This window comes from Microbacterium sp. gxy059, assembly GCF_050958665.1.
Classification (GTDB): domain Bacteria; phylum Actinomycetota; class Actinomycetes; order Actinomycetales; family Microbacteriaceae; genus Microbacterium.
Genome location: NZ_JAMXWT010000023.1, coordinates 1 through 46,979, shown reverse-complemented (window position 1 = coordinate 46,979; position 46,979 = coordinate 1). Strand labels below are relative to the sequence as shown.

39 protein-coding genes, 1 tRNA gene and 1 other RNA gene are annotated in these 46,979 nt (G+C 72.8%); 17 read left to right on the top strand and 24 right to left on the bottom strand.

The annotated features are described in order from the left end of the window. The coding region (locus tag NHL53_RS12420) for an alpha-hydroxy acid oxidase (RefSeq protein ID WP_433777182.1) at positions 1-1,282 on the bottom strand (1,282 nt) is incomplete at its 3' end. A gap of 17 nt (positions 1,283-1,299) precedes the next feature. Continuing rightward, on the bottom strand, positions 1,300-2,007 hold the full coding sequence (locus tag NHL53_RS12415) for a FadR/GntR family transcriptional regulator (RefSeq protein ID WP_433777181.1): 708 nt from the start codon (positions 2,005-2,007) through the stop codon (positions 1,300-1,302). Positions 2,008-2,173: 166 nt separating this feature from the next. Between NHL53_RS12415 and NHL53_RS12410 the strand changes: the two genes are divergently transcribed. Then, positions 2,174-2,665 carry a DUF2087 domain-containing protein gene (locus tag NHL53_RS12410; RefSeq protein WP_433777180.1) on the top strand — a complete coding sequence of 164 codons (492 nt, stop codon included), beginning with the start codon at positions 2,174-2,176 and terminating at the stop codon, positions 2,663-2,665. A gap of 55 nt (positions 2,666-2,720) precedes the next feature. Here NHL53_RS12410 and NHL53_RS12405 read toward each other — a convergent pair whose 3' ends face one another. The 3 genes from NHL53_RS12405 to NHL53_RS12395 are packed head-to-tail and all read right to left on the bottom strand — an operon-like array spanning position 2,721 to position 5,870. Next, the gene (locus NHL53_RS12405; RefSeq protein ID WP_433777179.1) at positions 2,721-4,238 is read right to left on the bottom strand and encodes a tripartite tricarboxylate transporter permease; all 1,518 of its coding nucleotides are present in this window, start codon (positions 4,236-4,238) and stop codon (positions 2,721-2,723) included. Between the two features lies 1 nt (position 4,239). Further along, a complete protein-coding gene (locus NHL53_RS12400) occupies positions 4,240-4,851 on the bottom strand; it encodes a tripartite tricarboxylate transporter TctB family protein (RefSeq protein WP_433777178.1) in 612 nt (203 codons plus the stop codon). Further along, on the bottom strand, positions 4,851-5,870 hold the full coding sequence (locus NHL53_RS12395; RefSeq protein ID WP_433777177.1) for a tripartite tricarboxylate transporter substrate binding protein: 1,020 nt from the start codon (positions 5,868-5,870) through the stop codon (positions 4,851-4,853). Before NHL53_RS12395 ends, NHL53_RS12400 begins: the two co-directional genes overlap by 1 nt. Before the next feature lie 103 nt (positions 5,871-5,973). On the opposite strand from NHL53_RS12395, the gene NHL53_RS12390 reads away from it, so the two are divergent. The 4 genes from NHL53_RS12390 (at position 5,974) to NHL53_RS12375 (ending at position 9,256) form a co-directional block, all read left to right on the top strand. Next, a complete protein-coding gene (locus tag NHL53_RS12390; protein WP_433777176.1) occupies positions 5,974-7,266 on the top strand; it encodes a sensor histidine kinase in 1,293 nt (430 codons plus the stop codon). Then, a complete protein-coding gene (locus NHL53_RS12385; protein WP_433777175.1) occupies positions 7,263-8,000 on the top strand; it encodes a response regulator transcription factor in 738 nt (245 codons plus the stop codon). Before NHL53_RS12390 ends, NHL53_RS12385 begins: the two co-directional genes overlap by 4 nt. A gap of 69 nt (positions 8,001-8,069) precedes the next feature. Then, complete coding sequence (locus tag NHL53_RS12380; protein ID WP_433777174.1) at positions 8,070-8,666, top strand: sigma factor-like helix-turn-helix DNA-binding protein; 597 nt, start codon at positions 8,070-8,072, stop codon at positions 8,664-8,666. A 5-nt stretch (positions 8,667-8,671) separates the two neighbouring features. Continuing rightward, entirely contained in the window at positions 8,672-9,256 is a 585-nt protein-coding gene (locus NHL53_RS12375) for a hypothetical protein (RefSeq protein ID WP_433777173.1), read from the top strand. A 400-nt stretch (positions 9,257-9,656) separates the two neighbouring features. On the opposite strand, the gene galE is transcribed toward NHL53_RS12375, so the two are convergent. The 14 genes from galE to NHL53_RS12305 all read right to left on the bottom strand — a co-directional run bounded on the left by galE (position 9,657) and on the right by NHL53_RS12305 (position 27,855). Continuing rightward, the gene (gene galE, locus NHL53_RS12370) at positions 9,657-10,676 is read right to left on the bottom strand and encodes a UDP-glucose 4-epimerase GalE (RefSeq protein ID WP_433777172.1); all 1,020 of its coding nucleotides are present in this window, start codon (positions 10,674-10,676) and stop codon (positions 9,657-9,659) included. Positions 10,677-10,685: 9 nt separating this feature from the next. Beyond that, the gene (locus tag NHL53_RS12365) at positions 10,686-11,360 is read right to left on the bottom strand and encodes a thymidine kinase (RefSeq protein WP_433777171.1); all 675 of its coding nucleotides are present in this window, start codon (positions 11,358-11,360) and stop codon (positions 10,686-10,688) included. A gap of 73 nt (positions 11,361-11,433) precedes the next feature. Then, positions 11,434-12,879: a malate dehydrogenase (quinone) gene (mqo, locus tag NHL53_RS12360; protein ID WP_433777170.1), complete on the bottom strand. Its 1,446-nt coding sequence runs from the start codon at positions 12,877-12,879 to the stop codon at positions 11,434-11,436. Positions 12,880-12,970: 91 nt separating this feature from the next. Beyond that, complete coding sequence (locus NHL53_RS12355) at positions 12,971-14,044, bottom strand: aspartate-semialdehyde dehydrogenase (protein WP_433777169.1); 1,074 nt, start codon at positions 14,042-14,044, stop codon at positions 12,971-12,973. Between the two features lie 23 nt (positions 14,045-14,067). Further along, on the bottom strand, positions 14,068-15,372 hold the full coding sequence (locus NHL53_RS12350; RefSeq protein ID WP_433777168.1) for an aspartate kinase: 1,305 nt from the start codon (positions 15,370-15,372) through the stop codon (positions 14,068-14,070). Positions 15,373-15,461: 89 nt separating this feature from the next. Beyond that, on the bottom strand, positions 15,462-16,055 hold the full coding sequence (gene recR, locus NHL53_RS12345; RefSeq protein ID WP_433777167.1) for a recombination mediator RecR: 594 nt from the start codon (positions 16,053-16,055) through the stop codon (positions 15,462-15,464). A 12-nt stretch (positions 16,056-16,067) separates the two neighbouring features. Next, positions 16,068-18,746 (bottom strand): DNA polymerase III subunit gamma and tau, encoded by a 2,679-nt coding sequence (locus NHL53_RS12340; protein ID WP_433777166.1) that lies wholly within the window; start codon positions 18,744-18,746, stop codon positions 16,068-16,070. A gap of 76 nt (positions 18,747-18,822) precedes the next feature. Further along, positions 18,823-21,360 (bottom strand): glycoside hydrolase family 65 protein, encoded by a 2,538-nt coding sequence (locus NHL53_RS12335; RefSeq protein WP_433777165.1) that lies wholly within the window; start codon positions 21,358-21,360, stop codon positions 18,823-18,825. Further along, positions 21,357-22,115 (bottom strand): HAD family hydrolase, encoded by a 759-nt coding sequence (locus NHL53_RS12330; protein ID WP_433777164.1) that lies wholly within the window; start codon positions 22,113-22,115, stop codon positions 21,357-21,359. The genes NHL53_RS12335 and NHL53_RS12330 overlap by 4 nt, the downstream gene beginning before the upstream one ends. A gap of 103 nt (positions 22,116-22,218) precedes the next feature. After that, positions 22,219-23,448, bottom strand: coding sequence for an acetate kinase (locus NHL53_RS12325; RefSeq protein ID WP_433777163.1), 1,230 nt, complete (start codon positions 23,446-23,448; stop codon positions 22,219-22,221). 31 nt (positions 23,449-23,479) lie between these two features. Then, positions 23,480-25,582, bottom strand: a complete 2,103-nt coding sequence (gene pta / locus NHL53_RS12320) for a phosphate acetyltransferase (protein WP_433777162.1) — start codon at positions 25,580-25,582, stop codon at positions 23,480-23,482. A gap of 62 nt (positions 25,583-25,644) precedes the next feature. Beyond that, a complete protein-coding gene (locus NHL53_RS12315; RefSeq protein WP_433777184.1) occupies positions 25,645-26,139 on the bottom strand; it encodes a methylated-DNA--[protein]-cysteine S-methyltransferase in 495 nt (164 codons plus the stop codon). Continuing rightward, the gene (locus NHL53_RS12310; RefSeq protein WP_433777161.1) at positions 26,136-27,596 is read right to left on the bottom strand and encodes an AlkA N-terminal domain-containing protein; all 1,461 of its coding nucleotides are present in this window, start codon (positions 27,594-27,596) and stop codon (positions 26,136-26,138) included. Before NHL53_RS12310 ends, NHL53_RS12315 begins: the two co-directional genes overlap by 4 nt. A 67-nt stretch (positions 27,597-27,663) precedes the next feature. Further along, on the bottom strand, positions 27,664-27,855 hold the full coding sequence (locus NHL53_RS12305) for a hypothetical protein (protein WP_433777160.1): 192 nt from the start codon (positions 27,853-27,855) through the stop codon (positions 27,664-27,666). Positions 27,856-27,880: 25 nt separating this feature from the next. Between NHL53_RS12305 and NHL53_RS12300 the strand changes: the two genes are divergently transcribed. Further along, on the top strand, positions 27,881-28,399 hold the full coding sequence (locus tag NHL53_RS12300) for a CGNR zinc finger domain-containing protein (protein ID WP_433777159.1): 519 nt from the start codon (positions 27,881-27,883) through the stop codon (positions 28,397-28,399). 13 nt (positions 28,400-28,412) lie between these two features. Here the strand turns inward: NHL53_RS12300 and ffs are convergent. Then, an RNA gene (ffs, locus tag NHL53_RS12295) (signal recognition particle sRNA small type) lies at positions 28,413-28,509 on the bottom strand. A 119-nt stretch (positions 28,510-28,628) separates the two neighbouring features. Here ffs and NHL53_RS12290 point away from each other — a divergent pair. The 8 genes from NHL53_RS12290 (at position 28,629) to NHL53_RS12255 (ending at position 37,720) form a co-directional block, all read left to right on the top strand. Beyond that, a complete protein-coding gene (locus NHL53_RS12290) occupies positions 28,629-29,612 on the top strand; it encodes an AAA family ATPase (protein ID WP_433777158.1) in 984 nt (327 codons plus the stop codon). 2 nt (positions 29,613-29,614) lie between these two features. Continuing rightward, positions 29,615-30,790 (top strand): DUF58 domain-containing protein, encoded by a 1,176-nt coding sequence (locus tag NHL53_RS12285; protein WP_433777183.1) that lies wholly within the window; start codon positions 29,615-29,617, stop codon positions 30,788-30,790. Then, positions 30,787-33,012, top strand: coding sequence for a transglutaminaseTgpA domain-containing protein (locus tag NHL53_RS12280; RefSeq protein WP_433777157.1), 2,226 nt, complete (start codon positions 30,787-30,789; stop codon positions 33,010-33,012). The genes NHL53_RS12285 and NHL53_RS12280 overlap by 4 nt, the downstream gene beginning before the upstream one ends. 26 nt (positions 33,013-33,038) lie before the next feature. Then, a tRNA-Ser gene (locus tag NHL53_RS12275) sits at positions 33,039-33,123 on the top strand. 170 nt (positions 33,124-33,293) lie between these two features. Then, complete coding sequence (locus tag NHL53_RS12270; RefSeq protein ID WP_433777156.1) at positions 33,294-35,585, top strand: ABC transporter substrate-binding protein/permease; 2,292 nt, start codon at positions 33,294-33,296, stop codon at positions 35,583-35,585. A gap of 9 nt (positions 35,586-35,594) precedes the next feature. Then, positions 35,595-36,374, top strand: a complete 780-nt coding sequence (locus tag NHL53_RS12265; RefSeq protein ID WP_433777155.1) for an amino acid ABC transporter ATP-binding protein — start codon at positions 35,595-35,597, stop codon at positions 36,372-36,374. A 225-nt stretch (positions 36,375-36,599) separates the two neighbouring features. Further along, a complete protein-coding gene (locus NHL53_RS12260) occupies positions 36,600-37,061 on the top strand; it encodes a hypothetical protein (RefSeq protein WP_433777154.1) in 462 nt (153 codons plus the stop codon). Continuing rightward, positions 37,061-37,720: a phosphatase PAP2 family protein gene (locus NHL53_RS12255; protein ID WP_433777153.1), complete on the top strand. Its 660-nt coding sequence runs from the start codon at positions 37,061-37,063 to the stop codon at positions 37,718-37,720. The genes NHL53_RS12260 and NHL53_RS12255 overlap by 1 nt, the downstream gene beginning before the upstream one ends. 44 nt (positions 37,721-37,764) lie before the next feature. Here NHL53_RS12255 and NHL53_RS12250 read toward each other — a convergent pair whose 3' ends face one another. Then, positions 37,765-39,321, bottom strand: coding sequence for a flotillin family protein (locus NHL53_RS12250; protein WP_433777152.1), 1,557 nt, complete (start codon positions 39,319-39,321; stop codon positions 37,765-37,767). 168 nt (positions 39,322-39,489) lie between these two features. Here NHL53_RS12250 and NHL53_RS12245 point away from each other — a divergent pair, with 168 nt between their 5' ends. Then, positions 39,490-39,849: a YrdB family protein gene (locus NHL53_RS12245; protein ID WP_433777151.1), complete on the top strand. Its 360-nt coding sequence runs from the start codon at positions 39,490-39,492 to the stop codon at positions 39,847-39,849. A 66-nt stretch (positions 39,850-39,915) separates the two neighbouring features. Here the strand turns inward: NHL53_RS12245 and NHL53_RS12240 are convergent, their stop codons facing one another. Further along, complete coding sequence (locus NHL53_RS12240; RefSeq protein WP_433777150.1) at positions 39,916-40,695, bottom strand: glucosamine-6-phosphate deaminase; 780 nt, start codon at positions 40,693-40,695, stop codon at positions 39,916-39,918. A 164-nt stretch (positions 40,696-40,859) separates the two neighbouring features. Here NHL53_RS12240 and NHL53_RS12235 point away from each other — a divergent pair, with 164 nt between their 5' ends. Further along, positions 40,860-42,410, top strand: coding sequence for a peptidoglycan binding domain-containing protein (locus NHL53_RS12235; protein WP_433777149.1), 1,551 nt, complete (start codon positions 40,860-40,862; stop codon positions 42,408-42,410). Positions 42,411-42,477: 67 nt separating this feature from the next. Next, positions 42,478-42,930: a GNAT family N-acetyltransferase gene (locus NHL53_RS12230; protein ID WP_433777148.1), complete on the top strand. Its 453-nt coding sequence runs from the start codon at positions 42,478-42,480 to the stop codon at positions 42,928-42,930. A gap of 123 nt (positions 42,931-43,053) precedes the next feature. Here NHL53_RS12230 and NHL53_RS12225 read toward each other — a convergent pair whose 3' ends face one another. Next, the gene (locus NHL53_RS12225; RefSeq protein WP_433777147.1) at positions 43,054-44,868 is read right to left on the bottom strand and encodes an ABC transporter ATP-binding protein; all 1,815 of its coding nucleotides are present in this window, start codon (positions 44,866-44,868) and stop codon (positions 43,054-43,056) included. Further along, positions 44,865-46,712 carry an ABC transporter ATP-binding protein gene (locus tag NHL53_RS12220; protein WP_433777146.1) on the bottom strand — a complete coding sequence of 616 codons (1,848 nt, stop codon included), beginning with the start codon at positions 46,710-46,712 and terminating at the stop codon, positions 44,865-44,867. The genes NHL53_RS12225 and NHL53_RS12220 overlap by 4 nt, the downstream gene beginning before the upstream one ends. Positions 46,713-46,979: the final 267 nt, after the last annotated feature.

The window sequence follows — 46,979 nt, the reverse complement described above, 5'->3', positions numbered from 1 at the left end:
TGCACGGCGATCGCCGACGTGCTCGACCACATCGAGGAGAACGGGAACTCATGACATGCACGGGAACGAGACGCTGGAGCTGCGTGACGTGCCGGGGCTCGAGCTCCTCGATGCTCGAGACGCCGAGCAGCGCCATCGTGCGGCGGATCTCGCTCGACAGGATCGCGATCATGCGGTCGACGCCCTCGCGGCCTCCGGCCATCAGACCGTACAGGTAGGCGCGGCCGACGAGCGTGAACTTCGCGCCGAGCGCCATCGAGGCGACGATGTCCTGGCCGTTCATGATGCCCGTGTCGAGCATGACCGTCGCGTCGCGGCCGACCTCCCTGACGACCTGCGGCAGGAGGCGGAACGGGATCGGCGCGCGGTCCAGCTGGCGGCCGCCGTGGTTCGAGAGGACGATGCCGTCGACGCCCCTGTCGATGAGCCGCACAGCGTCGGGCACGTTCTGCACGCCCTTGACGACGATCTTCCCCGGCCACATCTCGCGGATCGTGTCGAGATCCTCGTAGCCGATGGTGGGATCCATCGCGGCGTTCAGCAGGTCGCCGACCGTGCCGCCGGTCGACGACAGCGAGGCGAACTCGAGCTTGGGCGTCGTGAGGAAGTCGAACCACCACCAGGGCCGCGGGATCGCGTTGGCGATCGTGCCGAGGGACAGCCGCGGCGGGATCGAGAAGCCGTTGCGCGCGTCGCGCATCCGGTTGCCCGCGATGGGCGTGTCGACCGTGAAGTGCAGCGTGTCGAATCCGGCCTCCGCCGCGCGCTTCACGAGCCCGTAGGAGATCTCGCGCTCGCGCATGACGTACAGCTGGAACCAGTTGCGGCCGTTCGGGTTCGCCTTCTTCACTCCCTCGATCGACGTGGTGCCGAGCGTCGAGAGCGTGAAGGGGATCCCCGCGGCGCCCGCCGCGCCCGCGCCCGCCGTCTCGCCCTCGGTCTGCATGAGGCGGGTGAAGCCGGTCGGGGCGATGCCGAACGGCAGCGCGGAGGTGCCGCCGAGGATCTCGGTGGTCGTATCGACGTTCGCCGCGGGCGCGAGGATGTCGGGGTGGAACTCGATGTCCTCGAACGCCTGTCGGGCGCGCGACATCGACAGCTCCTGGTCGGCGGCGCCGTCGGTGTAGTCGAACGCCGCCGCGGGCGTGCGCCGCTTCGCGATCCTCCGCAGGTCGGCGATCGTGAGCGCCTTCTCGAGCCGGGCGGTCTTGCCGAACTCGGGCATCTTGATCTTGAGGAACTCGAACACGTCTGCCGGGTTCGGGAACTGTCGCTGGACCATGGTCCTCCTTCTGGATGTCACGCGCGGCCGCGCGTCGCCGCGTGGTAGCCGCTGATGTGGTCGTGGATGCGGGTGCGGGCGAGGGATCCGTCGCCCGCGCGGATCGCGTCGAGCACCCCGCGGTGCTCGGCCTGGAGCCGCCGGCGCGCGCCCTCCCAGTCGTCCAGGCCGCCGGCGCCCTGCTGCACGTAGGCCTCGATCGCGGCGCGCAGCCCCGTCATGATCGCGGCGATCACGGCGTTGCCGGAGGCCTCCGCGAGCGCGCTGTGGAACCGGGCGTCGAGCGCGAGGAACTCGTCGCGGGTGAGGGATCCGTCGTCCATCGCGTCGAGGATCCGCTCGGCCGGCCCGAGGTCGCTCCCTCCCCCGGCGAGGCGCGCCGCCACAGCGTCCTCCAGGACGAGGCGGGTGGCGACGACGTCGTCGAAGGGGAACGCCTGGGCGGCGGCCTGCAGCCCGAGCACGGTGGCGACGCCCGACCCCGCGGAGGTGGTGACCATCGCGCCGGAGGTCGGCCCGGATCCCGTGGCGGTGCGGAGGACTCCCATCACCTCGAGCACCCGCAGCGCCTCGCGCACGCTGGATCGGCCCACGCCGAGGCTCGCGGCGAGCTCGCGCTCGCCCGGAAGCCGATCGCCCGGCTGCAGCGATCCGTCGCGCAGCCGCCCCTCGACGTGCGCGAGCACGACGCGCCACGCACGCAGCGCTCCCGCCTGCTGCGCCATCGGCTCCCCCTTCGCGGACATGTGGTCTGACCACAGTACGACACGCGTCCGGCCCGCACCAGCCCGTTCCGTCGGAGATCCTGGCGCCGACGGCCTCGGAATCGGCCGCACGCCCCACCAGCCGGCGGGATCTCCGGCGGAACGGCATCCGTGCTCTCATGGATCCATGGATGCCCGCCCCGTGCTCGCCGCTCTCGCCCACGATGCCGCCCGCGAGGTCTACGCCGCGATCGTGCTCGGCGCCGTCGAGGACTCCCGGGTCGCGCCCGCGAAACGGCGCCGAGCGATCGAGACGCTCGTCTCCGCCGGGCTGATCGTCAGGCGCGGCGACGACCTCGTCGCGGACGGCGGGGTCTTCCGCGCCCTGCTGTCCGAGGACGCGCCGACCGGACGGCCGCCGCGCTTCCTCGACGCCGACGGGCGCATCACGCGCGTGCCGCGCGGCGACGCCGAGCGCCGCGACCTGTTCGCCCGGGTCATCGACCGCATCATCTCTCCCGACGAGGTGCTCGACGAGCCCACCGTGAGCGCGAGGATCGGCGCCCTGCACGACGACGTCACCTCCCTCAGGCGCGACCTCGTCGACGCGGGGTTCCTCGACCGCGCGACCGACGGATCCGCCTACCGTCGAGGCGACGGCTCGGGCCCCGGCCGCTGACGACGACGGGGCGCCGGCCCCTCGCGGATCCGGCGCCCTGTCGTCGCGCCTTCCGTCAGCTCGCGACGAGCTGCTTCTCGCGCTTCCGCGCGACGATGCGGTTGCGCACCGCCAGGATCAGGACGATCGCCAGCAGCCCGTAGAGCGCGATCGGGATCGGCCCCTGCACGAGCACCGAGAAGTCGCCGTTCGCGCTCATCGCGGCGTCGCGCAGGCTCGTCTCCGCGAGCGGGCCGAGCACCATGCCGATGATGAGCGGAGCGAGCGGGAAGTCGAGCGCGCGCATGACGAAGCCGACGATGCCGATGCCGAGCAGCATGAGCAGGTCGAACGTCGTGCCGGAGGTCGCGTAGATGCCGAGCGCGCAGAACATCGTGATGCCCGCGTAGAGGTACGGGCGCGGGATGAGCAGCAGCTTCGCCCACAGCATCGCGAAGGGCAGGTTGAGGATGAGCAGCACGACCATCGCGATGAAGAAGCTCGCCAGCAGCGCCCACACGAGGTCGGGCGCGCGCTCGAACAGCAGCGGCCCCGGCTGGAGGCCGTACTGCCGGAACGCGGCGAGCATGATGGCGGCCGTCGCCGAGATCGGCAGCCCGAGCGCGAGGAGCGCGCCCATCGCCATGCCGGTCGTCGAGTTGCCCGCGGCCTCGGGAGCCGCGAGGCCCCGGATCGCGCCCGTGCCGAACTTCGGCTTCTTCCGGCGCGCGTCGAGGCGCTTCTCGAGCCCGTACGCGAGGAACGTCGGGATCTCGGATCCTCCCGCCGGGACGACGCCGAACGGCAGGCCGATCGCGGTGCCGCGCGCCCAGGCGGGGGCGGCCTCGCGGATCTCCTTGCGGGAGAGCCACGGGCGGCCCTTCGGCCGGATGATCTTCCCGCCCGTCACGTGCCGCTCGAGGCACGCGACGTAGATGACCTCGCCGAGCGCCAGCACGGCGACCGTGACGGTCACGAGCGAGACGCCGTCGAACAGGTAGGGCGAGTCGAGCGTGAAGCGCGGGGCGCCGGAGACGCCGTCGATGCCGATCACGGCGAGGCCGAGGCCCACGAGCAGCGTCGCGAGGCCCTTCACCGCGTTGTCCGTCACGACCGACGACGTGGCCGCGAAGGCGAACACCGCGAGCGCGAAGAACTCCGCCGGCCCGAACTGGCTCGAGAACTCGGCGAGCGCGGGCGCGAGGAAGACGACGAGGATCGAGGCGACGAACCCTCCGATGAACGCGCCGATCGCGGCGGTGGCGAGGGCCTGGGCCGCGCGGCCGTTCAGCGCCATCTTGTGGCCCTCGAAGGTCGAGGCGATGGCGGACGCCTGCCCCGGCGTGTTCATGAGGATGCCCATCGTCGAATCGCCGAACAGGCCGCCGAAGTACACGCCGGAGAACATGATGAACGCGGCCGTCGGCTCGAGCGAGAACGTGACGGGCAGGAGGAGGGCGACCGCCATCGACGACCCGAGGCCGGGCATGACGCCCACCGCGGTGCCGAGGACGCAGCCGAAGACGACCCAGAACAGGTTCTGCCAGGTCAGGGCGCCGAGGAATCCCTCGCCGAGAAGCTGAAGAACGTCCATGTCAGAACCCCCATCCGAGGATGCCCGAGGGCAGCGTCATGCCGAGCGCCATGTCGAAGGCGATGTAGGCGACCGAGCTCATCGTGAAGCCCACGACGAGGCTCGCGACCGGCTTGGTCGATCCGAATCCGCGCGCGACGCACCAGAACAGCAGCCCCGCGGCGATGATCCAGCCGAGCACGTTCAGGGCGAGAGCGAACCCGAGGAAGGATCCGACGACCCACGCGAGCGAGCGCCAGTCGACGCCCACGCGCTGCGACTCGCCCGCGGCGATCCGCTCCTCGGCCTCGATGACCGGGTCGATCTCGCCGGACGCGATCGCGGCCTCGCGCTCGGCCGCGGCGGCGCGCCGCTCGCGCACCCCCTGCACGACGAGCATCGCCGAGAAGAGGTACAGACCGGCCGCGATGATGCCGGGGAAGAATCCGGGCCCGGGGAAGGACGTGCCCTCCGGCACGTCCATCGTGATGATCCCCACGAGCAGGTAGGTCGCGAAGATCACCAGCACAGCGGGCATGATGAGGTTCTTCAGCAGCTCGGATCGCCCGGTGCCGACCTCGAGCTCGCGGCCCACGACGGCCGAGACCGCGGTGGGGTTGTTCGACGGCATCATCAGCCCATCTCCTCGTACAGTCGTGCGATCCGCTCGTGCTCCTCGTCGAGGAACGCGTCGAGCTCGTCGCCCGTCAGGACGCGCTCTGACCAGTGGTACCGCTCGATCGCGTCGCGCCACTCGGGCGTCTGGGTCGTCTCCTCGATGAGCTCGTCGAGCCCCTCGGTCTCCTCCTCGGAGATCCCCGCCGGGGCGTGGAGGCTGCGCCAGTTGGTGAGCGTGATGTCGTATCCCATCGACCGCGCCGTGGGGATGTCGATGCCCTCGACGGGCTCCTCCGCGACGAGCGCGAGGGCGCGCAGACGCCCCGACTCGATCTGATCGATGTTGTCCGAGTAGCCGCCCGTCGCCGCCTTCGCGGTGCCGTTGAGCAGCGCCTGGATCGCCTCTCCTCCGCCGTCGGAGGAGATGTAGGTCGTCTCGACCGGGTCGATCCCCGCGGCGAGCGCGAGGTCGGTCACGACGAGCTGATCGAACGATCCGCCGCCCGTCCACGGCAGCGCGGCGGGCTCCTCCTCCCAGTCGGCGACGAGATCCTCGAGCGTCTCGTAGGGCGAGTCGGCGGGCACGACGATCACGTCGTACTCCTCGAAGAGCACGGCGAGCGATCCCACGTCGTCGAGCGTCGCCGCGGATCCGTACTGGATGGTCGCGGCGAGCAGGCCCGTGCCGCCGACGAGCAGATTGTTCGCCTGCCCCTCGAGCGTCGACACGTTGCCGAGAGCGATGGTGCCGCCGGCGCCGGGCATGTTGACGACCTGCACGTTGTTGACGAGGCCGTTGGCCTTCTGCGCCTGCTGCAGCTCGCGGGCGACGGTGTCCCACCCGCCTCCGGCCGCGGCCGGCGCGATGATCGTCATCGACGAGTGGATGTCCTGTCCCGCCGCGGCGGAGCTGATGGATCCGTAGGAGGCGACGCCGATCGCGGCGGCGGCGAAGACGCCGCCGACCGCGCGCAGCACGATCCGCCGTGGGGCGGACGGTCGCCGACCCGCGGAAGGGTCTGGTGTTTCCGTCATGGTTCTTCCTCACATATCGACGTCGTCGTCGAGGGACGCAGTTCTCCGTAGAATGACACCGCCCGAGCCCGCCCGCATCCTCCGAACGGGATTGTGCTCATTGATGATCACGCCGCACGCGACGGGAGGTGACGCCGTGCCTCGGAGCCCGCGCACGCGCGCCGCCCGGCGCGCCCTCCTCCTCCTGCCGTCGCTCATCGTGCTCGTCAGCGTCGTCGCGACGACGAGCATCGCCGCCTCGGTGCAGGAGCGCGGCATCCGCGACGCGGTCGCCGACCGCGTGCACGACGTCGCGACGAGCATCGCCGCGCTCCCGCAGGTGCGCGACGAGGTGGCGCGCGCCGACGCGGGCGACGGCGACCCCGCCGTCCTCGCCTCCTCGACCGCGGCCCTGCAGCCGCTCGTCGACGTCGTCGAGGAGGCGAGCGGCGTGAGCTACGTCGTGATCACCGACGAGGACGGGATCCGCCTCACCCACCCGACACCCTCGGAGAGGGGCCGGCCCGCGTCGACCGACGCCTCGGCCGTGCTCGCGGGCGAGGAGTTCCTGGGCACCGAGACGGGCACGCTCGGGCCGACGCTCCGAGCGAAGGTGCCGGTGCGCGACGGCGGCGCGGTGATCGGCGCGCTCTCGGTCGGGATCAGCGAGAGCAGCATCTCCGCGGAGTTCCGCGAGTCGATGACCCGCCTCCTCCCCTGGGCGATCGGCTCGCTCCTCGCGGCCCTCCTCGCGAGCGCGGCGCTCTCGGCCCTCATCGAACGGCGCTTCCGCCGTCTGGACGACGCGGCTCGCGAGCACGAGCGCCTCGAGCGGACGGCGACCGCGCTGCGCGAGCAGACCCACGACTTCCACACACGCCTGCACGTCATCCACGGCCTCGTCTCGCACGGCGACGACCGCGAGGCTCTCGACTACATCGCGGCGCTCGCGCCGGTTCTCACGGAGAGCGACGAGGACGCGCTCATCGGCCAGCCGCTGCTGCGCGCGACCGTCGAGGGGCTGCGCGCCGAGCTGGGCGCTCTCGGCGCCGCGCTCGAGGCCGACGTCGAGGTGGCGGACGAGATCGACGACGACGTCTCGCTCGCGATCGCGAACCTCTGCCGCAACGCGGCGGAGGCGGGCGCGACGCGGGTGCGGTGCACCCTGCGCCAGGCCGCGAGCGGGGAGCGGCTGCACGCGGCGGTCGACGACGACGGCCCCGGCATCGACCCGACCCAGGCCGAGCGGGTCTTCCAGCGCGGCCACACGACGAAGCCCGACGGGACGGGCGCGGGCCGCGGCATCGGCCTCGCCGTCGTGCGGCGCATCGCGACCTCGCGCGGCGGATCCGTCGAGCTCAGCCGCTCGGACCTCGGCGGCGCGCAGTTCGCCTTCGACGTCGGGATGCCGCGATGAGCGGCGAGATCCGCGTGCTCGTCGTCGACGACGATCGCACGGCGCGGGCGCTGCACGGCCGATTCGTGGCGGAGACGCCCGGGTTCGCGCTCACGGGCGCCGTGGGCACCGGGCTCGGGGCCGTCGAGCGCAGCATACATGGCGACGTCGATCTGATCCTGCTCGACATGCGCCTCCCGGACATCAGCGGCGTCGAGGTGCTGCATCGGCTGCGCACGCTCGGGACGACCTCTCCCGACGTCATGGTCATCAGCTCGTCGCGCGATCAGGTGACGGTGCGGCAGGCCCTGGCGGCGCAGATCGCCGGCTACCTCGTGAAGCCCCTCACGCAGGGCGCCCTCCAGCAGCGCCTCGCCGCGTATCGCGCGGAGCGCCGCGAGAGGGAGCGCGAGCGCCCGCAGCCCCTCGGGCAGGTCGAGATCGACCGCCTGCTGTCGACGGGCCGCATCGCGATCCCCGGCGCGTCCGCGCGCTCGGGCGACCCGGCTCCCGGCCTGCCGAAGGGGCTCGCCGCCGTGACGCTCGAGCGGATCCTCGGAGAGCTGGATCCGGTCGTGCCGCGCTCGGCGGGAGAGGTGGCGCAGCGCAGCGAGGTGTCGCGGGCGACGGCGAGGCGCTATCTCGACCACCTCGTCGCAGAGGGCGCGATCACGATCGCCCACCGGTACGGTCGGCGCGGGCGCCCCGAGGTGCTGTACCGGCTGTCGCCCCGCCCCGGCGAGGGGATCGGCTGACCACCTCGACGAACTTGATGCCACAGGCTAAACTTCACCTAGATTGCACCTTCAAACTCAAGGGGGATCATGTTCGTCCTCACCGCGGATCAGCGGGCGAGCCGCTCCGGAGACGATCTCGTGCCCGAGGCGCTCGAGCGGATCGCGCTCCTGGGCGGCGACGCGCTCGCCCTGCCGCCCGAGCGCACCGCGGGCGACGAGGTGCAGGCCGCCGTCCGGGGGCCGGAGGCCGCCCTCGCCCTCGCGCTCGCGCTCACCCGCGACGGCGCCTGGAGCGTCGGCGTCGGCGCCGGCGCGGTCGAGACGCCCCTCCCCCGCGAGGTGCGTGCGGCGCGCGGGCCCGCGTTCCTCCGCGCGCGGGAGGCCGTCGACCGCGCGAAGAAGACCCCCACCCGGCTCGCGATCGCCGCCGACCTCCCCGAGGCGGAGGACGTCGAGGCCCTCGTCCGCCTGCTCGTCGAGCTGCGCGATCGCCGCAGCGACGAGGGGTGGGAGGTGCACGACCTGCTCGCGGAGGGCCGCACCCAGCGCGAGGCGGCCGAGCGCCTCGGGATCAGCGAGGGCGCCGTCAGCCGACGGGCGAGCGCCGCCGCGCTGCGCGTCGAGGAGGCCGCCCTGCCCGCGCTCGTGCGTCTGCTCTCCGGCCTCGATCCCGTGTCAGACTGACGCACATGCTCTCCGCCGCGACCCTCCCGGGAACGATCCTCGGCGCCGCGCTCGTCGCCGCGATGAGCGCGATCCTCGTGCTCGTCCTCGTGCGACGCCGCCAGCCGGCCGCGGGGCCGCTCCTCGCCGCCGGGATGCTCGCGGCGCTCGCCCTCCTCGCCGCGGCCGCGCTGCCGTTCGCCGTTCCGCTGCCGCTGAGCGCCCCTCTCGCCGCGCTCGCCGCCGCGGCCGCCGTCCTGGGCGGGGATCCCGTGACGAGGCGCGTGCTCGAGACCACCGCGGACGGCCGGGTGCAGGGCGGCGCGCACGGCGGGATCCTGCTGAGATCGCCCGCCGGCCGCGCGGGCGAGGCGCCCGCGGAGGTGATGCGCGGAGGCACGACGATCGGGTACCTCGAGCGGGCGGCGGTGGCGCTCGCGATCATCGCCGGCTTCCCCGAGGCGATCGCCCTCGTCGTGGCGCTGAAGGGCATCGGCCGGTTCTCGGAGCTCGTCTCCCCGGAGGCGCGGGGGCGGTTCATCGTCGGCACCCTCGCCAGCCTCGTCTGGGCGGCGGTCGTCGCGGGCGCCGCACGCCTCGCGCTGGGCTGAGCCGAATCGCGCGGGCATGGCTCGCTTCCGAAGCGTGTCTCACGTCCGGCGGGAATGACGTCCCCATACCGACCGCAATCGAGACACGCCCCGATACGGACTCGGGCATGTCTCACTTCCGGTGGGAATGACCGCCCCATACCGACCGCAATCGAGACACGCCCCGGTACGGGTCCAGAGCATGTCTCGCCTTCGGCGGGAATCACCGCCCCACACCCGCACCAATCGAGACACGCTCAACAGGCAGACGGCGACACGCCTCATCCCGACCGTGTCTCACATCCGGCGGGAATGATCCCCGGATACCCGCCGCAATCGAGACACGCTCGGCTGACAGACGACGCCCCGCAGACGCAGAAGGGCGGCGCGGGGTCGCTCCCCCGCGCCGCCCGATCCGCGATCAGCCCTCGTAGCCGCCCGGGTTCTTCTGCTGCCAGTTCCACACGTCGCGCGTCATGTCGTCGAGGGTGCGAGTGGCCTTCCAGCCGAGCTCGTGCTCGGCCTTCGACGGGTCGCAGTAGGTCGCCGCGAGGTCGCCCGCGCGGCGGGGCTTCACCGACTTCGGCAGCTCGTGCCCCACGGCCCTCTCGAACGACGCGACGAGCTCGCGCACGCTCACGGGGATGCCCGTGCCGAGGTTGTAGGCGGCGAGGCCCGGCTGCGCCTTCTCGAGGGCGGCGACGTGGCCCTCCGCGAGGTCGACGACGTGGATGTAGTCGCGCTGGCCCGTGCCGTCGGGGGTGTCGTAGTCGTCGCCGAAGATCCCCACCTCGGGCAGCGCGCCCACCGCGACGCGCGCCACGAACGGCATGAGGTTGTTGGGCGTGCCCTTCGGATCCTCGCCCACGAGGCCCGACTCGTGCGCGCCGACCGGGTTGAAGTAGCGCAGCAGCGTGATGTTGAGCCCGGGGTTCACCTTCTGCACGTCGGCGAGCACGACCTCGTTCATGAGCTTCGACTTCGAGTACGGATTCGACAGGTCGACGAGGTTGCGCGTGGCCTCCTCGGTGAACGGCAGGTCGGCGGGATCCGAGTAGACGGTGCCCGTCGACGAGAAGATGAAGGAGCGGATGCCGTTCGCGATGCCGACGCGCAGCAGCGCGTAGGTCGTGTCGAGGTTGTTGGCGTAGTAGTCGAGCGGCTTCTCGACCGACTCGCCCACGGCCTTCTTCGCGGCGAAGTGCATGATCGAATCGAACGGACCGTGCTCGGCGAACGCCCGCTCGACGTCGTCGACGTGCGCGGCGCTGCCCGCGACGAGCGGCGCGCGGCCGCCCGTGATGCGGGCGATGCGCTCGGTGACGAGGCCGCTCGTGTTCGTGAGGTCGTCGAGCAGGACCGCCTCGTGTCCCGCCTCGATGAGGGCGATGGCCGTGTGGGCTCCGACGTAGCCGGCGCCGCCGGCGAGAAGAACGCGCATGGCCCCACTCTATTCCGTGAGGCCCGACGCCCCGAGCCGCCCGCCCGACTCGCGCAGGTAGCAGGATCCGCACAGCGACTCGTAGGTCACGAAGTGCGCGTCGCGCACCCCCGCCGTCGCGGCGTCGATCGCCACCTGGTCGCCGTCGAAGACGAACCGCCCGTCGACGACCCGGCCGTTGAACAGCGCCTTGCGCCCGCAGCGGCAGATGGTCTTGAGCTCCTCCAGCGTGTGGGCCAGCTCGAGGAGCCGGCGGGATCCCTCGAACGCGTCGGTCTGGAAGTCGGTGCGGATGCCGTACGCCATGACGGGGATGCGGTCCTCCACCGCGATGCGGAAGAGGTCGTCGATCTGCGGCTGGGTGAGGAACTGGGCCTCGTCGACGAGGAGGCAGGCGACGTCGGCCTGGCGGTCGACGTCGAACAGCGCGTCGGCGGCCTCGCGCCGCACCCGCTCGCGCTCGGAGGCGAACAGATCGCGCGCCGACGCGTCGGGGGCGATGAGGAAGTCGACGCGGCGCGTCACGCCGAGGCGCGACTCGATCTCGTCGGCACCCTTCGTGTCGATCGCGGGCTTGGCGAGCAGAACCCGCTGCCCGCGCTCCTCGTAGTTGTACGCGGCCTGCAGCAGAGCGGTGGACTTGCCGGAGTTCATCGCGCCGTAGCGGAAATACAGTTTGGCCACCGGTCGAGTGTAGTCGGCGCGGTGCCGCGGACCGGGCCGACGACGCGGCGTGTGCGTCGTCGGCCCGGTCGCGTCAGGCTCCGATGCGCAGCGCCTCCGCCGTGCGCCCCATCGTGTCGCGCGCCGCCTCCACGTCGTCGTTGAGCGTCGTGCCGTACGTCGGCACGAGCTCGGCGAGCCGGGGCTCCCAGCGGGCGAAGTCGTCGGGGAAGCAGCTCCGAAGGAGCTTCAGCATGATCGGCACAGCGGTCGAGGCGCCCGGCGAGGCGCCGAGGAGACCGGCGATCGACCCGTCGGCCGACGAGACGACCTCCGTGCCGAACTGCAGCTTGCCGCCCTTCATCACCTGGGCGCGCTGACCGGCCTGGATGAGCTCCCAGTCGGCGCCGTCTGCGGTCGGCATGAACTCGCGCAGGCTGTCGATCTTCTTCGCGCGGCTCTTCATGAGCTCGCCGACGAGGTAGCGCACGAGATCGAGGTTCGTGACGCCGACCTTCAGCATCGAGCCGATGTTGCTGAGCCGCACCTGCTGGACGATGTCGATCCAGCGGCCGGTCTTGAGGAACTTCGGGCTGAACGTCGCGAACGGCCCGAACATCAGCGATCCCTCGCCGTCGACCATGCGCGCGTCGAGGTGGGGCACCGACATGGGCGGCGCACCGACCGCGGCCTGCGAGTAGACCTTCGCCCTGTGCTGCGCGACGAGCTCCGGGTTGGTCGTCTTGAGGAACTGGCCGCCGATCGGGAAGACGCCGTAGCCCTTGATCTCGGGGATGCGCGCGCTCTGGAGCAGCTTGATGGCCCAGCCGCCCGCGCCGACGAAGACGAACTTCGCGTTGAGCCGTCCCGGGGTGCGCCCCACGCGGCTGCGGAAGCGCACGTCCCACGTGCCGTCCTTCTGCCGGCGGAGCTTCTTCACCTCGGTGTTGAGCCGCAGGTCGACGCCCTCCGCCATGAGGTGGGAGAACAGCTGCTTCGTCACGGCGCCGAAGTCGACGTCGGTTCCCGCGGGGACGCGCGTGGCGGCGAAGGGCTCGCCCGCGCGGCGCTTCTGCATGAGCAGCGGGGACCACTGGTTGATGACGCGGGAGTCCTCGCTGTACTCGATGCCCGCGAACAGCGGCTGCTGCTTCAGGGTCTCGTACCGATGACGCAGGTAGGAGACGTCCTTCTCTCCGCGCACGAACGTCATGTGGGGCGTCGCGTTGATGAACGTGCTCGGCGCGTCGAGGATGCCCTTCTCGACGAGCGAGGTCCACAGCTGGCGGCTGACCTGGAACTGCTCGTTGATCCCGATGGCCTTGGCCGGGTCGTCGGGGTCGGGCATGTAGTTCAGCTCGCACAGCGCCGCGTGCCCCGTCCCCGCGTTGTTCCACGGGTTGGAGCTCTCGAGCGCGACGTCGCCGAGGCGCTCGAACGCGACGATCTTCCAGTCGGGCTGCAGTTCTTTGAGAAGGGTGCCCAGCGTGGCGGACATCACTCCGCCGCCGATGAGCACGACATCAACGGATTCGCTCACGATTCTCCAGCCTACTCCCGCCTGGTGGGCGCACCCCGGGAAGCCGGGATCCGCGGGGGCGCGCCTCCGTCGTCGCGGACGCGCGACGAGGTCACGCCGTGCGCGCGCCGATCTCCTCGGCGAGGATCTCGGCGATCTGCACCGTGTTGAGGGCGGCGCCCTTGCGCAGGTTGTCGTTCGAGATGAACAGCACCAGCCCGCGGCCGTCGGGCGCGGAGGCGTCCTGCCGGATGCGGCCCACGTAGCTCGGGTCCTGGCCCGCGGCCTGCAGCGGCGTCGGCACCTCCTCGAGCACCACGCCGGGCGCCGCGGAGAGCACCTCGCGGGCCTTCTCGGGGCTGATCGGGTCGCGGAACTCGGCGTTCACGCTCAGGGAGTGCCCCGTGAAGACGGGCACGCGCACGCAGGTGCCCGAGACCCGGAGATCCGGCAGCTCGAGGATCCTGCGGCTCTCGTTGCGGAGCTTCTGCTCCTCGTCGGTCTCGTTCGATCCGTCGTCGACGACGCCGCCCGCCAGGGGGAGCACGTCGAACGCGATGGGCGCGACGTACTTCTCGGGCCCGGGGAAGTCGATCGCGGATCCATCGTGCACGAGGCGCTCGACGCCGCCCTGGGCGACGGCGGCCTCCACTTGGCCGAGCAGCTCCTGCACCCCGCCGAGACCCGATCCGGAGACCGCCTGGTAGGTCGACACGATGAGGCGCTCGAGACCGGCCGCCGCGTCGAGGGCCTTCAGAACGGGCATCGCGGCCATGGTCGTGCAGTTCGGGTTGGCGATGATGCCCTTCGCGGCCTCGCCGATCGCGTGCGGGTTGACCTCGCTGACGACGAGGGGGACCTCGGGATCCTTGCGCCACGCGCTCGAGTTGTCGACGACCGTCGCGCCGGCGGCGGCGAAGCGCGGCGCGTGCGCGCGCGACGCGGTGGCGCCGGCCGAGAACAGCGCGACGTCGATGCCGGCGAGGTCGGTCTCCTCGATGCTCTCGACGACGACCGTGTGGGGGCCGTAGGCGAGCGCGCGGCCCGCGGAGCGCGGGGAGGCGAACAGGCGCAGCTCGCGCACCGGGAACGCGCGGTCCTGGAGGATCTCGAGCATCTTGCCGCCGACCTGTCCGGTGGCGCCGACGATCGCGAGAGAGACGCCCTGGTCTGCGATGCGGGTCATGGGGGTTCTCCTCGTATCTCGGTTCAGCGGCCGGTGCCGGCGTAGACGATGGCCTCGATCTCGCTGTCGAGGCCGTAGGCGCGGTGCACGGCGCGAGCCGCGGCGTCGAGGTCGGTCTCGCGCAGCACCACGGAGATGCGGATCTCGCTCGTCGAGATCATCTCGATGTTGATGCCGGCGCTCGTGAGGGCGTCGAACAGGGTCAGCGAGACGCCAGAGTGCGCGCGCATGCCGGCGCCCACGACGGAGAGCTTGCCGACCTGGTCGTCGTGCACGAGGTTCTCGAACCCGATCTCCCGCTGCTCGGCCTGGAGCTGCTTGGCGACGTCGGGGCCCTGCTCCTTCGGCAGCGTGAACGAGATGTCGGTGCGGCCGGGGCTCGCCGACTGCACGTTCTGCACGATCATGTCGATGTTCGCGCCGCTCTTGGCGACGCGCGTGAAGATCGCGGCGGCGGATCCGGGCACGTCGGGCACGCCGACGACCGTGATCTTCGCCTGGCTGCGGTCGATGGCCACGCCGGCGACGACGGGCTCCTCCTTGCCGATCACATCGGACATGTCTTCTCCCTTGGCGAGGCGAGGGTCGGTCATTCCCTCGCCGAGAACGTAGGTGCCCTCGTTCGACGTGAACGTCGAGCGTGCGTGGATGAGGACCTGGTGCCGCCGCGCGTACTCGACGGCGCGGATGTAGAGCACCTTCGCGCCGTTGGCGGCGAGCTCGAGCATCTCCTCGGACGAGATGACGTCGAGCTTGCGCGAGAGCGGCACGACGCGCGGGTCGCACGTGTAGATGCCGTCGACGTCGCTGTAGATCTCGCACACGTCGGCGTCGAGCGCCGCGGCGAGCGCGACGGCAGTCGTGTCGGATCCGCCGCGGCCGAGGGTCGTGATGTCGCGGGTGTCGCGGTTGAAGCCCTGGAAGCCGGCGACGATGACGATCGCGCCGTCGTCGAGCGCCTCGCGCACGCGCACGGGGGTGACGTCGACGATGCGCGCGGATCCGTGGTCGGCGGTCGTGATCATGCCCGCCTGGCTGCCGGTGAACGAGCGCGCCTCGTATCCCATCGTGTGGATGGCCATGGCGAGCAGCGCCATGGAGATGCGCTCGCCGCTCGAGAGCAGCATGTCGAGCTCGCGCGGGGGCGGCGTGGGTGTCACGGCGTGGGCGAGGTCGAGCAGCTCGTCGGTCGTGTCGCCCATCGCGCTCACGGCGACGACGACGTCGTTGCCCGCGCGGCGGGTGTCGACGATGCGCTTCGCGACGCGCTTGATGCTCTCGGCATCGGCGACGGAGGAACCGCCGAACTTCTGCACGATCAATGCCACAGTGGTGCTCCCGATGACGCTGCTGGGGACGGCGAGCGGAACGCTCGTCGGATCAGTCTAGGACCAGGTCGCGTCGCCCCCGAACTCGGTTACGCCGACCGGCGCCCGGCGAACGCCCGCCCGAGGGTGACCTCGTCGGCGTATTCGAGGTCGCCGCCGACGGGCAGGCCGGAGGCCAGGCGCGTGACGGCGATGTCCATCGAGGCCATCAGCCGCGAGAGGTAGGCGGCGGTCGCCTCCCCCTCGAGGTTGGGGTTGGTGGCGAGGATGATCTCCTGCACCGTGCCGTCGGCGAGGCGGGACATGAGCTCGCGGATGCGCAGGTTGTCGGGGCCGACGCCCGCGATGGGGCTGATCGCCCCGCCCAGCACGTGGTAGAGGCCGCGGAATTCGCGGGTGCGCTCGATCGCCGCGACGTCCTTGGCGTCCTCGACGACGCAGATGACCGTCTGCTCGCGGCGGGGGTCGCGGCAGATGCCGCAGACCTCGCTCTCGGAGACGTTGCCGCACCGCTCGCAGAACTTCACCCGCTCGCGCACGTCGCGCAGCAGGTCGGACAGGCGCGAGACGTCGAAGGAGGGGGTCTGCAGGATGTGGAACGCGATGCGCTGCGCCGACTTGGGGCCGACGCCGGGCAGGCGCCCGAGCTCGTCGATCAGCTCCTGGACGATGCCGTCGTACATGGGGGGCCTTTGCTACTGGAAGCGGGTCGAGGATTCGTAGGGCTCTTCGCGCAGGAACCGCGCGCCGAGCTTCTGCCGCACGACGGCCTCGCCGTAGCGCTGCACGCCGTCGGAGAGCTGCACCTGGCGCGCCTGCACGGTGGGGCCGGACGGCTCCTCCGGCTGCGGGGCGGGGGCCGAGGCCCGCTCGGCGGGAGCGTCGTCGGCGACGGGAGCCGCGAAGGGAGGCGGCGCGGCCGGGGCCGCGGGCTCCGCCGGCGCCGCGGACGGCTCGGCGGCGGGCGCCCCGCCGGGGACGGGGGCGACGGTCCAGCCGCTCGCGGCGGAGGATCCGGCGTCGTACCCGGAGGTCGCGGGACGGGCGGCTCCCCCGTGGGGCGCGGGCGGGGGCTCGGGGGGATCCTCGGGAGGCGGCCCCGGCTCGCCGGGGTCGTCGTCGGCGGGGGGCTCGTCGTCGATCGGCGGCGCCTGCGACCCCTGAGGAGTCTGCGGCTCCCGAGGCACGTGCCGAGCGAGGAACTTCACGCGCGCGCCGATCGCGCCGATGATGGCCGTGCGCAGGTCTTCGCTGACGCCCGAGCCGTCGGGCCCGCGGGTCTTGAAGCGCTGCAGGTCGGCCTGGTTGGTGAACGCCAGGCCCAGCACGTCGTCGGCCACGTGCGCCACCTGAGCGGCCTGGAGGACGAGCCAGGAGGAGCGGCTGATCTGCTCGAGGCTCGACATGACGCGCGGCCAGTCGGCGCGCACCGACTCGAGGGTGAGCGCGGTGGGCGGCTCTTCGGGATCGGACGCCGCGGCGGCCGGCTCGGCGGGGGCCGCAGGAGCCGACGCGTCGTCGGCGGTCGGTGCGGCGGCCTCGGGCGCCGCGGGTGCCCCCGCCTCGTCGACGGCCGGTGCGGCGGCCTCGGTCGGCGCCTGCGCGTCCTCGCGCTCGGCCGGAGCGGCGGGCGCGGCGCCCTGACCGGGCGCGACCGTGGCCCAGCCGGCGGCGGGCACGTCGTCGGCGCCCGGCGCGGGCGGGCGCGCGGCGGGTGCGGACGGCGCCGCGGCCTCCCGTGCCCCCGCATCAGGGCGCTCCGACTCGGCCGTCGGCCGCTCGGCGTCCTCGCCCGCGGACGGCGCGGCGGTCGAGCCGGGGGCGGCCGTCGGCTCGCCCGCGGGCGGCGCCGTGGGAGGAGCGGCCGCGGGGCCCGGCGCGGCGTCGCCGGACGGGGGCGCGACCGGGGGCGCCGCGGCGGGAGACGCGCCCGCGCTCTCCGCGCGGGAGGGAGCGGCGGCGGGAGACGCCGTCGGCGAGGCGGCGAGCGCCTCATCCGCGGGAGGAGCGGTCGGCGAGGCCGTCGGCGCAGCCGCAGGAGGCGCCGCAGCGGGAGGTGCCGCAGCCGCGGGGGCCGAACGCGGCGCAGTCGCAGGAGACGCGGTGCTCGTCGGGGGCGCCGCAGCGGGAGGCGCCGCAGGCGCGGCGGCCTGCGCAGGAGCCGCCGCAGCGCGGGGCCCGGCGGGCTCCGGCCCGGGAGCCGCCTGCGCCGGGGCCGAAAGCGGCGCGGCCGCCTCGGCGCGGGGGGCGGCGGGGGCCGCTCCCTCCTGCGGCTGATCGGCGGTGAGCACGCGCGCGATCATGAGCTCGAGGTGCAGACGCGGCGACGTCGCGCCCGTCATGCCGTCGAGCGCGGCGCTGACCAGATCCGCGGCGCGCGAGACGCGCGCGGAGCCGTATCGCTCGGCCTGCTGCTGCATGCGCGCGAGCTCGTCGGAGGGCAGCCCGCGCAGCACCGCCGCGGCGCCCTGGCCGGTCGCCGCGATGATGAGCAGGTCGCGCAGCCGCTCGAGCAGGTCGTCGACGAAGCGCCGCGGATCCTGCCCCGTCTGCACGACGCGGTCGACCGCGGAGAACGCCGCCGCCGCGTCTCCGGTCGCGAACGCGTCGACGACCTCGTCGAGCAGCTCTCCGTGGGTGTAGCCGAGCAGCGCGACGGCGCGCTCGTACGACACCGACGCCCCCTCGGATCCGGCGATGAGCTGGTCGAGGATCGACAGGGTGTCGCGCGGCGACCCCGCGCCCGCGCGCACGACGAGCGGCAGCACGCCGGGATCGGCCGCGATGCCCTCCTGCGTGCAGAGGCTCTCGACGTACTCGAGCATGGCCGCGGGCGGCACGAGCCGGAAGGGATAGTGGTGCGTGCGCGAGCGGATCGTGCCGATGACCTTCTCGGGCTCGGTCGTCGCGAAGATGAACTTGACGTGCGCGGGGGGCTCCTCGACGAGCTTGAGCAGCGCGTTGAAGCCCTGCGCCGTGACCATGTGGGCCTCGTCGAGGATGAAGATCTTGTAGCGGTCGCGGGCCGGGGCGAAGATGGCCCGCTCGCGCAGGTCGCGCGCGTCGTCGACGCCGTTGTGGCTGGCGGCGTCGATCTCGACGACGTCGAGGGATCCGCCCCCCGCGCGCGACAGCTCGACGCAGCTCTCGCAGACGCCGCAGGGGGTGTCCGTGGGCCCCTCGGCGCAGTTGAGGCAGCGCGCGAGGATGCGTGCCGAGGTGGTCTTCCCGCAGCCGCGCGGCCCCGAGAAGAGATAGGCGTGGCCGATGCGGTCGGAGCGCAGGGCGGTCATGAGCGGATCCGTCACCTGCGACTGGCCGATCATCTCGCCGAAGTTCTCTGGCCGGTAGCGGCGATACAGGGCTGTGCTCACCCCTCCACCCTACGGGGGACCTCCGACAAAGGAGCCGGGGAGGAGCCGGTTCCCGGCGCCTCCCCGGCCGCCGCGCTCAGGAGTCGATCTCGACGGGCGTGATGTCCTGCTCGGTCACCATCTCCTCGAGCATGATCGGCGCCGTCGGCGACTGCGGAGGCACCTGCAGGCCGAGCTCGCTGCCGTCGTCCGCGTAGCGGCGCTTCAGCATCGGACGCCCGCGCCGCACCGGCCCCTGATCCGCGAGCTCCACCCGCACCGACTCCCCCGGCGCGACCTCGAACCGCTCGCCCCTCACCGAGAACGAGACGGACGAGGCGCCCTCCTCCTCGCGCGCGGACACCGTGAGCTGCTCGCGGCGCACCGCGACGTCGAGGCGCGTGCCGTGCCACGCGAGCGGGAACGACAGCTCCGGCCAGGCGTGCGGCAGCCGCGGATCGAAGCTCAGCTCCCCGCCGTGATCGCGCATGCCGCCGAAGCCGCAGACGAGGCTCGTCCACGCGCCGCCCGCCGACGCGATGTGCACGCCGTCCGACGCGTTGCGGTGCAGATCGGCGAGGTCGACGAACAGCGCGTGCTCGAAGTACCGCAGAGCGAGATCCTGATAGCCGACCTCGGCCGCCATGATCGACTGCACGACGCCGGACAGCGTCGAGTCGCCCGTCGTCAGCGGATCGTAGTACTCGAAGTCGGCGAGCTTCTCGTCGGGCGTGAAGTGGTTGCCCTGGAGGAACTCGGCGAGCACGACATCGGCCTGCTTGAGCACCTGGAAGCGGTAGATGACGAGCGGGTGGAAGTGCAGCAGCAGCGGACGCTGCGAGGCCGGGGTGTTCTCGAGGTCCCACACCTCGCGCTGCAGGAAGAGCGCGTCCTGCGGGTGGATGCCCGCTTGGTCGCTGTACGGGATGTGCATCGCGTCGCCCGCGCGCTCCCACTCCTCCGGCTCGTGCGACGCGAGAGAGAGCCTCGCCACCATCGCGCGGTACTCCGCCGGGCGCTGCTCCGCCAGCTCCCGCACGACCGAGGCGGCCGCGCGCAGGTTGAACCGCGCCATGACGTTCGTGAAGAGGTTGTCGTTGACGACCGTCGTGTACTCGTCCGGCCCCGTCACGCCGTGGATGTGGAACGTGTCGTCGCCGTCGTTCTGCCTCCAGAACCCGAGCGTCGTCCACATGCGCGCCGTCTCGACGAGCACGTCCACGCCCTCGCGCGCGAGGAAGTCGACGTCGCCCGTCGCCCTCACGTACTTCACGAGGGCGTAGGCGACGTCGGCGTTGATGTGGTACTGCGCCGTGCCCGCCGCGTAGTAGGCCGACGCCTCCTCGCCGTTGATCGTGCGCCACGGGAACAGGGCGCCCGCCTCGCTCATCTGGGCGGCCCGACGGCGAGCGGCTGGCAGCATCTTCACGCGCATGCGCAGCGCGTTGCGCGCCCACCAGGGCGTGGTGTAGTCGAGGAACGGGAGCACGTACACGTCGGTGTCCCAGAAGTAGTGCCCGCTGTATCCCGATCCCGTCATGCCCTTCGCGGGCACGCCCCACCCGTCGGCGCGCGCCGACGCCATCGCGACCTGCAGGAGGCACCAGCGGGTGGCCTGCTGCAGGCTGTCCTGCCCCGCGATCCGCACGTCGGAGCGGTCCCAGAACTCGTCGAGCCAGGCGCGCTGCCTGCCCATGATCTCGTCGACGCCGGCCCGCGCCGCGCGGTCGACCGTGCGGCGGCCGCGGTCGACGAGCTCCGACGCGGGCACGCTGCGCGAGGTGTGGTACGCGACGAGCTTGGTGACGGTGACGGGCACCCCGGCCTGCGCGTCGACGCGGAAGACGTTCTTCGCGATGTCGGGCTCGATGATCCGCCGCGACTCGAACGGGTTGTCGGTCTCGACGATGTGGTCGGCGACCACGGCGATCGACATGCCGCTCGACGCGGTGCGATAGGACAGCACCGAGCGCTCCCCCGCCTGCCAGTGCTCCTGCGGCACGAGCACGCGCTCGGCGATGCTCTCGGCCTTCCGCGGATCGAACGCCGGCTCCTGGGCGGCAGCCTTCGCGGCGGACGGGCGCCCGCCGTAGACGTCCTCGCCGTCCTGGCGGTTGATGAGCTGCGAGCTGATGACGACGGGCGCGTCGGCGTCGAGCACCGTCACGGTCATCTGCAGCAGGACGAGGTGGCGGTCCTCGAACGACACGACCCGGCGCGACTCGAGCAGCACCCGCTTGCCGGACGGCGTGACCCACAGGATCCGCCTGCTGTGGCTCGCGTCGCGGAAGTCGAGGCTGCGCTCGTACTCGACCATCTCCGACAGGTCCATCGTGAGCGGCTCGTCGTCGACGTAGACGCGCATCACCTTGGCGTCCGGCACGTTGACGATCGTCTGGCCGACCTCCGCGAAGCCGTAGGCGTTCTCCGCGTGGCGGATGGGCCACGTCTCGTGGAAGCCGTTGATGAAGGTGCCGTGCTCGCGCGCGTTCCTGCCCTCCTCGAGGTTGCCGCGCAGTCCGAGGTAGCCGTTCCCGGCCGCGAAGATCGTCTCCGTCACGCCCAGATCGTCGTCGCTGAAGTGGGTCTCGACGAGACGCCACGGGTCGACGGGGAAGCGGTCGCGATCGATCATTCGTGTCCCTCCATGAGGTCGGCGAGGTCGGTGATGACGGTGTGCGCGCCGGCCGCGCGCAGGGCGGCCTCGCCCGCTCCGCGGTCGACGCCGATGACGAGGCCGAAGCCGCCGGCCGCGCCCGAGGCGACGCCGGAGAGCGCGTCCTCGACGACGACAGCCCGGCCAGGGGCGACGCCCAGCTCGTCCGCGGCGGCGAGGAACATGTCGGGAGCCGGCTTCGACGCGAGGCGGCGGGCCTCGGCCACGACGCCGTCGACGGACGCGGAGAACCGGCCGTCGAGCCCCGCCTGCGCGAGCACCGGACCGGCGTTCTTCGAGCTCGAGACGAGAGCGAGCGGCATGCCGGCGTCGCGCAGCAGGTCGAGGACCGCGAGGGAGCCCGGGTAGGGGGCGATGCCCTCCTCCTCCAGCACGCGCAGGAAGACGCCGTTCTTGCGGTTGCCGATCCCGCAGACGGTGTCGGCGGACGGATCGTCGTCCGGCTCCCCCCACGGCACCTCGATGTCGCGGCTGCGCAGCACGGAGGCCACGCCGTCGTAGCGGCGCTTGCCGTCGAGGTGCGCGTAGTAGTCGCGCTCCGCGTACGGGGGGCTCACCTGCCAGGCAGCGAACAGCTCGTCGAACATCGTCTGCCAGGCGCGCATGTGCACGTCGGCGGTGGGCGTGAGCACGCCGTCGAGGTCGAAGAGCACCGCGTCCGCGTCGGCGAGGGCGGGGACGCGGCGTCGGAGGAGGTCGCGGGTGGGCGTCACGGATCGCTCCTGGGGGTCGAGGCGGGCGGGACGGTGGTGCGGCCAGCGTACCCGCGGCGTGTGTCGGGAGTGTGTCGGATCCGCGGGATTCGCGACGAGCGGATCAGCGGATCGCCTCGAGCGTCTGCCTGGCGATCTCGAGCTCCTCGTTCGTCGGGACGACGAGGACCTCGACGCGCGAGTCGTCGGACGAGATGCGCGCGATCTCGCCCCGCGGGGCGCTCTCGTTGCGCGACGGATCGATCTCGACGCCCAGGAAGCCGAGCGTCGCCATCGCGCCCGAGCGGATCCGCGGAGCGTTCTCGCCGACGCCCGCCGTGAAGCTGATGACGTCGACGCCGCCGAGCTGCGCCGCGTAGGCGCCCGCGTAGGCGCGCAGACGGTGGATGTAGACCTCGAGCGCGAGCGCCGCGTCGTCGTCTCCCGCGTCGGCGGCCGCCGTCAGGTCGCGCATGTCGCTGCGTCCCGCGAGGCCGAGCAGCCCGCTGCGGGTGTTGAGCAGCCGGTCGACGTCGCCGACGCTCAGGTCGGCCCGGCGCTGGAGGTGCACGAGGATCGCGGGGTCGATGTCGCCGGAGCGGGTGCCCATGACGAGGCCCTCGAGCGGGGTGAAGCCCATCGACGTCTCGACGGACCGGCCGCCGTCGACCGCGGTGACGGAGGCGCCGTTGCCGAGGTGGAAGACGATCTGGCGGAGCTCGGCGAGCGGCCGGCCGAGGAAGCCCGCCGCCGACTCGCTGACGAACTTGTGGCTCGTGCCGTGGAAGCCGTACCGGCGGATGCGGTGCTTCCGCGCCGTCTCGCGCTCGAGCGCGTACGTGTATGCCGCGGGAGGCATGGTCTGGTGGAAGGCGGTGTCGAAGACCGCGACGTGCGGCACGTCGGCGAAGGCGGCGCGCGCGGCGCGGATGCCCTCGACCGCCCCGGGGTTGTGAAGGGGCGCGAGCGCGGAGAGGTCGTCGATGTTGATCTCGACGAGGTCGTCGATCATGGTGGCCTCGAAGAACCGCGCGCCGCCGTGCACGACGCGGTGGCCGACGGCGACGGGCGGGTGCGCGTCGAGCGAGGGCCCGTGCGCGGCGAAGGCGTCGAGCATGACGCCGAAGCCCGTCGTGTGGTCGGGGATCGGGCGCGCGGTCTCGGTCGTCGCGTCGGTCGCGGCGACCGCGGGCGACGAGGGATCCGCGACGGCGTGCACGGTGTGGCGCGCCAGCCCCTCGGCCTCGCCGATGCGCTCCACGAGGCCGGTCGCGAGCACGCGCTCGCTCTCGGCGTCGCGCAGCTGGTACTTGAACGAGGAGGATCCGCTGTTGACGATGAGGACGACGCTCACGTCGCGCTCCCTTCCGTGACGGGGCCGGGGATCACTGCTGCGCCTGGATCGCCGTGATGACCACGGTGTTGACGATGTCGTCGACGAGCGCGCCGCGCGACAGGTCGTTGATGGGCCGGTTCAGCCCCTGCAGCACGGGGCCGATCGCGACGGCGCCTGCCGACCGCTGCACGGCCTTGTAGGTGTTGTTCCCCGTGTTGAGGTCGGGGAAGACGAACACCGTGGCGCGGCCGGCGACCTGCGACTCCGGCATCTTCGCGCGGGCGACGGCGACGTCGGAGGCCGCGTCGTACTGGATCGGCCCTTCGACGGGCAGCTCCGGGGCGCGCTCCCTCGCCAGCCGGGTGGCCTCGCGCACCTTCTCGACGTCGGCGCCCGATCCCGACTCCCCCGTCGAGTACGAGAGCATCGCCACGCGCGGCTCGATGCCGAACTGCCTGGCGGTCGCGGCCGACGACACGGCGATGTCGGCGAGCTGCTCGCTCGTGGGGTCGGGGATGACGGCGCAGTCGCCGTACACGAGCACGCGGTCGGCGAGCGCCATGAGGAAGACGCTCGAGACGACGGAGACGCCGGGCCGGGTCTTGATGATCTCGAACGAGGGGCGGATCGTGTGCGCGGTCGTGTGCGCGGCCCCGGACACCATGCCGTCGGCGAGACCCAGGTGGACCATCATCGTGCCGAAGTACGACACGTCGGTCATGAGGTCCGCTGCCTTCTCGTAGGTCATGCCCTTGTGCGCGCGCAGGCGGGCGTACTCGACCGCGAAGCGATCGATGTGCACGGGGTCGAAGGGGCTCAGCACCTCGGCGCCCGCGATGTCGAGACCGAGCTCGATCGCCCGCGCCCGCACCTCGAACGGCTCGCCGAGGACGGTCAGGCGCACGACGCCGCGCTCGAGGAGCACGGCCGCCGCGCGGAGGATGCGGTCGTCGTCGCCCTCGGGCAGGACGATGTGCCTGCGGTCGGCGCGCGCCCGCTCGATGAGGCGGTGCTGGAACATGAGGGGCGTGACGACCGTCGCGCTGGCGACGCCGAGCACCCGCACGAGCTCGTCGATGTCGACGTTCTGCTCGAACAGGCTGAGGGCCCTGTTGTACCGCTGCGCGTTGGACGCGGCGAAGCGCCCCCGGGTGCTCATGATGCGCACGGCGGTGGGATAGGTGTCGCCCGCGGTGCGGATGAGGGGGATCGAGGTGGCGAGGCCGTCGACGAGGCGCTGGAGCGGCTCGGGGATCTCGAAGGGGCCGTTCAGCACGATGCCCGCGAGCGAGGGGAAGGTGCCGGAGCTGTTCGCCGTGAGGGCGGCGAGCAGCGCGTCGCCGCGATCGGCCGCGATGAGCACGACGTCGCCCTCGTCGAGGCGGGGCAGGACGTTGGCCATCGACATGCCCGCGATCGTGACGCCGAGCGCCTCGCGCCCGAGGAGCGCCTCGTCGCCCTTCACGAGCTCGCCGTCGACGGCGCGGAGGACGTCTCCCATCGTGGGGGCGACGAGCAAGCGGTCCTCCGGGATCGCCCACACCGGAGCGTCCGGCGTGTGCGCGGAGACGGAGCGGACGATCTCGTCGGCGCGATCGCCGTCGGCGCGGTTGACGATCGTCGCGGCGAGCTCGGCGTTCCCGCGACGCAGCTCCTCGACGGCGAGCGACGCGATCTGCCCCATCTGCTCGGGGGTGCGGGCCTCGGTCGAGCCGAGCGCCTCGGTCTGCCCCTGGCGCCGGCGTCCGCCGAGCACGAGCAGCACGGGCGTGCCGAGGTTCGCCGCGATCCGCGCGTTGAACGCGAGCTCGGCAGGGCTGCCGACGTCGGTGTAGTCGCTGCCGAGCACCACGACCGCGTCGCAGCGCGAGGAGACGCGCGTGAAGCGGTCGACGATGTCGACGAGCGCGGCCTCGGCGTCGGCGCGCACCGCGTCGTAGGTGGTGCCCACGCACTCGTCGTAGTCGAGGTCGACGCCGTCGTGATCGAGCAGCATCTCGAGCACGTAGTCGCGCTCCTGGGTCGAGCGCGCGATGGTGCGGAAGACCCCCACCCGCGGCGCGACGCGGCTCAGCGAGTCGAGCACCCCGAGCGCGACGGTCGACTTGCCCGAGTGCCCCTCGGCGGATGAGATGTAGATGCTTCTCGCCACGGCTTCAACCTACCGGCGCGCGGGCGCTCGCGGGAGGCCTCCGCGCGGTCCGGAGCGGATCGTCAGGCGCCGCTCTCGCGCGCGAGCAGCGCACGCTTGACGTCGACGCCCCACGCGAACCCGCCCATGCTGTCGTCGCCGCGGAGCACGCGGTGGCAGGGCACGAACAGGGCCGGGGCGTTCCGGGCGCAGATGCCTGCGGCCGCCCGCACGGCGCGCGGCGCCCCGAGGACCGCGGCGAACTGCGCGTAGGCGAGGGGCTCTCCGGGCGGGATCTCGCGCAGCGCCCGCCACCCGCGCACCTGCAGGTCGGTCCCCCGCTGGCGGACGGGGACCCGCATCGCGGCGGCGAGGTCTCCCTCGTAGAACGCGCGCACCGCGTCGGACGCGGCGAGCGGCTCCTCCCTGAGCCCCTCGGGCCGGAGCGACGGGTGGATCCGCTCGAGGAGCGCGGGGACGCAGTCCGTCCATCCCGAGGCGAGCACGGCCCCGTCGGCGTCGGCGACGATCGCGAACGCGCCGTCGGGGGTCTGGAGCTGGTCGACGAGTGCCATCAGGCGTCTCCTGTCTTCGGTGCCCGGGCGTTCGCCCAGAGGCGGATGGCGGCGTACGAGCGCCACGGGGCGAGGCGCTCTCCCCACGCGGCGAGCGCGCGCGGCGAGTCGGGGATGCCGGCGCGCGCCGCTCCCTGGCGAAGCGCGAGGTCGCCCGTGAGCAGCACGTCGGGATCCCCCGACACCCGCATGCGCACGTAGTCGGCGGTCCACGGCCCGACGCCGGGGAGGGCGAGGAGGGCCGCGCGCTGCTCGGCGGCGTCCTCCGCGCCCGTGAGGGAGAGCGAGCCGTCGGCGAGCGCGGCGGCCGCGCCGACGATCGCGTCGACGCGCCGGGCGGGACCGCGCAGGGCGTCGCGCCCGCGCTCCGCAATCGCCTCGGGCGTCGGGAAGAGGGTCCTCTCCTCCCCCGCGATCTCGAGGCGCTCGCCCAGTCGGTCGGCGAGGCGGCCGAGCAGCGTGCGCGCCGAGGCGACGGAGATCTGCTGGCCGACCATCGCCCGCACGAGCATCTCGCCGGGGTCGGCCGCCCCGGGGACGCGGGCGCCAGGCGCGGCCGCGACGAGCGGCGCGAGCTCGGGATGGGCGGAGAGCGCGGCGTCGACCGCGACCGGGTCGGCGTCGAGGTCGAACAGGCGCCGGACCCTCCCGATGAGGGAGCCGAGATCGCGCAGGTCCTGCAGGTGCGCGGTGAGCCGCACGCCGTCGTCGGCGCGCACGCGGAACCAGGCGGATCCGCGGGCGAGACGCAGGGTGCGGGAGAAGGAGGCGTCGTCCGCCTCCTCCACTCCGGCGACCGCGCGCGACGCCATCCACCGGAAGAGCCCCGGCGCGTCGAACGGTTCGCGCACGGGGAGGGAGAGCGAGATCTCGCCCGGAGCGGCGCGCTGTCCAGGGCGCAGGGCGCGCAGGCGCGTGGGCGAGAGGGCGAACACCTGCCGCACGGTGTCGTTGAACTGCCGCACGCTCGCGAAGCCCGCGGCGAAGGCGACGTCGCCCATCGGCAGGTCGGTCTCGACGAGGAGCGCCCTGGCGGTGTGCGCGCGGTGCGCGCGGGCGAGCGCGAGGGGTCCCGCGCCCAGCTCGTCGGCGAGGAGCCGCCCGAGGTGGCGAGACGAGTAGCCGAGACGCGCGGCGAGGCCGGAGACGCCCTCGCGATCGACGATGCCGTCGGCGATGAGCCGGAGGGCCCTGGCCGCCGCGTCTCCTCGGATGTCCCACGCGGGCGATCCCGGCGCGGCCTCCGGCAGACAGCGTCGGCAGGCGCGGTACCCCGCCTCGTGCGCGGCGGCGGAGGTGGGGTAGAAGGAGACGTTGGCCGGCAGCGGCGTCCGCGCGGGGCAGCTGGGGCGGCAGTAGATGCCCGTCGTGCGCACGGCGGTGACGAACTGTCCGTCGAATCGGCGGTCGCGGGCGCTGACGGCGCGATAGCACTCGTCGAATCCCATCCGCGTCGTCATGCCTCCACTCTGGCACGCGGGCGGCCCGCGCTCCGGCGGGAATCGGACATGACGGTGGCGCCGCCCATCACCCGACGGTGCGGCTCGCGGCGGAGGGCGCGAGTGCCCCGAGGGGCTGCGCGTCGACGCGGCGGGATCCGCAGATCGCGCAGCGGACGTAGCGGATCCGCCCGCCCGAGGTGAGATGGGTCGACTCGGTCTCCCAGGCGTGCTCGTGGAGCTCCGCGCGGGGAGCGGGATGAAGGGCGGTGCGCGTCATGCTCCCAGCGTGATGTAATGCCCGTATGCATCTCAACCCTTACGGTGAGTACGCGGCGCTCCTCGCGGCCTCGCTCGCGAACGACTGGCCCGCGGACCGCGCGGGGGTCTTCGCGCGCACACGGGATTTCGGGATGACGCTGCGCTGGCCGGCCGCCCCGGACGACCACGCGCGCACCCGCGGGGTGATCGACGACTGGCTCGAGGTCGTCGACGCCCCCTCGCCCGCCGAGCGCGCCCGGCGGCTCAACGCGCAGATGGCGGCGGTCGCGGCCTACCCGCGCCTGACCGATCACGACGACGAGGGGTGGCACCTGCACTACCGCGACGAGGACCGCACGATGTCCGACGCCCTGGCGGCGGTCATCAGCGTGGGCACGGCGCTGCATCTCGCGACGCGCGGCATGCACCGGCTCGCGCGCTGCGCCGCGGATCCCTGCACGCGGGTCGTCGTCGACGTCACGCGGAACGGCCGGCAGCGCTTCTGCTCGACCCGGTGCGCGAACCGGGCGGCGGTGCGCCGGCACCGGGCGCGGAGCGCCTGACCGGCCGGAGGACGAAGAAGACTCTCCGCGCACCCGACAGAGCCCGGTTACCCTTGCTACGTTTCCGTCCTGGGGGAGTTGGCCTGGATGCCGTCACGCGGAGAGCCGTCATCAGCCTAACAGCCGCGCCGGGCGCGAGGCCAACCGAGGCGGCCCGGGCGCGCGCCTCGCGTGTCGGCCCCGGCGATAGGCTGGCGCCGTCGCCCGTCCCCGCGAACGCAGGAGCCTCATGCTCGACTCTTTTCCCCCGCCGTCGGCGATGACGGCGCACGAGTTCCGCGAGACGACCGATCGCGTCCTCGAGGCCATGCGGGGCGTGATCGACGGCAAGGAGCACGCGCTGCGCGCCGCCCTCGTCACCCTGCTCGCGGAGGGCCATCTGCTCGTGGAGGACGTGCCTGGCGTCGGCAAGACCATGCTCGCCCGCGCCCTCGCGGCGGCGGTCGACGCCGACGTGCGCCGCATCCAGTTCACCCCCGACCTGCTGCCGGGCGACGTCACGGGCGTGTCGATCTTCTCCCCCGCCTCGCACGCGTTCGAGTTCTCCCGCGGCGCCGTCTTCGCGAACATCGTGATCGCCGACGAGATCAACCGCTCGTCGCCGAAGACGCAGTCGGCACTGCTCGAGGCGATGGAGGAGCGGCAGGTCACCGTCGACGGCCGCACGCACCCGCTGCCGTCCCCGTTCCTCGTCGTCGCGACCCAGAACCCGCTCGAGATGGACGGCACCTACGCCCTCCCCGAGGCGCAGCTCGACCGCTTCATGATGCGCCTGTCGATGGGGTATCCGGATGCCGAGGCCGAGGCGCTCATGCTGCGCCAGCGAGACGCCGAGAACCCCCTGTCGGCCATCCGCCCCGTCGTCTCCCTCGACGAGATCGCGCGGCTGATCGCCTTCGCGCGGCGCGTGCACGTCGCCCCCGTCGTCGAGCGCTACGCCGTCTCCGTCTCCCAGGCCACCCGCGCGCACCCCGACCTCCGGCTCGGGGCGAGCCCGCGCGCCACCCTGCAGCTCGTGCGCGCGGCCAAGGCGCACGCGGCCCTGAAGGGCCGCGACTTCGTCCTGCCCGACGACGTCTCCGGCCTCGCGGGCGCCGTGCTCGCGCATCGGCTCGTGCCCACCCGCACGGCGCTGGCGCGCGACGACGAGGCGGCCGCGCGCATCGTCGACGAGGTCCTCGCGTCCGTGGCTCCGCTGCCGACCTCCCCGTGACGATGCGCGAGCGCCCCGGCCGCGCCGCGGCGATCCCGCGCCCCACCCGCCGGGGCGTCGCCCTCGCCGTCCTCGCCGGAGCGGCTCTCGCGGCGGGCGGGCTCGCCGGTCGCATCGAGCTCGTCTTCGCGGGCCTGTCCGCCGCCGCGCTCCTCCTGCTCTCCGCGCTCGTCGTCCTCCTCGCGCCCCGGCCCCGCGAAGCGAGGCGCGCGCTGGCCCGCGACCGGGTCCCCGTCGGATCCGCGGCGCGCATCCGCACGACGCTGCGCCCCCTCGCGGCCGTCGACGTGCGCGACGCGGTCGAGGAGACTCCGCCCGGCGTCGACCTCGCCGAGGCCAGGCTCGAGAGCGAGGAGGGCCGGCTCGCGCTCGACGCCCGCGTCGTGCCGCGCGCCCGCGGACGGCACCGGATCGGCCCCCTCCGGCTCCTCGTCGAGGATCCGCTGGGGCTCGCGCGGGCGCGCATCCGCGCGGGCGGCATCGCCGAGCTCGTCGCCACGCCCGCCGTCATCGACCTCGACGACGTCTCGGCCGTCGAGGCGGGAGGGGAGAGCCCGGATCCCCGCCCCGCGCGGCGCGGACAGGGCGCGGACGACCTCATCCCCCGCCCGTACGCCCCCGGCGACACGATGCGTCGCGTGCACTGGCGCGCCTCCGCGAGGCACGGCGCGCTCATGGTGCGCGACGAGGAGAGCGACGGGGCGCGCAGCGCGGTCGTCGTCCTCGACCTGACCCCCGCTCCGACGTCCGCCCCCGACGCCGCTTCCCTGCTCTCCCCCTCCCCCGACCCGATGGACGTCGCCGTCTCGGCGGTCGCGTCCGTCGCCGTCCACCTCGGATCCCGGGGGTTCTCCGTCGAGGTCGTCGACCAGGCGCTCCAGCCGATCGGACGCGTCGACGAGGCCGACCCGCGCGGGGCCGGCCTGCTCGATGCGCTCGCGCTCGTCGAGCCCCGCGCGCTCGCGGCGTCCGCGGCGTCTCCCGAGGCCGACGTCGTCGTCGACGTGCGCACGACGGGCGCACCCCCTCCCGCGCGCGGACGGGGCGCGCGGATCCTCCTGTCATCCGCGTCGGACGACGACCTCGAGCGGGCCGCGGCGCGCGGGTGGCGCGTCGCCGAGCTGCGGGACGACGTCGCGGCGGCCTGGCGCGCCGTCCGCGGCGGGAGGCGCCCGTGACCGGCGCTCGCCGGCGCCCGAGCCGCGGCGAGCGCGCCGCCCTCGCCGCGATGACCCTGGCGGCCGTCGCCTCCTCGCTGCTGCCGCTCATCCGGCCGTTCGGCTCCTCCTGGATCCCGGCGGCCGCGACGCTCGCCGTCGCCGTGATCGGCGCAGGGCTCGTCGTGCGGATGACCCGGCTGCCGGGAGCGGTCGCCGTCCTCGCGCAGCTCGCGGTGTGGATCGCGGGCGGTCTCGTCGCCCTCCCCGGATCGATCGGCCGGGCCACGCCGGGGCGGGTGCACGAGATCGTGGCGCAGAGCGCGCACGAGATCGTCACGGGCGTCATCCCGGTCGACCCGAGCCCCGCCCTCGCGTTCCTCCTCATCGTCGCGGTCGGCGCGCTCGCGCTCCTCGCGGACCTCCTCGTCGCCGCCCTGCGCGCCCCGCTCGCCGCGGCGGCGCTGCTGCTCGCCGTCTTCGCGCTCCCACAGATCGCCGTGCCCCAGGGCGACGATCTCGCCCTCGCGCTCGTCCACGTCCCCCTGCTCCTCGCGCTGCTGCTGGTCTCGTCTCGCGTCCGCGTCCCCCGCGCGCGGCGCGGCAGGGGCGCGCTCGGCGTCGGGGCGGCCCTCGCGGTCTGCGCCATCGTCGCGGGCCTCGCCGTCGCGCCCGAGGTCGCCCTCCGCCCCCTCGCGTTCGACGGATCCGGCCCTCGCTCGACGCGCATCGACGCCGCGCTCGATCTGGGCGACGACCTCCGCGACGCCTCGGGGACCGAGGTCCTGCGGGTGCGCACCGACGCGGCGCGCGCCCCCTACCTGCGCGTCGCCACCGTCACGACCTTCGACGGCGAGGCGTGGGTCCCCGACGAGCCCGCGAGCGACGGGCCCGCCGAGACGCTCCCGCCGATCCGGCTCCCCGACGGGACCGTGCGCGAGGAGACCGCGGTCGTCGACGTCGTCGGGCTCGACGATCCGCGCCTGCCGCTGCCCGCCCACCCGGTCGCCCAGTCCGGCATGCGCCCAGGGTGGGTGGCCGACCCCCGCGCCGCGACGGTGACGGCCGGCGGCCCCTCGTCGCTCGGCGAGCAGTACGAGGTGTCCTTCCGCTCGGCGGAGCCGTCCGCCGCCGAGGCGCGCGCGATCGCGGCCGATCCGCCGCGGGACGCCCGCCTGCTCGGCGAGCTGGCCGCCGAGGCGCGGCGCATCGACGCGCCCCTCCCTCCCGCGCTCGAGGCGGTGCCGCGCGACCTCGGCCTCGACGCCTCGCGCCCCTACGACTCCCTCGTGACGCTGCAGGACTGGCTGCGCTCCGGCGAGTTCTCCTACTCGCTGACCGCCCCGGTCGAGGAGGGCTTCGACGGCAGCGGGTTCGACGCGCTCGAGCGCTTCCTCGAGGTGCGCGAGGGCTACTGCGTGCACTTCGCGGCGACGTTCTCGCTCGTGTCCCGCGCGCTCGGGGTGCCCACGCGGATCGTCGTCGGCTACCTCCCGGGGGAGGCGACGGGCCGCTCCGTCGGCGGTCTCCGCGAGTACGCGGTCGACAGCGGCCGGCTGCACGCCTGGCCCGAGGCGTTCCTCGGCGATCTCGGCTGGGTCGCCTTCGAGCCGACGCCCGGCCTCGCGCCCGCGCGGGGCGCCGCCCCCGACGACACCGAGCGCCCGGCTCCCGAGCCGGAGGAGACGACGGATCCGTCGCCGACGGCCGAGCCGGAGGAGTCGGAGGTCCCCGATCCCGCCGAGCGGCCCGACCAGGATCCCGACGCGGGCGCGCCGGGCGGGCCGGATGCCTCCGGCGATCCGCTGGCGGCCCTGCGCGCCGTCGGCGTCGCGCTCGGCGCGCTCGCCCTGCTGGCCGCGCCGGCGATCGTGCGGGCGGTGATCGGGGCGGCGCGCCGCCGCGCCGCGCGCGCAGGCGACGCGGGGGCGGCGTGGCGCGAGCTGCGCGCGATCGCGCAGGACGCCCGCCTTCCCGTGACGGCGGCCGACTCGCCCCGCGCCGTGGGAGGCAGGATCACGGCGGCGGGCGGCGACCCGCAGGCGACCGAGGCCGTCGTCGGCGCCGTGGAGCGCGCGGCGTTCGCGCGCGGGGAGACGACGGAGACGGGCCTGGACGCGCCGCTGAGGCGCATCTCCCGGTCGCTCCGGCCCGCCGCGCCGGGGCGCCGGCTGGCCCGCGCGGCTCTCCCCCGCTCCCTCTGGACACGCGCGCGTTTGGGAGGGCCGCCGCGCTCGGGGTAGGATGGTCGTCGGCCCTCACGGGCTGAGGAGGATTCGCCTAGCGGCCTATGGCGCACGCTTGGAACGCGTGTTGGGTTCACGCCCTCGGGGGTTCAAATCCCCCATCCTCCGCAGAAAAAGCCCCTCACCTGGGTTTCTCCATCCGGGTGAGGGGCTTTTCCTCTGCGGGGCCTTCTTCGCCCGCCGCGCGTCCGCGCTCCCCACGAGCGGCGCCCTCCGTGCTTGAATGCGTGTCTGTACAGCGAATTCACAAGAATGCCGGAGACGGCGAAGAGGATCCCATGAACCCCATCAGACGAACCGCGGAGTGGTGGCGCGACAACCGCACGTCGGCGCTCGCCAGCCTGACCGCGATGCTCATCCTGCTGTTCACGGTCGGCGGGGCGGTCGGCGCCGCGCAGGCCATCGCCGATGCCGACGCCGAGAACGGCGTGGAGGGCGAGACCTTCACGATCGCGACCGACACCACGTGGGCGCCGTTCGAGTTCCAGCGCGACGGCGAGCTGCGCGGCATCGACATCGACCTCATCCACGCGATCGCCGAGGACCAGGGCTTCGACGTGCAGATCGACGTGCTCGGGTTCGACGGCGCCCTCGCCGCGGTGCAGGCCGGCCAGGCCGACGCCGTGATGGCCGGCATGTCGATCACCGCGGAGCGCGAGGAGATCTTCGACTTCTCCAACCCGTACTTCGACTCGGGCATCCAGATGGCGGTCGGGAAGGACGACGACTCGATCGCGAGCTACGACGACCTGGCGGGCGAGACGGTGTCGGCGAAGACCGGCACGGAGGGATACGCCTTCGCCGAGGAGCTGGGCGAGGAGATCGGCTTCGACGTCACGGGCTTCCAGGACGCCGCCGACGCCTACAGCGACGTCTCCGCCGGCAACTCGGTCGCGACCTTCGACGACTACCCGATCCTCGCCTACGGCATCGCGACGGGGAACGTCGACCTCAAGACGGTCACCGACCAGGAGAAGGCGTCGAGCTACGGCATGGGCGTCAAGAAGGGGGAGAACGAGGCGCTGCGCGAGGCGTTCAACGAGGGCCTCAAGAACGTGATCGCCAGCGGCGACTACCAGGCGATCCTCGACGACTACCTCGGGGAGGACGCGCCCGACGCGAAGACGATCGGCGGCGGCCGGGCGGCCCTCGGCAACGAGACGCTCGACCCCGGCGAGCCCGGCGAGCTGCCGGAGCACCCGGACTTCGCGATCGACACGCCCGTCGAGAACGGCACGTTCGCGATCGCGACCGACACGACCTTCGCGCCGTTCATCTTCCAGGAGGGCGGCGAGAACGTCGGCATCGACATGGACCTGCTGCGCGCCATCGCCGCGAACCAGGGCTTCGAGGTCGAGATCAACACGCTCGGGTTCGACGGCGCCCTCGCCGCTCTCGAGGCGGGCCAGGCCGACGGCGTCATCGCGGGCATGGGGATCACGGACGAGCGCGAGAAGACGTTCGACTTCTCGGATCCGTACTACGAGTCGGGCACCCAGATGGCGGTGGCCGAGGACAGCGACATCACCTCGTACGAGGACCTCGCGGGCGAGAACGTCGCGGTGAAGAACGGCACGACGGGATCCGACTTCGCGAACGAGCTCGCCGACGAGATCGGCTTCGAGGTCAACTCGTTCCAGGATTCGGCCGACATGTACAACGACGTCGCCGCCGGCAACTCGGTCGCCACCTTCGAGGACGCCCCCGTGCTGCAGTACGGCATCGCCTCCGGCTCCGTCCCGTTGAAGATCGTCACGGACCCCGAGCCCGGCGCCGACTACGGCTTCGCCGTCCTCAAGGGGCAGAACCCCGAGCTCCTCGAGATGTTCAACGAGGGCCTGCAGAACGCGAAGGACACGGGCGTCTACCAGATGATCGTCGACCGCTACCTCGCGATCGACGACGAGGAGGCCGGTCCCGCCTCGTTCTTCGACCTGATCGGCGCCTCGATGCCCTCCCTCATGCAGGGTCTCGGGCTGACGCTCCTCGCGACGGCGCTGTCGATCGTGTTCGCGATGGTGCTCGGCATCATCTTCGGCATCCTCAAGCTCTCGGGCAACTTCTTCCTGCGGCTGCTGGCCGGCGCCTACGTGAACATCTTCCGCGGCACACCCGTGCTGGTGCAGGCGTTCTTCTTCTACTTCGGCGTGCCGGCCGTCACAGGACGGCCGCTCGACGCGCTCACCGCCGGCGTCATCACGCTCTCGCTCAACGCGGGTGCGTACATCACCGAGGTCGTGCGCGGCGGCGTGCAGTCTGTGGATCCCGGGCAGATGGAGGCGTCTCGCTCGCTCGGCCTCGGCTGGGGCTCGTCGATGCGCCGCGTCGTGATGCCGCAGGCGTTCAAGATCATGACGCCCAACCTCATCAACCAGTTCATCATCACGCTGAAGGACACCTCGCTGCTGTCGGTGCTCGGCTTCGCCGAGCTCACCTACCAGGGCCGGATCGTCATCGCCTCGACCTTCCGCTCCTTCGAGATCTGGATCGTCGTCGGCGTCATGTACTTCATCGTGATCTGGCTGCTGACGCTGCTGTCCAACTGGTTCGACCGGAAGTTCAACAAGTAGGGGATGACCATGACGAACAACGAACCCGCCTTCACGCGTCCGGTCTCCACCGTCGACGGCAACCCCATCGAGGTGCGCGACCTGCACAAGTCGTTCGGGAAGAACCACGTGCTGACGGGCATCGACCTGTCGGTGGCCAACGGCGAGGTCGTCGCGGTGATCGGCCCGTCGGGCTCCGGCAAGTCGACGCTGCTGCGCTGCCTCAACCGGCTCGAGGCCGTCACGAGCGGCGAGGTGCTCATCGTCGGCGAGAACATCGCCACCGCCAAGGGCAAGGAGCTCGACGCCGTGCGGCAGCGCGTCGGCATGGTGTTCCAGCACTTCAACCTGTTCCCGCACATGACCGCGCTGGAGAACGTGGCGCTCGCCCCGACGGAGCTGCGCAAGCTCGGCCGCGGCGAGGCCCGCGCCCGCGCCGTCGAGCTGCTCGAGCGCGTCGGGCTCGGCGACAAGGCCGACGCGCGGCCGGCCTCGCTCTCGGGAGGTCAGAAGCAGCGCGTCGCGATCGCGCGCGCTCTCGCGATGAGCCCCGAGATCATGCTGTTCGACGAGGCGACGAGCGCCCTCGACCCCGAGATGGTCGGCGAGGTGCTGCAGGTGATCCGCGACCTCGCCGCCTCGGGGATGACGATGGTGCTCGTCACCCACGAGATGGGCTTCGCCCGGGAGGTCGCCGACCGCGTCGTGTTCATGGCCGACGGGAAGGTCGTCGAGCAGGGGCCGCCGTCGCAGATCTTCGACAGCCCGTCGGAGCCGCGCACGAAGGACTTCCTCTCGAAGGTGCTCTGAGCGGATGCGCGGAGGAGGGGGCTCGCCGGTCGGCGGGCCCCCTCCTCCGCGGCGGTCCCCCGTAGGCTCGCGGGAACGACGATCTCACGCGACGAGAGGACCACGATGAACGACCAGGTGCCGAGCGCATCGGATCCCTCCGGGCAGCCTCCTGCCGCGCCGCCGCAGGCCCCGCAGGCCCCCTTCCCTGGGCCCCCGCAGCCGCCGTCTGCGTCCCCGGCTCCCGTGCCGACGCCGCAGCAGCCGTACGCGCCGCAGCAGCCGTACGCCACCCCGCAGCCGCCCTCCGCGTCTCCGGCGCCGCCGGTCCCCCACCCGCAGGCGGCCTCCCCCGGCCAGCCCGCGCCGACGCCTCCGCCCGCATACGGGCAGCATCTCCCGCACGCCCCCGCTCCGCGGACGCCCCGCCCGGGTCCGTCTCTCGTCCCCGGCGTCCTCCTCACCGTGCTCGGAGGCGTCGTCGCGATCGTCGGCTTCGTCATCTGGATCGCGCCGACGTTCCTCTTCCTCCTCGGCGGAGGCGGAGACGTCGACGGCTTCTCCGAGTTCGCCGACCCCGTCTACGCGATGGGCGCCTGGACGATGCTCGCCGGCGTGCTCGCCCTCGTGGGCGGGATCGTGCTGCTCATCGTCATCGGACGACGTCGCCGGGCGGCTCTCGCGTCGCGGCGACCGGCCGCGGGCTGATGCCGCCTGCCGCACCGCCCGAGGGGATCCGGGGGCCGCGCTTCCTCCTCGCCCTGGGCGCGCTCCTGATCGGCCTCGGCGCCCTCCTCGGCCTCGCTGTCGCGATCGGCGGGGAGGAGCCGCCGCTCGACACGGCGTGGAACCGGCTGATGGGAGACGCCCGCGCGGCGGCCCCTCTGGTCGACGTCGCGCACGTCCTGGACCGCGCGGGCGGCGGCTGGATCGGCACCTGGGTCGTGCCGCTGGTCTTCGCCCTGGTCGTCGCGCTCTTCTGGCGGGGTCGCGCGGCGGTCTTCGCCGTCGCGGCGATGGCCGCGAGCGCGCTCGCCGTGCAGGGCGTCAAGCACCTCATCGCCCGGCCGCGCCCGGAGGACATGCTCGTGACCTCGGACTTCGGCTCGTTCCCCTCCGGGCACACGGCGCACGCCGCGACGATCGCGGCGGTGCTCGTGATCCTCGCGCCCCGGGCGTGGGCGTACGTCGTCGGCGCGCTCTGGACGCTCGCGATGGCGCTGTCGCGCACCCTGCTCGGCGCGCACTGGCTCACCGACACGCTCGGCGGCGCCCTCATCGGCGCAGGCACCGCGTGCGCCGTCGCCGGGTTCCTCTTCCACGTGGCGGGTCTCGGCGAGCAGGGGCGGAGGCCCGACGACGCGTGACGGCGGGCCCGGCCGAAGCCGGGCCCGCCGTCACGCGCGTCGCCTCACTCCGCGGGGGCGTCCCCCGAGGGCTCGGCCGGGCGCTGCGGCGCGCGGGAGGCGTCGGCCTGCCCGTTCGCGATGCCGCGGCCGATCGCGCTGCCCTGCAGCACCGCGCTGAGGTCGACGCCCGTCGTCTCGCGCACGGTGTCGAACATGGCGCGCATGCCCATCGCGGCCTCGCCCGCCATGTGGCTCGTGGCGCCGCCCTCGGCGGAGCCGGAGCCCGACAGCACCGTGACGTTGCCGATGTTCGCGTAGCCCTTCGCGAACTCGGTCATCATCGGCACGAGCACGTCGAGCGAGCGCTGCGCGAGCACCGCCTCCTGGTTCTTCTTGAGGGCCTCGGCCTCGGCCTCGATCGCCGCGGCCTTCGCCTCGCCGGCGAGGCGGATCGCGTCGGCCTCGGCCTCGGCCTTGGCGCGGGCGGCGTCGGCGTCGGCCTGCGCCTTCAGACGCGTCGCCTCGGCCTCGCGCTCCGCCATCTGCGCGTCGGCCTCGGCGCGCCTGACCTGCGCGTAGGCCTCCGCGTCGGCGCGCTTCTGCTGCTCGTACTGGCTGATGTCGGCCTCGCGGCGCTGCACGTCGGCGCGCGCCTCGGCGTCCTTCACCTGGCCGTAGGCCCGGGCGTCGGCCTTCTTCTGCTCCTCGTACTGCGCGGCGTCCGCCACGCGCTTGACGTCGGCGTCCAGCTGCGCCTGACGGTTCTCCGCCTGCTGCATGAGGACGCCCTGCTCGGCGCGCGCGCGGGCGAGCGCCTCGGCCTGCTCGGCCTCTGCGCGCGCCTCGCCCACGTCGGCCGCGGCGGCCGCCTGGTTCTTGTCGTACTGCGTCTGCTCGATGAGCGTCTCCTCGCTCGTCGAGATCTCGCGCGCCTTGATCTGCCGCTCCGCGTCGATGCGCGCGATCTCGGCCTGGCGCTTCACCTTCGAGACCTCCTCGGCGCCGAGGGCGTCGATGTAGCCGTTCTCGTCGGTGATGCCCTGGATCTGGAAGCTGTCGAGCACGAGGCCCTGCTCCTCCAGGTCGCTCTTGATGAGCGTCGCGATCTGATCGGAGAGCTCCTGCCGGTCGCGCATGAGCTGCTCGACGGAGAGGGTCGCGACGACGCCGCGCAGCGCGCCCTCCAGCTGCTCGGTCGTGAAGACCTCGATGGCCTTGTCCTGCGACACGAAGCGCTCGGCGGCCCGCGCGATCGACTCGGGGTCCGATCCGACCTTGACGAGCGCGACGCCCGTCACGTCGACCGTGACGCCCTGGATGGACTGGGCAGTCGGCTGCACCATGATCTGGCGCGCGCGCAGCGACAGGGTCTCGGCCCGCTGGGTGATGGGGTTGACGATCGCGCCGCCGCCGCGGATGACGGTGACGTTCGCCTGGTCTCCCGAGCCCTTCTTCTGCTTGCGCCCGACGATGACCAGGGCCTCGTCGGCGCGGGCGACCTTGTACCAGGCGCGCATGAGCAGCACGACGATCAGGGCGATGATCGCCGCGACGACGAGCAGGATGATCAGCCCGATGACGATGCCCACCCCTCCGACGGCGGTGAGGAATCCACTCACAGTTGTCTCCTTCTCACGGGAGCGAGGTGCGCGCCCGGGCGGCGCGCGACGTCACATTCCCCCGCTCCCAGCCTATTCACGAGGAGCGCGGAGCGCACGGTCAGGCGCGCACCCGCAGCCTCCTCGCCGGGCGGGTTCTTCAGACGCGCCCTTCGTAGACTGGACGCCATGCCCGACTCCTCCGCCGTCTCGCGCCCGCGCGTGACCGTCCTCGACGTCCTGCGCCTCGCCAGCGAGCTGGTCGCGTTCGCCTCGCTCGCGCTCTGGGGATTCCTCGCGTGGCCGATGCCCTGGAGCGTCGTCGCGGGGATCGGCGCGCCGGTCGCCGCGATCCTCCTGTGGGCGCTGTTCGTCTCGCCGCGCGCCGTCGTCGCCGTGCCGCTCGGGGTGCGCACGATCGTCGAGCTGCTGATCTTCGTCAGCGCGACGCTCGCCCTCTGGGCTCTCGACCTGCCGTGGGCGGGCGTCGCGGTCGGCGCGTTCTGCGTGCTCATCGGCGTGCTCGTGCTGCGCCGCGACCTGCGCTGACCCCGGATGCGCGTGAGGGGGGGGCGCTCGCCGCGCCCGCCCCTCACGCGCATCGCGCGCCGCAGATCAGATGGTCTGCCACTCCGGCTTGTTGGCGTACGCGTGCCGGTAGTAGTCGGCGAACCGCAGCTGGGAGGCCGCCGCCTCGTCGACGACGACCGTCACGTGCGGGTGCAGCTGGATCGCGGATCCGGGCAGCGAGGCCGTGACCGGCCCCTCCACGGCCCCCGCGAGCGCCTCGGCCTTGCCCTCGCCGAACGCGAGGAGCACGAGGTGACGGGCGTCGTGGATCGTCCCGAGTCCCTGCGTGAGGCAGTGGCGGGGGACGTCGTCGATCGAGTCGAAGAACCGCGCGTTGTCCTCGCGGGTCTGCTCGGTCAGCGTCTTGATGCGGGTGCGCGAGGCGAACGACGAGCCCGGCTCGTTGAAGCCGATGTGCCCGTCGGTGCCGATGCCGAGGATCTGCAGGTCGATGCCGCCCGCCGCCGCGATCTCGGCCTCGTAGCGCGCGCCGGCGCCTGCGAGGTCCTCGTCGTGGGCGGGGGGCGTGCGGATCAGCTCGGGCGAGAGGCCGAGGGGCTCGACGACCTCGCGGCGGATCACCGACGCGTACGACTCGGGGTGGGCGGGGTCGATGCCGACGTACTCGTCGAGCGCGAAGCCCCGCACCCGCGAGACGTCGACGTCGGCGAGGCGCTCGCGCAGCGCCTCGTAGACCGGCAGCGGCGTCGATCCCGTCGCGAGGCCGAGGACGGCGTCGGGACGTTCGGTCACCAGCTTCGCGATCTGCTCGGCGACGAGCGCGCCTGCCGCGGCACGGTCCGGAACGATGACGATCTCAGCCATGTGGTCCTCTCAGGGAGTGCAGGTGTTCTCCCCCGATCCTGACAGATCCCCAGGGGATCGTGAACTGTTCGTGATCCGGGCACGGCGGTGCGAGGATCCGCGCGCCTTAGCATGAGACGAACAGCTGGTGCGGTTCCGCGCGCCTTCCCGGGGGTAGACACACGATGACCGATCTCGCGACGCCGTCCGAAGAGACGGAGACGACCGCGCTCGACGCTCAGGCGCCGGCCGATGGGGCGCCCGCCGACGAGGCGGAGGGGCAGAAGAAGCCGCGCCGCTCCCGCAAGGGGCTGTGGCTGGGCATCGGCATCCCCTCGGGCCTGGTGGTCGCCGGCGGCATCGCCGCGTCGCTCATCCTCATCGCCCCCGGCGTGACGGTGCTCGGCGCGTCCGTGGGCCTGCGCACGCCCGGCGTCGCGACCACCGACATCGCGCAGCACCTCCGCGACGCCGAGATCACGCTGACCCTCGACGGCGCCTCGGCGACCCTCACGGGCGACGACCTCGGCCTCGAGCTCGACGCGAAGGCCGCGGCGGAGGCCGCGTTCGACGCCCATCCGCTCTGGAACATCGGCGCCTGGAACCCCGCGCCGCTGGACGCCGAGCTGAGCGTCGACGAGGGCAGCGCCGCCGCCGCGCTCGCCGAACTCGGATCCGAGTCGATCACCGAGCCGGTCAACGCGCAGATCGAGTTCTCCGACGGCGCGTACGAGGTCGTCCCCGACGAGGTGGGCACGGGCGTCGACACGACGGAGCTCGCGGCGCGCATCCAGGAGGCGCTCGCGGAGGGACCGACATCCCAGGCCCTCGCCTCGGGCGAGACGCTGCTGGCCGCCGGATCCTCCTCGATCACGGTCGAGGTCCCGCTCGTCGAGCGCCGCGCCGTGTTCACGACGGAGGATGCCGAGGAAGCGGCCTCGCGCCTCGACGCGACGGTGCAGGGCGTCTCCTTCGCCCTCGACGAGAAGGAGGTCGCCCACCCCGATGCGGCGACCGTGGCCTCGTGGATCACCCCCGCCGTGGGCGACGACGGCGAGATGTCCGTCGAGGTCGACGAGCAGAAGGTGCAGGAGTTCGCCGACGGGCTTCCCGAGCAGATCGGCCAGGAGGTCGTGGACGGCGAGGTCATCGTCGACGGCGGAGGCAACGTGCTGAAGACCGTCACCGAGGGGCAGGACGGCTACCGCGTCGCCTCGGTCGACGGCGTAGGCGCCCAGATCGCCGAGGCGATCCGCGCGGGAGACGCCCCCGAGATCGCGCTCGAGGGCGAGGTCGTGGAGCACGAGATGACCGAGCGCTTCCGCCGGGCCGTCGTCGACCTCTCCGGCGGGCACTCGTACTTCTACGAGTCGGTCGACGGGGGCGAGGAGAAGCTCGTCGAGAGCTTCCCGATGGCGATCGGCAAGCCCGGGTACGACACGGTGCCCGGCGAGTACACCGTCTACGGGCAGCTCACGACCCAGAACATGGGCTCGTGCGACGAGAACGGCGAGTACGACCCCGAGCGCGGCGGCAGGGACTTCGGGTACTGCACGGCGAACGTGCCCTGGATCACCTACTTCAACGGCGATCAGGGCTTCCACGGCACCTACTGGCACGGCAACTTCGGCCCGGGCGCCCGCATGAGCCACGGATGCGTCAACCTCACCGAGGGCGCCGCGGAGTTCGTCTACTACTTCCTGCAGGTCGGCTCCCCCGTCTCGGTGCGCGCCTGACGCGATCCCCTCGATGCCCCGGGCCGGAAGTATTCCGTCCGGGGCATCGGTGCCCTAATCTGGGCGTATGACCGACCTCCACGTGGAAGAGCTCTCCGCCCGCACGATCGTGGCTGCCAACAGCCTCACGCTGAAACCGGGCCAGGAGGAGTTCGTCTCCCCGACGACGTACGCCGTCGCGATGGTCGTCGCCGATCCGCAGACCACGTGGCAGCGCGTCGTGATGGACGGCGAGGAGGTCGTCGCGTTCATCCGCGCCCACTTCGACCCCGACGACCCCACCGACTACCTGCGCGCGGCGGTGTGGAGGGTGAACGTCGACGCCGACGCCCAGGGGCGCGGCGCGGGGCGCTTCGCGGTCGAGGCCGTCATGGAGGAGGGCCGCCGTCGCGGCTTCGACCACCTGTCGGTCGTCTACGAGCCCGGCGAGGGCGGCCCGGAGGCCTTCTTCCGCCGTGTCGGTTTCCGTCCCGTCGATGAGAACGAGTACGGTGAGGTGGTTGCCGAGATCTCTCTCTGATCCGGCAGCGATCGAGCGGCGGGGCTTCGGAACCCCCTCCCCTACCGAAGCCTCGTCGCTCCCTTCGCTCTGTGACGAGTGGGCCCGGGATCCGCGGATCCCGGGCCCACTCGTCGTCTCGGCTCAGACGAGCGACTCGCGCCAGGCGGCGTGCAGCTGGGCGAACTTGCCCGTGCCGGCGATGAGCGCGGCGGGCGAGTCGTCCTCGATGACCCGGCCGTGCTCCATCACGAGCACCCTGTCGGCGATCTCGACGGTCGACAGGCGGTGGGCGATGATGATCGCCGTGCGGTCGGCGAGAAGCGTCTGCAGCGCCTCCTGGATCATCTTCTCGGACGGGATGTCGAGCGAGGCCGTCGCCTCGTCGAGGATCAGCACCGCCGGGTCGGCGAGGAAGGCGCGGGCGAACGACACGAGCTGTCGCTGGCCCGCCGACACGCGACCGCCGCGCTTGTTCACGTCGGTCTCGTAGCCGTCGGGGAGCTGCTCGATGAACGCGTGCGCGCCGACCGCCTTCGCCGCGGCGACGATCTCGTCGAGCGACGCGTCCGGCCGCCCCAGGGCGATGTTGTCGGCGACCGTGCCGCTGAACAGGTACGCCTCCTGCGTCACCATGACGATCGCGCGCCGCAGGTCCTCCCCCGCCAGGTGGCGGAGGTCGACGTCGTCGAGCGTCACGCGCCCCTCCGTGGGGTCGTAGAAGCGCGAGACGAGCTTCGCCAGGGTCGACTTGCCCGCGCCCGTCGTGCCGACGAGCGCGACCGTCTGGCCCGCGGGGATGTCGAGGGCGAACTCCGGCAGGATCGTGCGTCCGCCCCCGTATCCGAAGGTGACGTCGTCGAACACGAGGTGCCCCTGCGCCTCGCCGAGCGGCTCGGGGTCGACGGGCTCGGGCACCGACGGCTGCTCCTCGAGCACGCCCGACACCTTCTCGAGCGCCGCGGACGCCGCCTGGAAGGAGTTGATGAACATCGCCACCTCCTGCAGGGGGGTGAAGAAGTTGCGCACGTACAGCACGGCGGCCAGCAGCGCGCCGACGGTGAACTCGCCCCACGTGATCCGCACGCCGCCCCACAGCACGACGACGCCGATCGCGAACGCCGAGATCGCCATGAGGCCCGGCTCGAAGGTGCCGAACAGGCGGATGACGCGCATGTTGGCCTCGCGGTAGTCGGCGGCGAGCCCGCCGAACTCCTTCTCGTTGCGCTTCTCGGTGCGGAAGGCCTTGCCGGCGCGGATGCCCGTCATCGTCTCGACGAACTTCACGATCACCTGCGCGCTGATGACGCGCGTGGCGCGGTAGGCGAGCTGCGAGCGCCGGTAGAACCAGCGCATGAGCAGAGCGAGGGGGATGCAGCCGACGACGACCACGAGGCCCGAGTGCCAGTCGACGATCATCAGCGCCACGAAGGTGAACACCCCGTAGAGCACGCCGTTGACGAGCTGCGTGAGCCCGCCGTTGAGGAGCTCGCGGATCGTCTCGAGGTCGCTCGTCTGGCGCGAGATGATGCGGCCGGACGTGTAGGTCTCGTGGAACTCGAGGCTGAGGATCTGCGTGTGCCGGAACACGCGCGTGCGCAGGTCGAGCAGCACGTTCTGCGTCACCCGCGCGGCGAGCATGTCGTACCAGGCGAGGAGCACCGCGCCGAGGATCGCGGTCGCGGCGTACGCCGAGACGACGAGCCAGGTCGGCCCCCAGTCGGCCCCGTCGATCACGGCGGGCAGCGCCGTGTTGAGGCCGATGCCGAGCAGCGCGGGCCCGAGCACGCGGATCCCGGTCTGGGCGACGACGACGATCGCGACGAGCACGACCTGCCACTTCAGGGGCTTCAGGAGCGACAGGAGGAGGCGCAGCGAGCGCCTGCGGATCGCCCGGCTCTCGTCGGCCGTGTAGTCGCTGCGGTCCTCGCCGGCGACGCCGTGGACGGTCTGGCTCATCGGGTCTCCTCCTCGATGATGCGGATCGAGTCGGTGCGCAGCGCCTCGGCCTGCCGCTCGTCCTCCTCGATGCTCGAGATGACGGCGCGGTAGGCGGGCGACGACGCCATGAGCTCGGTGTGGGTGCCGACGGCCGCGATGCGCCCGTCCTCGAGCAGCGCCACCCTGTCGGCGAGCGCCACGGTCGACGGCCGGTGGGCGACGATGAGCGCGGTGGTGCCCGCGAGCACGCGCGTGAGTCCCTCCTGCACGCGCTCCTCGGTGTCGACGTCGAGGGCCGACAGCGGGTCGTCCATGACGATGACGCGGGGGCGCGCGGCGACGGCGCGGGCGAGCGCGAGGCGCTGGCGCTGGCCGCCCGAGAGGCTCATCCCCTCCTCGCCGATCATGGTCGCTTCCTTCTCCGGGAGGTCGGCGACGAACTCGGCCTGCGCCACGTCGAGCGCCTCCGCGAGCACGCGGTCGGCCTCCGGCGAGAACAGGTCGAGGTCGTCGCGGCCCAGCAGCACGTTCTCGCGCACCGACGCCGAGAAGAGGGTCGCGTCCTCGAAGGCGGTCGCGATCTGCGTGCGCAGGTCGCGCAGAGCGAGGTCGCGCACGTCGACGCCGTCGAGCGTCACGCGCCCGCCGGTGACGTCGTACAGGCGCGTCGGGAGCGTCGTGAGGGTCGTCTTGCCGCTGCCGGTGAGGCCGACGAGGGCCATCGTCTCGCCGGGGACGAGCTCGAGGTCGATGCCGTCGAGCAGGTCGCGCTCGTGATCGCGCGCGTCCTGGTAGCGGAAGCGCGCGCCCTCGAACGCGAGCGCGCCGCGCGGCTCGTCGATCCGCGCGGGCTCGGCGGGGTCGGTGATGGTGTCGACGGCGTCGAACACCTCGAACACGCGGTCGGTCGCGGTGCGCGCGTCGAGCATGAACGAGAACAGGAAGCCGATCGACTCGATGGGCCAGCGCAGGATCGTGGCCATCGCGAAGAACGCGAACAGCTGGGAGATGCCGATGTCGCCGGATGCGGCGAGCCAGATGCCGAGGGCGAGGCACGCGGCGAAGGCGAGCTCGGGCATGAGCACGAGGACGAAGTCGACGATCGCGATCTCGCGGGCCTTGCTCATCTCGGTCGCGCGGAGGCTCTGCGCCTGCTTCCGGAAGCGCCCGAGGGCGTACGGGCCGCGCCCGAAGGCCTTGAGCACGCGGATGCCGTGCACGCTCTCCTCGACGCTCGTGGCGAGGTCGCCCTGCTGGTCCTGGCTGCGCCGGGACAGCACGCCGTAGGTGCGGTCGAAGCGGAAGGCCTGGATGAGGATCGGGATGCTCGCGACGAGGAACACCGTCCCGAGCATCCAGTGCCACTGGAACAGGAGGACGGATCCGATGATCACCGTGAGCAGGTTCACGACGAGCATGATGAGGCCGAACGCCATCCAGCGGCGGATGAGGCCGATGTCCTGCATCATGCGGCTGAGCAGCTGGCCGCCCTGCCAGCGGTCGTGGAACTCGATCGGGAGCTTCTGCAGCCGGTTGTAGAACGAGGTCCGCACGTTGTACTCGATGCTCGTGGCCGGGGCGAGCACGAGCCAGCGGCGCAGGTACACCATGAGCGCCTCGAGCAGGCCGAGGCCGAGCACGGCGAGCGCGCCCCAGACCACCGGCCCGGTCTCGCCGGTCGAGAGCGGGCCGCCGACGATCCATTCGAGGGCCGTGGGGATGAGCAGCGCGACGATCGACGCGCCCAGCGCCGACAGCCCGCCGAGCCCGATGCGCGGCAGGTCGCGGCGGGCGTACGGGAAGAGGCGCATGAGGGCGCGATGGAGCGGCATCCGCGCGGGAGCGGGGTGCGGAGAAGACATGGGACCTCGAGAGAGCATCGAGACGGATCCGTCGCGGGATGAGGCGACAGCCTTCCAGCCTATGTCATCGCTGGGAAGCGGCTCAAGAGGCGCCGCGTCCGCGCCGGAGAGGGCCCGCGGGACGCCTGCGCGCGAAGCGGGCGCGGGGGGGGGGGGGGGGGGGGGGGGGGGCGGGGGGGGCGGCGGGGGGGGGGGGGGGGCGCCCCCCCCACGGTGGTGTTCACGGGCGTGCTCCTGAGAAGCGTGAGAGGTGTCGGCGGGCCAGAA

Coding starts and splice junctions, on each gene's coding strand:
- NHL53_RS12225 (WP_433777147.1), bottom strand. CDS start 44,868: ATGAGCCAGACCGTCCACGGCGTCGCCGGCGAGGACCGCAGCGACTAC.
- NHL53_RS12305 (WP_433777160.1), bottom strand. CDS start 27,855: ATGACGCGCACCGCCCTTCATCCCGCTCCCCGCGCGGAGCTCCACGAG.
- NHL53_RS12405 (WP_433777179.1), bottom strand. CDS start 4,238: ATGGACGTTCTTCAGCTTCTCGGCGAGGGATTCCTCGGCGCCCTGACC.
- NHL53_RS12300 (WP_433777159.1), top strand. CDS start 27,881: ATGCATCTCAACCCTTACGGTGAGTACGCGGCGCTCCTCGCGGCCTCG.
- NHL53_RS12240 (WP_433777150.1), bottom strand. CDS start 40,695: ATGGCTGAGATCGTCATCGTTCCGGACCGTGCCGCGGCAGGCGCGCTC.
- NHL53_RS12270 (WP_433777156.1), top strand. CDS start 33,294: ATGAACCCCATCAGACGAACCGCGGAGTGGTGGCGCGACAACCGCACG.
- NHL53_RS12265 (WP_433777155.1), top strand. CDS start 35,595: ATGACGAACAACGAACCCGCCTTCACGCGTCCGGTCTCCACCGTCGAC.
- NHL53_RS12255 (WP_433777153.1), top strand. CDS start 37,061: ATGCCGCCTGCCGCACCGCCCGAGGGGATCCGGGGGCCGCGCTTCCTC.
- NHL53_RS12415 (WP_433777181.1), bottom strand. CDS start 2,007: ATGGCGCAGCAGGCGGGAGCGCTGCGTGCGTGGCGCGTCGTGCTCGCG.
- NHL53_RS12220 (WP_433777146.1), bottom strand. CDS start 46,712: ATGTCTTCTCCGCACCCCGCTCCCGCGCGGATGCCGCTCCATCGCGCC.
- NHL53_RS12400 (WP_433777178.1), bottom strand. CDS start 4,851: ATGATGCCGTCGAACAACCCCACCGCGGTCTCGGCCGTCGTGGGCCGC.
- NHL53_RS12385 (WP_433777175.1), top strand. CDS start 7,263: ATGAGCGGCGAGATCCGCGTGCTCGTCGTCGACGACGATCGCACGGCG.
- NHL53_RS12355 (WP_433777169.1), bottom strand. CDS start 14,044: ATGACCCGCATCGCAGACCAGGGCGTCTCTCTCGCGATCGTCGGCGCC.
- NHL53_RS12290 (WP_433777158.1), top strand. CDS start 28,629: ATGCTCGACTCTTTTCCCCCGCCGTCGGCGATGACGGCGCACGAGTTC.
- NHL53_RS12230 (WP_433777148.1), top strand. CDS start 42,478: ATGACCGACCTCCACGTGGAAGAGCTCTCCGCCCGCACGATCGTGGCT.
- NHL53_RS12310 (WP_433777161.1), bottom strand. CDS start 27,596: ATGACGACGCGGATGGGATTCGACGAGTGCTATCGCGCCGTCAGCGCC.
- recR (WP_433777167.1), bottom strand. CDS start 16,055: ATGTACGACGGCATCGTCCAGGAGCTGATCGACGAGCTCGGGCGCCTG.
- NHL53_RS12375 (WP_433777173.1), top strand. CDS start 8,672: ATGCTCTCCGCCGCGACCCTCCCGGGAACGATCCTCGGCGCCGCGCTC.
- NHL53_RS12235 (WP_433777149.1), top strand. CDS start 40,860: ATGACCGATCTCGCGACGCCGTCCGAAGAGACGGAGACGACCGCGCTC.
- NHL53_RS12390 (WP_433777176.1), top strand. CDS start 5,974: ATGATCACGCCGCACGCGACGGGAGGTGACGCCGTGCCTCGGAGCCCG.
- NHL53_RS12380 (WP_433777174.1), top strand. CDS start 8,070: ATGTTCGTCCTCACCGCGGATCAGCGGGCGAGCCGCTCCGGAGACGAT.
- NHL53_RS12395 (WP_433777177.1), bottom strand. CDS start 5,870: ATGACGGAAACACCAGACCCTTCCGCGGGTCGGCGACCGTCCGCCCCA.
- NHL53_RS12410 (WP_433777180.1), top strand. CDS start 2,174: ATGGATGCCCGCCCCGTGCTCGCCGCTCTCGCCCACGATGCCGCCCGC.
- NHL53_RS12245 (WP_433777151.1), top strand. CDS start 39,490: ATGCCCGACTCCTCCGCCGTCTCGCGCCCGCGCGTGACCGTCCTCGAC.
- galE (WP_433777172.1), bottom strand. CDS start 10,676: ATGCGCGTTCTTCTCGCCGGCGGCGCCGGCTACGTCGGAGCCCACACG.
- NHL53_RS12335 (WP_433777165.1), bottom strand. CDS start 21,360: ATGATCGATCGCGACCGCTTCCCCGTCGACCCGTGGCGTCTCGTCGAG.
- NHL53_RS12285 (WP_433777183.1), top strand. CDS start 29,615: ATGCGCGAGCGCCCCGGCCGCGCCGCGGCGATCCCGCGCCCCACCCGC.